We start from the raw sequence: 56184 nt of genomic DNA, 5'->3' as shown, positions 1-56184 counted from the left end.
TTAAATACGCATCTCATATGAGGTGCGTATTTAATTATGTCATTTATTTTTATTAAAAAACCTAAATGACTTCTTTATATTTTTTAATACTTAGTATTTTTATTGGAATTGTAAACTTTAATTCTTAGCTTTATGGTAAAATATTAGAAATTAACACAATCGTTTTATAGCAAAAGGAGGGAATTCGATGGAATTTCGCGTTATTAAAACGTTTCAAACCATTGTTCGTTTAGGAAGCTTTCAATTAGCCGCTGAATATTTAAAGTACTCTCAGCCTACCATTACACTGCACATTCAAAAGTTGGAATCCGAACTAGGATTTAAGCTTTTAGAACGAGGAAAAAGCATAAAACTTACTGAAGCAGGTAAAATCTTTTACGAGCGGGCAAATATTTTACTAAAGGAATATGAATATCTAAATAACACCTTAAAGGATTATTCAACAGGCGAAGCTGGCACTATCCGTATAGGTGCTGCAGAGCCTACAGCAAGCAGTCGACTGCCTTCCATTCTCTCATTATTTAAAAAAAGATATCCCAACACAGAAATTAGCTTACTCGTTGCAGACGAAAAGCATCTTCATCAACATATACGCAATCAAGAAATTGATTTCGCGATTGGCACTGTCTCAGAATCGTTCAGAGATATAGAGTTTGAGGCATTACTAACGGAAAAACTTGTGCTGCTACTACCATTCAATCATGCTCTAACAAAAAGAAAAACAATCTTTGCAAAAGATTTAATAAACGAAACGCTGATTACAGCTGGGCAATCTTCCGTTCAAAAGAAAATTGAGCAGCTAATCTTTGAACGAACAGGCCAACTGCCTGCTAAAGTCCAGTTAGGCACTATTAGCACACTTCAGCATTTTGTAAAAGAAAACTTAGGAATAGCCGTTGTTCCACAAATAAGCGCAACTCTTCCGCCAGATCAAGTGGTGGTTAAAACGATTCATGACTTGCATGAGGGGCCTGCAATCGGCATTTTAAAGCACCAGTCTCATACCGTAAGTACAGCCGGAAAAACATTTTTAGCTCTCTTAAAACAAAACCTAGCATTTGATTTAAAAAAGGCGCAGATTGAACTCTCTGTATAATAACAAAAAGCACGCGCTCGAACAGCGCGTGCTTTTTGTTATTTTCCTGTTGCTGCTTTTTCATTTTCGCAAATAAATGCAATCTTGCTTGCAATCTCTCCGTATATTTTACCTAAACGATGCGATTCATCGTAAATGGAAGGTGCAAAATCTTCTTCATTCCAGTCAGGCTGACTTAACGGAAGCTGTCCTAACAGCTCTGTCTGAAGTTCCTCAGCGAGTTTTGGACCTCCGCCTTTACCAAATACATACTCTTTTTCCCCTGTTAGCTGGCTTTCAAAGTAGGCCATATTTTCTACAACTCCGATTACCTCATGATCGGTTTTCAAAGCCATAGCACCCGCTCTAGCTGCAACAAATGCCGCTGTAGGATGTGGTGTTGTAATAATCACTTCTTTACAAGCAGGAAGCATGGAGTGAACGTCTAATGCGACATCACCTGTTCCGGGAGGTAAGTCTAGTAAAAGATAATCTAATTCTCCCCATTCAACTTCTGTAAAAAAGCTCGTCAACATTTTTCCAAGCATAGGTCCTCGCCAGATAACAGGTGAATTGTCTTCTACAAAGAAGCCCATGGAAATAACTTTTACTCCGAAACGGTCAACTGGAATAATCTTTTCACCTTCTACTACAGGACGCTGTGTGATTCCCATCATATCTGGAACGCTGAATCCATAAATGTCAGCATCAATTAAACCAACTTTCTTTCCTAAACGAGCTAGAGAAACGGCCAAGTTAACAGAGACTGTTGATTTACCAACCCCTCCTTTACCGCTGGCAATAGCAAGAAATTCAGGTGCATTCGGACTAGTTAGTAAGTTGCCAGTATTCGGTTGCTCAGCGCGGTACTGCTGAAGTTCTTCAGGCGTAAATTCAACAAATCGCAGTCCAACCGACTGTACACCTGCTTTTTTTAATTCTTCTACAATTGTGCCTTGAAGGCTCAACTGTTCACTGGTACCTGTTTTTGCAACAGCAATCTTCAGGCTTATATGCTGTTTTTCAGATTTAATCGTTATTTCTTTAATCGCATCTGTTTCTGATAGTTTTTTATTTAAAAATGGATCTGTAATTTCCCCTACTACTTCTTTTACTTGCTTTTCCGTTAGCATACTCCCACCACCATGTTAAAATCTATTTATTTATACTATCAAGTATATCATACATATTAGATTTTTCTGAATAGAAGGATGCTATGCTTTTTATTTAGGCTTTTCTCCAGTAAAATACCGGCTGACTCCTTCATAAATGGATTCAGCTAACTTTTTTTGATAGCGTTTCGATTGAAGCATTTTACGTTCTGTAGGATTTGATAAGAATCCTACTTCAACCAAAGCACCTGGTGGCTTAGAATGCTTAAGAAGGTAAAGAGTTTGAATAGCTTTTGCTTCACGACTCGTATTATCCAGATTATTTCTTAGCTCTTGTTGAATGAGTTTAGCTACTTGCTCGTTTTCTTTTAGAGACCCGTAATAGAAAGTTTGAGCCCCTCTCCATGCAGAGGATGGAATAGCATTCAAGTGAATACTTAAGTACAAATCAGCATTGGATTTATTAATCATCGTTAAGCGATTTTTTAAGTCCTCTACTTTTCTGCGACTGTATCCTCTTGTGTCTTTGGCCGCTAGGTCTTCGTCTTTTTCTCTCGTCATAATAACAAGTGCCCCTTGCTCTTGCAGATAGTCCCGAAGCATCAACGAAATTTTAAGAGTTATTTCTTTTTCAAGCACTTCATCCTCTCCTACGGCTCCTCCATCAACACCGCCATGTCCAGGATCTAGTACAATAACTTTCCCGCTAAGAGGGAGTGAAAGCGAACCGGATGATGTTTTATGATCTATCTGATATTGTACAATGACAAAAAGAACGAGAAGCGCTATAATTGTGCTCATTATTTTTACTTTAGACATTTTATCCCTTCCCTTCTTGCCTCACCTATTTATTTCTATATGGGACAAGAACGGGAATTATGAGTACTTTTTAATGCAAACGTAACCGACGTCTTTTTTCTGCGGTACGATAACCTTCTTTCCACCAGTCTTGCACATATCCTTGACACAAATAATACAGACCGTCTTGATAAAGATCTGTTACAGACATGCTGACGGCTCCGTACAATGTATCAATTAAAAGAGACTCTTCTTGCTTACTGTGCTTCTGAAAGTCTTCGTAGCCTTTACCACGTTTACTCACCCGGGCACCTAATAAAAATGATTCAATGGCAATATCAAGACAGTACTCCTCCACATGTTCGTCTCCTAGCATATTCCACTGAAACATGGGATGAAAATAACGGCGCAGCCTCTCTTGAAGCAAATCAAACGACAGTTCTCTTAGGACTTTGCGTTCGTATTTCATTTCTTTTTCATAACGTTTTTCTTTTAAATATGTAACCTCGTTCACCATAACGCCTCCCTTTTTTACATATTGTCTGCACAAGCCTTCGTCTCATACGCAAACAACAAATAAAAAAAGCCTTGGTCCAAAGACCAAGGCTTGAAACGTAATATAAAATTAACGTTTTGAGAATTGTGGTGCACGACGAGCGCCTTTAAGACCGTATTTTTTACGTTCTTTCGCACGAGCGTCACGAGTTAATAGACCAGCACGTTTTAATGTTCCACGGTATTCAGGGTCTGCTTCTAATAAAGCACGAGAGATTCCGTGACGAATAGCGCCAGCTTGACCTGCATAACCTCCACCATTAACGTTTACAAATACGTCATAGTTACCTACAGTTTCAGTTAAAGCAAGTGGTTGTTTTACTACTTCACGTAGTGCAGCAAATGGAATGTATTCTTCGATTTCACGACCGTTGATTGTTACGCGACCGTTACCTGGTACTAAACGTACACGAGCAACAGAGCTTTTACGACGACCAGTTCCGTAATATTGTACCTGTGCCAAGATAATAACCTCCTCTTATTAATTATCCGCGAAGTTCGTAAACTTCTGGTTTTTGTGCTTCATGTGGATGTGTTTCACCAGCATACACATGTAATTTTTTGAACATTTGACGGCCTAGGCTACCTTTTGGAAGCATGCCTTTGATTCCTAATTCAAGCATTTTCTCAGAGTAGTTAGTACGCATTTCTAATGCTGTACGTTGTTTCAAACCACCTGGGTGCATGCTGTGACGGTAATAAATTTTATCAGTTAATTTTTTACCTGTTAGTTCGATTTTTGACGCATTGATAAGGATCACGTGATCACCAGTATCAACATGTGGTGTAAAAGTTGGTTTATGTTTACCGCGTAAGATTGATGCTACTTCACTTGCTAAACGACCTAAAGTTTTACCTTCAGCATCGACAACATACCATTTACGCTCTACTTCGTTTGCTTTCGCCATGAAAGTTGTACGCATGAGTTTCCCTCCTAATTTTCATCATCAATTATAAAATTATTTCAACCTTCTATTTCAACACGATTAATTTCCGGGGCTAACCGTGGGGTTAAAATACATACCATATGATATATTATATCTTTAAGCTACTAATGTCAAGAAAATGTTACACCAGGTTTAGTTGTCATAGAAAACGCGCCATAAATATAGCCCTTGCGAAGGCGCAGTTTTCCCTGCACGAGGACGTGATTTGCTTTCTAGAATATCTTTTATAGCATCTGGTTCAATACGGCCTTGTCCTACTTCTAAAAGCGTTCCAACAAGAATACGAACCATATTATACAGAAAGCCACTTCCAACGAATCTAAACACAAGCTGACTATTCTCTTCATACATATCAATCTTGTAAATCGTACGAATCTTATCTTCCACTTCTGTCCTCGCTGAACAAAAGCTTGTGAAGTCGTGTGTACCGAGTAAATATGTGATGGCTTTTTTCATTTTTGAGTAGTCTAATGGATAAGGGTAATGGTATGCATAAGAACGAGTGAAAGGATTTCGATCTTCGCCGCGCAAAATATGATAGCGATACTCTTTTGAAGTAACGTCATACCGGGCGTGAAAATGTGCATCAACTTCACATACATTCTTCATTACAATATCATCTGGTAGCATTGAATTCAATGCTTTTTTCCACTTATCACATGGAATATTTAGGTTTGTATCAAAATGAATGACTTGCCCCTGTGCATGAACATTTGTGTCCGTTCGTCCAGAGGCGTAAATCGGCACTTTTTTGTTATGCATTTTCTCTAAAACAGCTTCAATCTCCAGTTGAACAGTTCGCTTATTGGGCTGAACTTGATAACCTGAAAAGTGTGTGCCATCGTATGCAACTATACATTTTAAACGTTTCATCTTTTCACCAAACAATCTTTACGTTCTAATCAGCACTAAAACAACTGCTACTGCCAGCAGAAGTAAAAGCATAATTGTATCTATGCTTCCCCATTTCAATTGACGATACTTTGTACGCCCTTCTCCGCCTTTATAACCCCTTGCCTCCATGGCAATAGCCAGCTCTTCAGCGCGCTTAAATGAACCTATAAATAGAGGAACAAGCAAAGGAACGACAGCTTTCAAACGATCCGTAATGGGGCCGCTGCTAAAGTCCACTCCTCGTGCTGTCTGCGCTTTAATAATTTTATCTGTCTCTTCCATCAATGTAGGAATAAAGCGAAGAGAAATGGACATCATTAAAGCTAATTCGTGTACAGGAAGCTTGAGCTTTTTAAATGGATTCAGCAAGCTTTCCATTCCATCTGTTACTTCAATAGGCGTAGTCGTTAAAGTTAGCATCGTCGTAATTAAAATTAAGAACAAGAAGCGCAAGGAAATCAAAACACCTTGAATAAGGCCGCCTTTATAGACAGAAAACCATCCCCATTCAAACAAAAGAGGACCTTCCTTTGTCATAAAAATGTGCAAAAGAAACGTGATGATAATAATAAACATAACGGGCTTTAACCCTCTTAAAATAAACGAAACGGGCACTTTACTCATGGTCACTATCATAAGGGTATACACACCTAAAAAAGCATAGCCGATAGGGTTATTTGCTAAAAACACAATTAATACATACGCAAATACAAGAAGCAGCTTGGCTCGGGGATCCATTCGATGGACAACAGAATGACCCGGCACATACTTACCAATAATGATTGAGTTCATCATAATCGTTCACCTTGCTGCATAAGGTGCTGCACTTTCTCTACCACTTCAGAAAAGGTAATAACCGTATCCGATGCTTCAAGCTGAAATTTCTCTTGCAGCTTCAGCATAAAGCGAAGTGATTCTGGAACATCCAATCCATATTCTTTTAGCTGCGTATGCTGACCAAATACTTCTCTAGGTGACCCTTTCATCGCAATCGTTCCCTTATTCATCACAATTAGCTCATCCGCGTACATAGCTGCATCTTCCATGCTATGAGTCACGAGAATCGTCGTCAAGCCTTTTTCTTTATGAAGATGATAAATCATATTCATAATTTCTTGACGCCCTCTAGGGTCCAATCCAGCAGTTGGTTCATCTAAAATTAGCACACTAGGATTCATCGCTAGAATACCTGCTATCGCTACACGCCGCATTTGTCCACCACTCAAATCAAAAGGAGATCTGGTGAGAATGTCTTCTGGCAACCCTACTAACTTGATAAGCTCTCTTGCTTTTTGCTTTGCTTCTTCTTCCGAAACGCCATAATTCATTGGTCCAAAAGCTATATCTTTTTCCACCGTTTCTTCAAAAAGCTGATGTTCTGGAAATTGAAACACCACGCCTACTTGCTGACGAATAGCTTTTAAATTCTTTTCTTTTCGATTGGCTTTAATGGTACGCTCACCGATTTGAATTTCACCAGCAGTTGGCTTCAATAAGGCATTCAGATGCTGTATGATTGTTGATTTCCCAGAACCAGTATGGCCAATAACAGCCAAAAATGTACCTGATTGAATGTTTAAATTTAAGTCATGTAGAGCAATTCGTTCAAATGGTGTATTAACTTGATAACGATGCTCTACTTCTTTGAATATAATGTCCATAGTTCGTCCACCAAGTCCTCATCTGTTAAATGAATTTTTGATAAAGGAATTCCTACGGAAGCAAAACGATGGCTTAGTTTAACGGAAAACGGCAAGTCTAGTCCAATATCCGTTAACTTGGAACCTAATGCAAATACTTCGCGTGGAGTACCTGTTGCATAGATCTTCCCTTTGTTCATCACAACGACTCTATCAGCCATTGCTACTTCATCTAAATCGTGAGTAATTGAAATAACCGTCAGTTGTTTTTCTTCTTTTAATTTTCTAACAGTTTCAAGTACTTCAGTTCGCCCAATAGGATCTAACATAGATGTTGCTTCATCTAGAATGATGACAGATGGCTGTACGGCGATTATACCCGCAATGGCCACACGCTGTTTTTGTCCACCTGATAGCTGATGAGGCTCTTGATCCAGAAAAGCACTCATATTGACCATTTCGATTGCTTCAGGTATACGTTTTTCCATAATCTCAAATGGAATCCCGTTGTTTTCAAGCCCAAACGCAATATCGTCTTGAACGGTTGAGCCAACAAATTGATTATCTGGATTTTGAAACACCATTCCAATCTGCTTACGCACATCCCATATTGTTTCTTCAGATAAAAGAGTATCGCCCACTCGAACCGTTCCTTTTTCAGGTAGCAAAAGGCCGTTTAGAATTCGTGCCAGCGTCGACTTACCAGATCCATTATGTCCAGCTATCGCTAACCATTCACCTTTATAAGCAGAGAGAGAAAGGTGATCTAATGTTAGGTCTGCTTCAGGATCGTATCGAAAGCATAAATCTTTTACCTCTAAAGACATTTCTTTCAACGCTATCTTCCTCTCAGCTTTTTCTATTGCAGCATTGCCTACATTGATTTTTTACGCTATTTACCCGGTTTTAGGTATAAAAAAAGGGCAACGACTAGTTACACACTGTCTCGCCCTTTTCTATCTGTATTAAAAATATTAAACTAATTCAATGATAACCATTGGAGCACCGTCACCACGGCGAGGTCCAACTTTTAAGATACGAGTGTAACCGCCTTGGCGATCTTCGTAGCGAGTAGCAATATCGCTGAATAGTTTTTGTAAAGCGCTTTGACCAGCTTCTTCGTTAGCTACTTCATTACGGATGTAAGATGCAGCTTGACGACGAGCGTGTAGATCTCCACGTTTACCTAAAGTAATCATTTTTTCAACAGTTGAACGTAATTCTTTTGCACGAGCTTCAGTTGTCTCAATGCGTTCACTGATGATTAAATCAGTTGTTAAATCACGAAGAAGCGCCTTGCGTTGTGCGCTTGTACGACCTAATTTACGGTAAGACATGTGAGGTCCCCTCCTTTGTTAAGTAGTTAAACAGGTAGATATAATCAGTCGTCCTTACGTAGACCCAAACCTAATTCTTCAAGTTTAGCTTTAACTTCTTCTAAAGATTTACGGCCTAAGTTACGAACTTTCATCATATCTTCTTCTGTTTTATTAGCAAGCTCTTGTACAGTATTGATGCCTGCTCGTTTTAAGCAGTTGTAAGAACGAACAGATAAATCCAGTTCCTCGATCGTCATCTCTAGAACTTTTTCTTTCTGGTCTTCTTCTTTTTCTACCATGATCTCTGCTTTTTGAGCTTCATCTGTTAAGTTAACGAAGATATTTAAGTGTTCAGTTAGAATCTTTGCACCTAAAGCAACAGCTTTTTCTGGCTCGATGCTACCGTCAGTCCAAACATCCAACGTTAACTTATCGTAATTTGTCATTTGACCAACACGAGTATTCTCTACATAATACGATACGCGAGTAACAGGCGTATAGATTGAATCAATTGGAAGTACACCAATTGGTTGGTCTTCACGCTTGTTAGCATCGGCAGGATTATAACCTCGACCTGTGCGAGCAGTAAGTCTCATACGGAAATGAGCATCTGACTCAAGTGTTGCAATATGAAGATCCGGATTTAGAACTTCGATATCGCTGTCTGCTTGAATGTCAGCAGCCGTTACTGTACCAGGACCTTTAACATCGATCTCAAGTGTTTTCTCTTCATCAGAGTAAATCTTTAACGCTAACTTTTTAACGTTTAAAATGATGTTTGTTACATCTTCAACAACTCCAGGAACTGTTGAAAATTCATGTAATACACCTTCAATTTGAATAGATGTTACAGCTGCACCAGGGAGTGAGGATAATAGGATACGACGTAAGGAGTTACCCAAAGTAGTACCATATCCACGCTCAAGTGGTTCGACGACGAATTTACCGTACTTTCTATCATCGCTGATTTCTACCGTTTCGATTTTTGGCTTTTCAATCTCTATCAATATAAACCCTCCTTCAAAACGTCGAAACCTCGGCTAGACGGCTGATTTCTCAAATGCCTAACCGAAATTCCCTATTAGACAGTTCCCGAATGTGCACAACAAATGGAAAACATTTCGTTGCATGAATAAATTCTACACCATCATCATTATAGACAACGAAATAGAATCTATACATATTAATTATACACGACGACGTTTTGGTGGGCGGCATCCGTTGTGAGGTACAGGAGTAACATCTTTAATAGCTGTTACTTCTAAACCTGCAGCTTGAAGAGCACGGATAGCTGCTTCACGACCAGCACCAGGGCCTTTAACTGTAACTTCAAGAGTTTTCATTCCGTTATCCATAGAAACTTTAGCAGCAGTTTCAGCAGCCATTTGCGCAGCAAATGGAGTAGATTTACGAGAACCTCTGAAGCCAAGTGCGCCTGCACTAGACCAAGCAATCGCATTACCGTGAACATCTGTAATTGTTACAATAGTGTTGTTAAACGTTGAGCGAATATGAGCTACACCAGCTTCAATATTCTTTTTCACGCGACGTTTACGTGTATTAGTTTTACGTGCCATCTGTTAATGACCTCCCTTACTAATTATTTCTTCTTGTTCGCTACAGTACGGCGTGGGCCTTTACGTGTACGAGCATTGTTTTTACTGTTTTGACCACGAACTGGTAAACTACGACGGTGGCGGATACCACGGTATGAACCAATCTCAATTAAACGTTTGATGTTTAAAGAAACTTCACGACGAAGATCGCCTTCTACTTTATAGCTATCTAAAATATCACGAATTTTACCTAATTCTTCTTCTGTTAAGTCACGAACGCGAGTATCTTCAGAAACTCCAGCTTCAGCTAGAACTTTTTCAGCAGTTGGACGACCAATACCGAAAATGTATGTTAATGAAATTACTACACGCTTGTCACGAGGAATATCAACACCAGCAATACGTGCCATATGAATAGTGCACCTCCTTATTGATTAACCTTGTTTTTGTTTATGCTTAGGGTTTTCACAAATTACCATTACTTTACCTTTTCTACGGATAACTTTACATTTTTCGCAGATTGGTTTAACTGATGGTCTGACTTTCATGTTTCATACCTCCTTGATAGTACGGAGTGCATAGGTTTTATTTGAAACGGTACGTAATTCTACCGCGAGTTAAATCGTATGGTGACAATTCTACAGTTACTTTATCACCAGGTAAGATTCGAATGAAATGCATGCGAATTTTTCCTGATACGTGAGCAAGTACTGTATGACCATTTTCTAATTCTACCTTGAACATAGCGTTAGGTAAAGTTTCAGCAACTGTACCTTCAACTTCAATTACATCGTCTTTTGCCATTAAAGTGCTCTCCTTTCTTTGAAACAGTAACAAGCTATCATTAAACGACTTAAAAAGAACCTGTTCTGAACATCCGGAGATCGTAATCATTAAATTCAAGATGATTGACGCTAATATACATCTTTACCATTTTAACAGCAATTCAGACGAAAAACGATCATCGTGAATTTAGATAATTACTGTTTACTGTCCAGTGCATCTAGCGAGGAATGGATAGAGATAACATCCTTTAACATTACAATGCTGTCAGAATTTCATATCCCGTCTCAGTAATTGCAATAGTATGTTCGAAGTGCGCACACATTTTACCATCTACTGTGACAACTGTCCAGTTATCAGGTAATGTTTTTACATATCGCATACCAGCATTCACCATTGGCTCAACTGCCAATACCATGCCTGGACGTAGACGCGGTCCTTTATTCGGTGGACCATAATGAGGTACTTGCGGATCTTCATGTAAGTCTTTGCCGACCCCATGGCCAACATATTCTCTTACAATCGAAAAGTTACGTGATTCTGCGTACTGTTGAATAGCATGTGAAATATTCGACAAACGCTCACCCGGCTTAGCTTCTGCTAATCCCTTGTAGAGAGATTGCTCAGTCACATCAAGCAGCTCTTGATTTTCTAATGAAATCTTTCCTACTCCATATGTCCAAGCTGAATCACCGTGATAGCCACCGAATTTAGCTCCGATGTCTAAACTGATGATATCTCCTTCATTAAGCTTGCGTTCACCCGGAATACCATGAACTAATTCTTCATTCACAGAAGCACATACACTGCCGCGAAAACCATTATACCCTTTAAAAGACGGAATTGCATCATGTTGACGAATAAAATTTTCAGCAATTGCATCCAATTCTATAGTCGTAATACCTGGAGCGATATGCTTTTTTAACTCTTGATGAGTTAAAGCCACGATTCGTCCAGCTTCACGCATGACCTCAATTTCCTCTGGTGTCTTGCAAATGATCATTGCTTAACCCCAGCAAGTAATTGACGAACATCCTCAAACACAATGTTAATATCTTGATTACCATTAATATTACGTAGATAACCTTTTTCTTGATAGAAATCAAGTAGAGGTTGAGATTGTTTAACATTAACTGAAAGTCTAGTTGAAACCGTCTCAGCATTGTCATCTGCACGTTGGTAAAGCTCTCCGCCACATTTGTCACAAACTCCTTCTTTCGTAGGAGGATTGAATACTAAGTGGTAAGTAGCTCCGCAATCTTTACAAATGCGGCGTCCAGTAAGACGCTCCATTAAAATGCTTTGATCTACATCAATATTAATCACATAATCAATTTGCTTGTTTAGTTCTTTTGTAATTGTTTCAAGAGCTTCTGCTTGGGCTACTGTTCTTGGGAAGCCATCAAGTAAAAAGCCGTTTTCACAATCTTGTTTGTTTAAACGCTCGCGCACAATTCCAATTGTTACTTCATCAGGAACAAGGTTACCTTGGTCCATAAATGATTTAGCTTTTAAACCTAGTTGCGTTCCTTCTTTAATTGCAGCTCGGAACATATCTCCTGTTGAGATATGAGGGATATCGTAATGCTCAACGATTTTTTCTGCTTGAGTACCTTTCCCAGCACCAGGAAGGCCCATTAACACTAAATTCATTTCTTGCTTCCCCCTCAGTATCTTATCCGTTTAATGGGAAAGCAGCTTGCTTCCCACTAAACAGCTTTACTTAATAAATCCCTTATAATGGCGTTTCACTAATTGACTCTCAAGCTGTTTCATTGTCTCAAGAGCTACACCGACAACAATTAACAAACTAGTACCGCCGATCTGAGCAGATGATGGTAAGTTTGCAATTTTGATGAACAGAACCGGCAACACAGCAATTAACGCAAGGAATATCGAACCGATTAATGTCAGACGATATAACACTTTCGTTAAATAAGCTTGTGTGCTTTTACCAGGACGGATGCCTGGGATGTAGCCACCTTGCTTTTTCAAGTTCTCTGCTACTTGTTCAGGGTTAACTTGAACAAATGTATAGAAGTAACAAAAAGCAATGATTAACGCTACATACACTATCATACCAATTGGCTTAGTATAGTCAAATGTATTCTGAATCCACGTCGTTACATCATTTGGACCGAAAAATGATGCAATTGTTGGTGGTGTGATAATAAATGAAACTGCAAAGATAACAGGAATAACCCCAGCAGCATTTACTTTTAACGGTAAATGAGTGGATTGACCTCCAACAGGATTACGACCAGCTGAACCCTTTGCATATTGAATAGGAATTTTTCGTAGCGCTTGTTGGAAGTAAATAACCCCAACAATAATAGCTAAAACTGCAATCGCAATTAAAACTACCGTTACGATACGAATGAATAATTGATCCCCAACGTCTTCAAATTGCTGTGCATAAATTTGATTTAATGTTGTCGGAATACCAGCTGCAATCCCAGCAAAGATAATGATGGAAATACCGTTACCTACGCCTTTTGCAGTAATCTGCTCTCCTAACCACATTAAGAAGGCAGTACCTGCCGTTAACACTGTAGCAATTAGAAGATACGTAGAAATTCCTGGATTAGCGATCAATTGTCCGCCCGAAATATTGTTGAATCCTATAGACATACCTAAAGCCTGGATAAATCCAAGCACAATTGTTCCATAACGAGTTACTTGAGCTAATTTACGGCGCCCAACATCTCCCTGCTTTGACCATTCTGTAAACTTAGGTACAACATCCATCTGCAATAATTGGACGATGATGGATGCTGTAATATAAGGCATAATGCCCATAGCAAGAATGGAGAAGTTTTTTAACGCGCCGCCGCCAAATGTATTCAGAACCCCGAATACATTTAACCCATCTTGCAATTTTAGTACATCCGTATTAACACTTGGTACAGGAATAAATGTACCAATTCGGAAGACAATTAACATTAACAAAGTGAAAAAGATTTTTTGTCTTATTTCACGCACGCGCATTAAATTGGAGATTGTTTGAAACATTAGATCACCTCAACTGTACCGCCAGCAGCTTCGATAGCTTCTTTAGCAGTTGAAGAGAATTTAGCAGCTTTAACAGTTAGCTTAGAGTTTAATGTACCGTTTCCTAGTACTTTAACGCCAGCTTTTGCTTTGCTTACTAAACCAGTTTCGATTAATAATTCTGGTGTTACTTCAGTTCCATCTTCAAAACGGTTAAGAGCTTCTAAATTAACGATCGCGTATTCTTTGCGATTGATATTAGTGAACCCACGTTTTGGAAGACGACGGAATAAAGGAGTTTGACCACCTTCGAAGCCAGGTCTTACGCCACCGCCAGAGCGAGCGTTTTGCCCTTTGTGACCTTTACCTGAAGTCTTTCCGTTACCTGAACCAGTACCACGACCTACACGGTTACGTACTTTACGTGAACCTTCAGCTGGTTTCAATTCATGAAGTTTCATTCCGGAGCACCTCCTTAAGAGTGACAATTTATACTTATTGCTCTTTTACTGTAACAAGGTGAGCTACTTTGTTAATCATTCCGCGAATTGCAGGATTATCGTCTTGAACGACAGTTTGATTTAACTTACGTAGGCCAAGTGTACGAACAGTTACACGTTGATCTTCTGGACGACCAATTACGCTACGAGTAAGGGTAATTGCTAGTTTGTTTGCCATTCTATATCCCTCCCTTATCCTAACAGTTCTTCTACAGTCTTGCCACGTAGTTTTGCAACATCTTCAGCACGTTTTAGGTTAGCTAAACCGTTAAGAGTTGCACGTACCATGTTGATTGGAGTGTTTGAACCTAAAGATTTAGATAGAATATCACTTACTCCACCCAATTCTAGTACCGCACGAACTGGGCCACCAGCGATAACTCCTGTACCTTCAGAAGCAGGTTTTAAGAAAATTTGACCTGCACCAAATTGTCCAAGGATTTCGTGTGGAATAGTTGTACCAACCATAGGTACAGTAATTAAGTTTTTCTTCGCATCTTCAATTGCTTTACGGATTGCATCTGGTACCTCTTGTGCTTTACCAGTACCGAATCCAACGTGACCGTTTTTGTCACCAACTACAACTAATGCAGCGAAGCGGAAACGACGTCCACCTTTCACAACTTTAGCTACGCGGTTAACGGTAACAACACGTTCTTCAAGCTCTAATTTATTTGGATCAATACGACGCATGATTTTCCCTCCTTTTACAATTAGAATTGTAATCCAGCTTCACGAGCAGCGTCAGCTAATGCTTTAACACGGCCATGATATAAATAACCGCCACGGTCGAATACTACTTCGTTTACACCTTTTTCTACTGCGCGTTTAGCGACTAATTCGCCAACTTTGATAGCAGCTTCAGTGTTACCAGTGCTTTCTAAAGTCAGGTCTTTATCTAACGTTGAAGCACTTGCGATTGTTACTGAATTTAAATCGTCGATAACTTGTGCGTAAATATGTTGATTAGAACGGAACACGTTTAAACGCGGACGAGTTGCAGTTCCAGATAACTTCGCACGAACACGAGCATGTCTTTTTTTACGAACTTTGTTTTTATCAAGCTTCGTGATCATTTCGGGCACTCCTTTCTTTTACCTAACCGGCATTACTTCTTAGCAGTTTTACCTTCTTTACGACGTACATATTCGCCTTCGTAACGAATACCTTTACCTTTGTAAGGCTCTGGTGGACGAACGTCACGAATATTTGCAGCTAATGCACCTACGCGTTCTTTATCAATACCTTTAATAACGATCTTAGTTTGAGAAGGAACTTCGATTTCGATTCCTGTTTCAGGAGTAATCTCAACTGGGTGAGAGTATCCAACGCTCAATACTAATTTGCTACCAGATTTTTGTGCACGGTAACCTACACCGACTAATTCTAAACCACGTTCGAATCCTTTAGTAACACCTTCAACCATGTTACCTAAAAGGCTACGAGTAGTTCCGTGAAGAGCGCGGTGCTCTTTATTGTCACTAGGACGATTAACAACTAATACGTTGTCTTCAACTTTAATTTCGATTTCAGGGTGGAATGTACGAGTTAATTCACCCTTTGGTCCTTTTACAGTTACAGTGTTGCTCTCGTTCGTAACTGTAACACCTGCTGGAAGTTCTAAAGGCTTTTTACCAACACGTGACATAGTTACACCTCCATTCACATTTAAAACTTATTACCAAACGTACGCTAATACTTCTCCACCAGCTTGCTTTTGACGAGCTTCTTTGTCAGTTAAAACACCTTGAGAAGTAGAAACGATTGCGATACCTAAACCGTTAAGTACACGTGGTACTTCGTTATTTTTTGCATAAACACGTAGACCAGGTTTACTGATACGTTTTAAGCCTGTAATTACACGTTCGTTATTTGAACCGTATTTTAAGAAGATACGGATAATACCTTGTTTGTTGTCTTCGATGTATTCTACATCACGTACGAAACCCTCACGCTTAAGGATTTCTGCAATTTGCTTCTTAATGTTAGAAGCAGGAACTTCAATTTTCTCATGACGAACCATGTTCGCATTGCGGATACGAGTTAGTAAATCTGCAATAGGATCAGTCATTACCATATTAATTTACCTCCTTCCCAAACTTGGGTTTTACCAACTAGCTTTTTTAACACCAGGAATTTGACCTTTATAAGCAAGCTCACGGAAACAAATACGGCAAAGCTTGAATTTACGTAGTACTGAGTGTGGACGTCCACAACGTTCGCAACGTGTATACTCTTGTACTTGGAATTTTTGCTGGCGTTTTTGCTTCGCAATCATTGATTTTTTAGCCACATTTTCGCCTCCTCTGCTTAACGTTGGCAGTTATTACTTCTGGAATGGCATACCGAACTGAGTTAAAAGCTCACGAGCTTCTTCATCAGTGTTTGCTGTTGTAACAATAACGATATCCATACCACGAACTTTAGTTACTTTATCATAATCGATCTCTGGGAAGATCAATTGTTCTTTAACACCTAACGTGTAGTTTCCACGACCATCAAATGCTTTTTTAGATACACCACGGAAATCACGCACACGTGGAAGTGATACTGATACTAGTTTATCGAAGAATTCGTACATACGCTCGCCGCGTAAAGTAACTTTCGCACCGATTGGCATACCTTCACGAAGACGGAAACCAGCGATAGATTTTTTCGCACGAGTTACAACAGGTTTTTGACCAGTGATTTCAGCTAGTTCTTCAACAGCGTTATCTAAAGCTTTTGAGTTAGAAACAGCATCACCGATACCCATGTTGATTACGATCTTGTCGATTTTTGGCACTTGCATTACAGATTCATAATTAAACTTGCTAACTAGAGCAGGAGTAATCTCTTTTGTAAATTTCTCTTTAAGACGGTTCATGTGAACTAAACCTCCCTTCACATTTCATTAATTATTTATCTAAAGTTTCACCAGATTTTTTTGCTACACGTACCTTTTTGCCATCGATAACTTGGTACCCAACACGAGTTGGCTCACCAGATTTAGGATCCAACGGCATTACGTTTGATACGTGGATAGGTGCCTCTTGGCTAACGATTCCACCTTGTGGATTTACTTGAGAAGGTTTAGAGTGTTTTTTCACAACGTTCACACCTTCAACAAGTACACGGTCTTTCTTTGGGAAAGCTGCAAGTACTTCACCTTGCTTACCTTTGTCTTTACCAGAGATAACCACTACTTTGTCGCCCTTTTTAACATGCATCCTATTCGCACCTCCTTAAAAGGCATTTTGTATTTGTTCTATATATCAATTAGATAACTTCTGGAGCTAATGATACGATCTTCATGAAGTTGTTATCACGTAATTCACGAGCAACTGGTCCGAAGATACGAGTACCACGTGGTCCTTTGTCGTCACGGATGATTACGCAAGCATTTTCGTCGAAACGGATGTAAGAACCGTCAGTACGGCGAACACCACTTTTTGTACGTACAACAACAGCTTTAACAACGTCACCTTTTTTAACAACGCCTCCTGGTGTTGCTTGTTTCACCGTACAAACGATAACATCACCAATGTTTGCTGTCTTGCGACCTGAACCACCAAGTACTTTAATAGTAAGTACCTCACGTGCACCAGAGTTGTCTGCAACTTTTAAACGAGATTCTTGTTGAATCATGTACGAAACCTCCCTTCGGATGAATCATTCTTATCCGATCTATCTTAACTATTAGATGATAACAGCTTTTTCTACAACTTCTACTAGACGGAAACGTTTAGTAGCTGATAACGGACGAGTTTCCATGATCTTCACGATATCGCCTAGTTGAGCTGTATTGTTTTCATCGTGAGCTTTGAATTTCTTTGAGTATTTTACACGCTTGCCATAAAGCGAATGCTTTTTGTAAGTTTCAACAAGAACAGTAACAGTCTTATCCATTTTGTCAGAAACTACGCGGCCAGTGTAAACTTTACGTTGGTTGCGTTCACTCATTCTGAAAGCCTCCTCTCAGACTTAATTATTTATTAGCAGCAATCTCTCTTTCACGAACTACAGTTTTCATACGAGCGATCGATTTGCGCACTTCGCGAATACGAGTAGTATTCTCTAATTGTCCAGTCGCTAATTGGAAACGAAGGTTAAACAACTCTTCTTTTAAAGCCTTAACTTTTTGTTCAATTTCAGCAGTGGTAAGGTCACGAATTTCATTAGCTTTCATTAGAATCACCACCAATTTCTTCACGTTTTACAAACTTACATTTTACAGGTAGCTTGTGTGCAGCTAAACGTAAAGCTTCACGTGCAACCTCTTCAGATACACCTGAAATTTCAAACATTACTTTTCCAGGTTTAACAACTGCTACCCAACCTTCAGGAGCACCTTTACCAGAACCCATTCGGACTTCTAGAGGCTTAGCAGTATAAGGTTTAGAAGGGAAAATTTTAATCCATACTTTACCGCCACGTTTCATGTAACGAGTCATTGCGATACGAGCAGCTTCGATTTGACGGTTTGTAATCCAAGAAGCTTCAGTAGCTTGTAAACCGAATTCACCGAAATGTACTTCCGTACCACCTTTAGCGCGTCCACGCATTTTTCCGCGGTGTTCGCGACGATATTTAACGCGTTTTGGTAATAACATAATTATTTTCCTCCTTCCTCAGTTTTCTTTTTAGTAGGAAGAACCTCTCCACGATAGATCCATACTTTCACACCAAGTTTACCATAAGTAGTATCTGCTTCAGCGTGAGCATAGTCAATATCAGCGCGAAGTGTATGAAGTGGAACTGTACCTTCACTGTAATATTCAGAACGAGCAATATCAGCGCCGCCTAAACGACCAGATACCATTGTTTTGATACCTTGTGCGCCAGCACGCATGCTACGTTGGATAGCTTGCTTTTGAGCACGACGGAATGATACACGGTTCTCAAGTTGGCGAGCGATGTTTTCAGCTACTAGTTTAGCATCTAAATCTGCTCGTTTAATTTCAAGGATGTTAATGTGTACACGCTTGCCTGTTAATTGGTTAAGAGCTTTACGAAGTGATTCTACTTCAGTACCACCTTTACCAATTACCATACCAGGTTTTGCAGTGTGGATCGTTACGTTTAAGCGGTTAGCAGCGCGTTCGATTTCAACTTTAGAAACAGCTGCATCGTTTAAACGTTTAGCGATATATTCACGTACTTTTAAGTCTTCATGTAATAAGTCAGCGTAGTCTTTGCCAGCGAACCATCTTGATTCCCAATCACGGATGACACCGACGCGAAGACCGACCGGATTTACCTTTTGACCCATGAATTATCCCTCCTTCTTTTCTGATACCACGATTGTGATGTGGCTTGTGCGCTTGTTAATTTGGCTTGCACGTCCCATAGCGCGTGGACGGAAACGTTTTAAAGTTGGACCTTCGTTAACAAAAGCGTCAGTAATAACTAAATTGTTAGCGTCCATTTCATAATTGTGTTCTGCATTGGCAATAGCAGATTTTAATACTTTCTCAACGACTGGAGAAGCAGCCTTTGGCGTGTGAAGTAGCACTGCTAGCGCTTCACCCACTTGCTTACCTCGAATTAAATCTACAACTAAACGAACTTTACGAGGAGCAATACGTACTGTTCTCGCGACAGCTTTAGCTTGCATTTAAAAGCCTCCTCTCATATTAGCGTCTTGTTTTCTTATCATCACTTGCGTGACCTTTGTAAGTACGAGATGGTGCGAATTCACCAAGTTTGTGACCTACCATGTCTTCAGTAACATAAACTGGTACATGTTTACGACCGTCATATACAGCAATTGTATGACCAATGAACTGAGGGAAGATAGTTGAACGACGAGACCAAGTTTTTACTACTTGCTTGCTGTCAGTTTCGTTTAACTTCTCAATTTTGTTGATTAAATGGTCATCTACAAAAGGTCCTTTCTTTAAGCTGCGACCCATAAATGAACCTCCCTTCGTGATTGTCCTACGGTTCGTTTGAACCGTAGCTCAATCCCGTTATTTTTTACGACGACGAACGATAAATTTATCGGATTTGTTTTTCTTCTTACGAGTTTTGTAACCAAGTGTTGGTTTACCCCATGGACTCATTGGAGACTTACGTCCGATTGGAGCACGTCCTTCACCACCACCGTGTGGGTGATCGTTAGGGTTCATTACAGAACCACGTACAGTTGGACGGATACCTAACCAACGAGAACGACCGGCTTTACCGATGTTGATTAACTCGTGTTGTTCGTTACCAACTTGACCTACAGTTGCACGACAAGTTGCAAGAATCATGCGTACTTCACCAGAAGTTAAACGTACTAATACGTATTTACCTTCTTTACCAAGTACTTGAGCAGATGTACCTGCAGAACGAACTAATTGTCCACCTTTACCAGGTTTCAATTCGATGTTGTGTACTACTGTACCAACAGGAATGTTAGCTAAAGGAAGCGCGTTACCTACTTTAATGTCAGCTTCAGGACCTGACATAACTTCTAAACCTACTTTTAGGTTTTTAGGAGCAAGGATGTAACGTTTTTCACCATCAGCATAATGAATTAATGCGATGTTAGCTGAACGGTTTGGATCATATTCGATTGTAGCAACGCGTCCAGGTATTCCATCTTTATCGCGTTTAAAATCGATGATACGGTATTGACGCTTGTGCCCACCACCTTGGTGACGAACAGTCAATTTACCTTGGTTGTTACGACCACCTTTTCTCTTGACAGGTGCAAGTAACGATTTTTCTGGTTTGTCAGTAGTAATTTCAGCGAAATCAGAAACTGACATGCCACGACGACCATTTGAGGTTGGTTTATACTTTTTAATCGCCATCTCAATTTCCCTCCTTCTCTAGTAATCTTAAGCTTCGAAGAATTCGATTTCGTTGCTCTCTTGAGTTAGTGTTACTACCGCTTTACGACGACGGTTAGTAAGACCACTGTAGCGACCTACACGCTTGAATTTACCTTTGTAGTTCATGATGTTTACTTTTTCAACTTTTACGTCAAAGATTTTTTCGATAGCATCTTTAACCTCAGTTTTATTAGCTCTTACATCAACATCAAACGTATATTTTTTCTCAGCCATTAAGTCTGTTGAACGTTCTGTAATTACGGGGCGCTTAATAATATCACGAGGATCTTTCATTATGCAAGCACCTCCTCTACTTTTTCAACTGCGTCTTTAGTGATTACAAGCTTATCATGGTTCATAACGTCTAATACGCTTAAACCATTAGCTGCAACAACTGTTACACCAGGAATATTACGTGCTGAAAGTGCAACGTTTTCGTTAAGATCAGCAGTTACTACTAATGCTTTGCGTTCTACTGTTAGGTTTTTAAGAACTGCTACCATTTCTTTTGTTTTTGGAGCATCAAAAGAAAGAGCTTCAAGAACAACGATGCTGTTATCTTGAACTTTAGTTGATAATGCAGACTTAATTGCTAAACGACGAACTTTTTTAGGTAATTTGTAGCTATAGCTTCTTGGAACTGGACCAAATACTACGCCACCGCCACGCCATTGTGGAGAACGGATAGATCCTTGACGAGCACGACCAGTACCTTTTTGACGCCATGGCTTACGGCCACCGCCTCTTACTTCAGAACGATTTTTAACTTTAGAAGTACCTTGACGTTGAGATGCGCGTTGCATTACGATCGCGTCGAAAAGTACTTTGTTGTTTGGTTCGATACCGAAAACGGCATCTTGAAGTTCGATTTCTCCAACGTTTTCACCGTTTTGGTTAAACAATGCTACTTTTGGCATTGGTTATTCCTCCTTTCTCGAAGAATTATTATTTAGATTTAACTGCAGATTTAACAGTAACTAGAGATTTTCTAGCTCCTGGCACGTTACCTTTTACTAATAAAAGATTGCGTTCTGCGTCAACTTTAACGATTGATAAGTTTTGCACAGTGATGCGCTCTCCACCCATGCGTCCTGGTAATAATTTACCTTTGAATACGCGGTTTGGAGCTACAGGACCCATTGAACCTGGGCGACGGTGGTAGCGAGAACCATGAGACATAGGTCCGCGAGATTGTCCGTGGCGTTTAATAGCACCTTGGAAACCTTTACCTTTTGAGATTCCTGTTACATCAATTACATCGCCTTCTGCGAAAATATCAACCTTGACTTCTTGACCAACTTCATATGCTGAAGCGTCCACACCGCGTAACTCACGGATGAAGCGCTTAGGAGCAGTATTAGCTTTAGTAGCATGTCCTTTTGCAGGTTTGTTAGATAGTTTTTCACGGATATCTTCGAAACCTAATTGGATTGCTTCGTAACCGTCTGTCTCAGCGTTTTTAACTTGAAGAACTACGTTAGCAGAAGCTTCAATTACTGTTACTGGGATCAAGTCACCATTTTCAGCAAATACTTGAGTCATACCGATCTTTCTTCCTAAGATTCCTTTGGCCATTAGTCACACCTCCTAAGTATCTTTTCATTCTTTATTTTAAATTAAAGTTTAATTTCGATATCTACACCAGATGGTAAGTCTAAACGCATTAATGAATCAACAGTTTGTGGTGTTGGATTCACGATATCAATTAAGCGTTTATGCGTGCGCATTTCGAACTGCTCACGAGAATCTTTATATTTGTGTACTGCACGTAGAATTGTATAAATTGATTTTTCAGTCGGTAATGGAATCGGACCAGATACAGCCGCACCAGAACGTTTTGCAGTTTCTACGATTTTCTCAGCAGATTGATCAAGAATTCTGTGATCATATGCTTTTAAACGAATGCGAATTTTTTCTTTTGCCATTATTTTCCCTCCTTTTTCGCCTATTTTACAATAGACATTCTCCGCGGAAATTTCCCCACACTCGCCATGGCAAAGCGGCCGGGTGTGTCGGCAACCTTCCGCATCATCGCAGTCAAAGACCAACATTTTTATTATACTAAAAATGGGTTCATATTGCAACAATAAAGTTAAAAAACTTTTTTATGTGTCGCACACTTTTTTCATTATATATAAAAGGAGATCATTTTGCAAGTGTAATAGTAAAAACTATCTTTACCTTTTATCACCAAATAAAAAAGGGAGTAGGTTACCCTACTCCCTTTACTGAAACGAGAAATTACTCGCTGATTTTAGCTACAACGCCAGCGCCTACTGTACGTCCACCTTCACGGATTGAGAATTTAGTACCTTCTTCAATCGCGATTGGAGCGATAAGTTCAACAGTCATTTCGATGTTGTCGCCAGGCATTACCATTTCTACGCCTTCAGGTAAGTTACAAATACCAGTTACATCAGTTGTACGGAAGTAGAACTGTGGACGGTAGTTTGTGAAGAATGGAGTGTGACGTCCACCTTCGTCTTTAGAAAGAACGTATACTTCAGCAGTAAATTTAGTGTGTGGAGTGATTGAGCCTGGTTTAGCTAATACTTGTCCACGTTGGATTTCTTCACGTGCTACACCACGAAGTAAAGCACCGATGTTGTCGCCAGCTTCAGCATAGTCAAGAAGCTTACGGAACATTTCTACACCTGTTACAGTAGTAGATTTTGGCTCTTCAGTTAAACCGATGATGTCGATAACGTCACCAACTTTAACTTGTCCACGCTCTACACGACCTGTAGCAACTGTACCACGACCAGTGATTGAGAATACGTCCTCAACTGGCATCATGAATGGTTTTTCAGTGTCACGTTCTGGAGTTGGGATGTACTCATCAACAGCGTCCATAAGCTCGATGATTTTAGCTTCCCAATCAGCTTCGCCTTCAAGAGCTTTAAGAGCAGAACCTTTGATTACTGGTACATCGTCACCAGGGAAGTCGTATTCAGAAAGAAGGTCACGTACTTCCATTTCTACTAATTCAAGTAGCTCTTCGTCGTCTACCATGTCACATTTGTTTAAGAATACAACTAGGTAAGGTACACCTACTTGACGAGAAAGAAGGATGTGCTCACGAGTTTGTGGCATTGGACCATCAGCAGCAGATACTACTAAGATACCGCCATCCATTTGAGCAGCACCAGTGATCATGTTTTTAACATAGTCAGCATGTCCTGGGCAGTCAACGTGTGCATAGTGACGAGTGTCAGTTTCGTACTCAACGTGTGCAGTTGAGATTGTGATTCCACGCTCGCGCTCTTCTGGAGCAGCGTCGATCATGTCGTAAGCCATTGCTGCACCTTTACCACTTTTCTTAGCAAGAACAGTAGTGATAGCAGCTGTTAAAGTTGTTTTACCATGGTCAACGTGACCAATTGTACCGATATTGGCATGTGTTTTTGAACGGTCGAATTTTTCCTTAGCCATTCGAAAATCCTCCTTAAAATTCATGTAGTTTATGTTTTATGAGGCCGTGAAAGGGAATGAGCTCCACTTTCACAGCGTACATAAGTAGTTATACTTCAATAAAGAGTGAAAATCAATTATTCACCTTTATTTTTTTTAATAATTTCTTCTGAAATTGATTTAGGAACTTCTTCGTAGTGATCGAAGTGCATAGAATATGTTCCGCGACCTTGAGTGTTTGAACGTAATGCAGTTGCATAACCAAACATTTCAGAAAGTGGAACGAATGCACGTACAACTTGAGCGTTACCGCGTGCTTCCATACCTTCTACACGTCCACGACGAGACGTAATGTCACCCATGATATCTCCTAAGTATTCGTCAGGGATAACAACTTCAACCTTCATCATTGGTTCAAGGATAGCTGGGCTACATTTTGATACTGCGTTTTTAAGAGCCATAGAAGCGGCAATTTTAAACGCCATCTCACTTGAGTCAACGTCATGGTAAGATCCATCAACTAAAGCAGCTTTGATATCGATTAATGGATAACCAGCAACAACACCGTTTTGTAATGCATCTTCAAGACCAGCTTGAACTGCAGGGATGTATTCACGTGGAACTACACCACCAACGATTTTGTTCTCAAATTCAAAGCCTTTTCCTTCTTCGTTAGGTTCGAACTCAATCCAAACGTGACCGAATTGTCCACGACCACCAGATTGACGAGCGAATTTACCTTCAACTTTCGCACCAGCGCGGAAAGTTTCACGGTAAGCTACTTGAGGAGCACCAACGTTTGCTTCTACTTTGAATTCGCGACGCATACGGTCAACGATGATATCAAGGTGAAGCTCACCCATACCAGAGATGATGATTTGACCAGTCTCTGTATTAGTTTCCGCACGGAAAGTTGGATCTTCTTCTTGTAACTTTTGAAGAGCTGTAGTCATTTTATCTTGGTCAGCTTTTGATTTTGGCTCAACAGATAAAGAGATAACTGGCTCTGGGAATTCCATAGACTCAAGAATTACAAGACTCTTTTCGTCACATAGAGTATCACCAGTAGAAGTATCTTTTAATCCTACAGCTGCCGCGATATCTCCAGCGTATACTTCAGAAATCTCTTCACGAGAGTTAGCGTGCATTTGTAGGATACGACCTACACGCTCACGCTTACCTTTTGTAGAGTTTTTGATGTATGAACCAGAGCTTAGTACACCAGAGTACACACGGAAGAATGTTAATTTACCAACATAAGGGTCCGTCATAACTTTGAACGCTAATGCTGAGAAAGGAGCGTTGTCGCTAGACTCACGCGTAACTTCTTCTTCTGTGTCAGGTACGATACCTTGGATTGCTGGTACATCTACTGGAGATGGTAGGTAGTCAATTACTGCATCTAGCATTAATTGTACACCTTTGTTTTTGAATGCTGAACCACAGATAACTGGGTAGAATTCAACGTCACAAGTACCTTTACGGATACCAGCTTTTAGTTCTTCAACTGTAAGCTCGCCTTCGTCTAAGTACTTCATCATTAATTCTTCGTCAAGTTCTGCAACAGCTTCTACTAAGCTTGCACGGTATTCTTCAGCTTGCTCTTTGTATTCCTCAGGAATTTCACGAGACTCTGAACGAGTACCTAAGTCATCTTCGTAGAAGTATGCTTTCATTTCCACTAGGTCAATGATTGCTTCGAACTCATCTTCAGCACCAATTGGCAACTGAATTGGGTGAGCATTTGCACCTAAACGATCGTGGATCGTTTTTACAGAGTACAAGAAGTCAGCACCAATTTTGTCCATTTTGTTAACGAATACGACACGGGGAACACCGTACGTAGTCGCTTGACGCCATACTGTTTCTGTTTGAGGCTCAACACCAGATTGAGCATCAAGAACTGCCACAGCGCCATCAAGTACACGTAATGAACGCTCAACTTCAACAGTGAAGTCTACGTGTCCAGGAGTATCAATGATGTTAACGCGGTGACCTTTCCAAGAAGCAGTTGTCGCAGCAGACGTGATAGTGATACCACGTTCTTGCTCTTGCTCCATCCAGTCCATTTGTGAAGCTCCTTCATGAGTTTCACCAATTTTATGGATACGGCCAGTATAATAAAGAACACGCTCAGTTGTTGTTGTTTTACCAGCATCAATGTGAGCCATGATCCCAATATTACGAGTGTTTTCTAAGGAGAACTCTCTTGCCATCTTAGGTATTTCTCCTTCCATATTATAATTTGTTTTTTAAAAAGTTTCGTTAAAAGATTACCAACGGTAATGAGCAAATGCTTTGTTAGCTTCTGCCATTTTGTGAGTATCTTCACGTTTCTTAACTGCAGCACCAGTGTTGTTAGCTGCATCAAGGATTTCGTTAGCTAAACGCTCTTCCATCGTTTTTTCTCCACGAAGACGAGCATAGTTTACTAACCAACGAAGACCTAAAGTAGTACGACGCTCTGGACGTACTTCTACAGGAACTTGGTAGTTAGAACCCCCTACACGGCGTGCTCTAACTTCTAGTACAGGCATGATGTTTTTAAGAGCTTGGTCGAATACTTCCATAGCTTCTTTACCACTGCGCTCTTGTACTAAATCGAATGCTCTATAAAGAATAGCTTGTGACTTACCGCGCTTTCCATCAAGCATCATTTTGTTGATTAAGCGAGATACAAGCTTAGAATTGTAAATCGGATCTGGTAATACGTCTCTTTTTGCAACAGGTCCCTTACGTGGCATTCTACTTCCTCCTTTCACTTTTAAAAGTTTATCTATTAATTGTTAAGCTATTATTTTTTAGCTGCTTTTGGTCGCTTAGTACCATATTTAGAACGACCTTGCATACGGCCATCCACACCAGCAGTATCAAGTGCACCACGTACGATATGGTAACGTACCCCTGGTAAATCTTTTACACGTCCACCGCGGATAAGTACCACGCTGTGTTCTTGTAAGTTGTGACCAATACCTGGGATATAAGCTGTTACCTCGATACCGTTTGTTAAACGTACACGAGCATATTTACGAAGAGCCGAGTTCGGTTTCTTCGGTGTCATAGTACCCACACGTGTACATACACCACGTTTTTGTGGAGAAGATTGGTTAGTTTGAGCTTTTTTGAAGCTGTTGTAACCTCTGTTTAAAGCAGGTGAGTCAGATTTTTTACCTTTACTCACACGACCATTACGGATTAATTGGTTAATAGTAGGCATTTAAATTTTCCTCCTTTCGCCTTTTGTAAGACCACACATCCAGGTGGTTCATTTTTTAGCAAAAAACAAAGTCTTTGAAACTAAAAGTTCAAAAACGTGTTAACTAATAATTGCAACAGTTGCAGCGTTAACTTCTATCCTACAAGCTTGACCAAGCTTTCGCATAGAAGGGACATACGTATACGGAACGTTTTCTTGCTGTGCCGTTTTTGCCACAATGGAGGTGACATAAAAATCAGCGTCTTCAGCAATGATGACTTCCTTTACTGTACCTTTTTTTAATGCTTTCACCGTCTGCTTTGTTCCTACAATAATATGATCAGCCTGTAATACTTTTTCATAAGACATTATCATATCCTCCAAAGTAACAGGTAGTTTATAGGAGCACCTTTGATATAGTATCATTCCCTAGAATGGATGTCAACTAACGTTTTGTAGTTTTTTTAAAAAACATCCATTCTAGAGTAATGATTTTATAATTAGTCGATTGTTACCGTTTCTTCAGCTTGGTTTTTGATCGGTTCAGCATTACGATATCTCGTCATACCTGTACCAGCCGGAACTAGCTTACCAATGATAACATTCTCTTTAAGTCCAAGCAACTCATCACGTTTTCCTTTGATTGCAGCATCCGTAAGAACACGTGTTGTTTCTTGGAATGATGCAGCAGATAAGAAGGAATCAGTTTCAAGAGATGCTTTTGTAATACCAAGTAATACAGGACGACCCGTCGCTGGACGATTGCCTTCAAGTAATACTTTTTCATTTGCATCAGTGAATTGGTGAATATCAAGTAATGAACCTGGTAATACATCTGTATCTCCTGAATCCATTACGCGCACTTTACGAAGCATTTGGCGAACCATTACCTCTACGTGTTTATCTCCAATTTCTACCCCTTGCATACGGTATACTTTTTGCACCTCACGAAGCAAGTACTCTTGTACAGCCGTGATGTCTTTTACTTTTAGTAATTCTTTAGGATCAATTGAACCTTCTGTTAATTCTTGACCACGTGCAATGCGCTGTCCTTCAATAACTTTCAGACGTGCACTGTACGGAGCTGTGTAAGAACGAGTTTCAATCTCTCCTTGAACAGTAATTTCATGTTGACGATCGCGTCCTTCAGAAATGCCGGCAATTGTACCTTCAATTTCAGAAATAACGGCTTGACCTTTAGGGTTACGCGCTTCGAAGATCTCTTGGATACGCGGTAAACCTTGAGTGATATCGTCTCCAGCAACCCCACCTGTATGGAATGTACGCATCGTTAACTGTGTACCTGGCTCACCGATAGATTGAGCAGCGATGATACCAACTGCTTCACCCACTTCAACTTCTGAACCAGTTGCAAGGTTACGACCGTAACATTTTTTACATACACCGTGGCGAGTGTTACAAGTAAATGCAGAACGAATCCATACTTCTTCAACACCAGCATCCACAATTGTTTCAGCTAGGTCTTCTGTAATTAGTTCGTTTTCTTTCACTAACACTTCGTTTGTTCCTGGGTGAAGTAGTGTTTTTCTTGCATAACGTCCAATTAGACGCTCATCAAGTTTCTCAATTTCTTCTGTTCCTTCTTTGATTGCAACAGCCAGAATACCGCGGTCTGTACCACAGTCATCATCACGTACGATAACGTCTTGTGCCACGTCAACCAGACGACGAGTAAGGTAACCTGAGTCAGCTGTTTTAAGAGCCGTATCGGCAAGACCTTTACGTGCACCATGGGTAGAGATAAAGTACTCTAATACTGTTAAACCTTCACGGAAACTAGATTTGATTGGTAACTCAATGATACGACCAGACGGGTTGGCCATTAGTCCACGCATACCTGCAAGCTGAGTGAAGTTAGATGCGTTACCACGGGCACCAGAGTCACTCATCATGAAGATTGGGTTGCGTTTGTCTAATGACGCCATTAATTTACCTTGGATAACGTCTTTCGCGCTGCTCCATACAGAGATAACACGCTCATAACGCTCATCTTCAGTAATTAAACCACGACGGAATTGTTTTAGTACGTTATCTACTTTAGCTTGCGCTTCTGTTAAGATAACTTCTTTTTCTCCTAAAACCACGATATCAGCTACACCAACTGTAATACCAGCTTTAGTAGAATATTTGAAACCTAGGTCTTTCATACGGTCAAGCATTTTAGAAGTCTCAGTAATTTTGAAACGTTTAAATACTTCAGCGATAATATTACCTAAGATTTTTTTCTTAAACGGTGCGATAGCCGGTTGATTCTTGATGAATTCCTTCACATCTGCACCTTTTTCAACAAAGTACTTCTCAGGAGTTTTCACTTCTAAGTTTTCTCTTGTTGGTTCGTTAATGTATGGGAACGATTTTGGTAAAATTTCGTTGAAAACTAATTTACCAACCGTTGTAACAAGCAACTGTTGATTTTGTGCTTCTGTAAACGTTTCGTTGTTTAAAGAACCTGCATACACACCTACACGTGTATGAAGATGCACATAACCGTTTTGGTACGCTAATAGTGCTTCATTTGTATCCTTGAACACCATACCTTCTCCAACTGCTTCTTCACGCTCAAGCGTTAAGTAGTAGTTACCTAATACCATATCCTGTGAAGGTGTAACAACTGGTTTACCATCTTTAGGGTTCAAGATATTTTGAGCAGCAAGCATTAAGATACGTGCTTCTGCTTGTGCTTCTGCAGATAATGGAACGTGAACCGCCATTTGGTCACCGTCAAAGTCAGCGTTATATGCTGTACATACAAGCGGGTGAAGACGGATAGCGCGACCTTCTACAAGCGTAGGTTCAAATGCTTGAATACCTAGTCTGTGTAGCGTTGGTGCACGGTTTAAAAGAACTGGATGCTCTTTAATAACCGATTCTAATACATCCCATACTTCAGGTTGCACGCGTTCAATTTTACGTTTTGCACTCTTGATGTTATGAGCTAAACCGCGTTCAACAAGCTCTTTCATTACGAAAGGTTTGAAAAGCTCTAACGCCATTTCTTTTGGAAGACCACATTGATACATCTTTAAGTTCGGACCTACAACGATTACCGAACGGCCGGAGTAGTCAACACGTTTACCTAATAAGTTTTGACGGAAGCGACCTTGCTTACCTTTTAACATGTGAGAAAGAGATTTTAATGGACGGTTACCTGGTCCTGTTACCGGACGGCCGCGACGACCATTATCGATTAATGCATCTACAGCTTCTTGAAGCATACGCTTTTCGTTTTGAACGATAATGCTAGGAGCTCCAAGGTCTAATAAACGCTTTAAGCGGTTGTTACGGTTAATTACACGGCGATATAAATCATTTAGATCAGACGTAGCAAAGCGTCCACCATCTAATTGAACCATTGGACGAAGTTCTGGCGGAATAACCGGTAGAACGTCTAAAATCATCCAAGAAGGTTCGTTACCAGAATGACGGAAAGCCTCTAGTACTTCTAAACGTTTAATAGCACGTGTACGACGTTGACCTTGAGCAGTTTTCAATTCTTCTTTCAAAGCATCTACTTCTTTATCAAGATCGATGTCATGCAATAATTTTTTAACAGCTTCAGCACCCATTGCTGCATGGAAAGTTTGTCCGTACTTCTCACGATACGCACGGTATTCTTTCTCTGATAAAAGCTGTTTCTTTTCAAGTGGTGTATCACCAGCATCTGTTACTACATAAGAAGCAAAATAAATGATTTCCTCTAGCGCACGAGGGGACATGTCTAAGACAAGTCCCATGCGGCTAGGAATACCTTTAAAGTACCAAATATGAGAAACAGGTGCAGCTAGCTCGATGTGACCCATGCGTTCACGACGAACTTTTGCGCGCGTAACTTCTACGCCGCAACGATCACATACAACACCTTTATAACGAACGCGCTTATATTTTCCGCAGTGACATTCCCAGTCCTTTTGTGGACCAAAAATACGCTCACAGAATAAGCCGTCTTTTTCAGGTTTTAACGTACGATAGTTGATCGTTTCAGGTTTTTTTACCTCACCGTACGACCAAGAACGAATTTTATCTGGCGAAGCTAGACCGATTTTCATATACTCAAAGTTATTTACATCTAGCAAGGAGCCTACCTCCCTTTTAATCTACAGGTTTTTTCCCTTAACGTTTATATGAAAGTAATTCCTTACTCTTTTGTGACAGGATCTTTTTGTCCTTCAGAAAGGCTTTCTTCGTTATCTGCAATAATTGATTCTGTTGGTTGCTCATGGTCCTCTTCTGAGTCCATGATATCAATTTCTTGCTCGTCAGCAGAAAGCATCTTCACATCCATACCTAAACTTTGTAGTTCTTTAATTAATACTTTGAACGATTCAGGTATGCCAGGTTCTGGAATGTTTTCACCTTTAACAATTGCTTCGTATGTTTTCACACGACCTACTACGTCATCTGATTTCACTGTTAAGATCTCTTGTAATGTGTAAGCAGCACCGTATGCTTCAAGTGCCCATACCTCCATCTCACCAAAACGCTGTCCACCGAACTGCGCTTTACCACCAAGTGGTTGTTGTGTAACAAGTGAGTATGGTCCAGTAGAACGAGCGTGAAGTTTATCGTCTACCATGTGAGCAAGTTTGATCATGTACATGATCCCTACTGATACACGGTTATCGAATGGTTCACCTGTTCGACCATCATATAGAACTGTTTTAGCATCACGAGACATGCCAGCTTCTTCGATTGTTGCCCAAACATCTTCCTCACGCGCACCATCAAATACCGGAGACGCAACGTGAATGCCAAGCTTACGAGCAGCCATACCTAGATGAAGCTCTAGCACCTGACCGATGTTCATACGAGATGGTACCCCTAATGGGTTTAACATGATGTCAATTGGCGTACCGTCTGGTAGGTAAGGCATATCTTCTTCAGGTAAAATACGTGAAATTACACCTTTGTTACCGTGACGACCGGCCATTTTGTCACCTTCAGAAATTTTACGCTTCTGAACAATATATACACGGACTAATTGGTTTACACCTGGTGGTAATTCGTCGCCATCTTCGCGATTGAAGACTTTAACATCAAGAATGATTCCACCGCCGCCGTGCGGTACACGAAGAGAAGTATCACGAACTTCACGCGCTTTTTCACCGAAAATAGCGTGTAGAAGACGTTCTTCAGCTGTTAATTCTGTTACACCTTTTGGCGTTACTTTACCAACTAAAAGATCTCCGTCTTTTACTTCTGCACCAATGCGGATGATTCCACGCTCATCTAAGTTGCGAAGCGCATCTTCACCTACGTTTGGAATGTCACGCGTAATTTCTTCAGGTCCAAGCTTCGTATCACGAGACTCAGATTCATATTCTTCAATATGAACAGACGTATATACGTCGTCTTTCACAAGGCGTTCACTCATGATGATGGCATCCTCATAGTTGTAGCCATCCCATGTCATGAAACCAACCATTACGTTTCGTCCTAAAGCAAGCTCACCTTTTTCCATTGAAGGACCGTCGGCTAAGATCTCACCTTTTACTACTTCGTCGCCAACTGAAACAATTGGACGCTGGTTGTAACAAGTACCTTGGTTAGAACGAACAAATTTTAATAGTTTGTATTGATCTAAGTTACCTTTAACTTTTTGTCCGTCTACTTCTTCATAGCGGCGAACAAAAATTTGTTTGGCTTCTACGCGCTCTACAACGCCAGGATATTTACAAATCACGGCTGCACCAGAGTCTTTACCAGATACGTATTCCATACCTGTACCTACGATTGGTGCTTCAGGATTTAATAAAGGTACTGCTTGACGTTGCATGTTCGCACCCATTAATGCACGGTTAGAGTCATCGTTCTCTAAGAATGGGATACATGCTGTAGCGGCAGATACAACTTGTTTTGGTGATACATCCATGTAGTCTAAACGATCGCGACGGATAACCGTGTTTTCTCCACGGAAACGTGCAACGACATTTTCATCTAAGAATGAACCATCATCACCTAGACGAGCGTTCGCTTGGGCTACAACATAGTTATCTTCTTCATCAGCTGTTAAGTAGTCAATTCGCTCTGTCACTTTACCTGTTTCAGGATCGATACGACGGTAAGGTGTTTCGATGAAACCGAATTTGTTTACTTTTGCATAAGAAGATAGTGAGTTGATTAACCCGATATTCGGACCCTCTGGCGTTTCAATCGGACACATACGGCCATAGTGGGAGTAGTGAACGTCACGTACTTCGAAACCAGCGCGCTCACGCGTTAAACCACCAGGTCCTAGAGCTGAAAGACGACGTTTGTGCGTCAATTCGCCTAATGGATTCGTTTGATCCATGAACTGTGATAATTGAGAACTTCCAAAGAACTCTTTAATCGCCGCAATAACTGGGCGAATATTAATTAATTGTTGAGGTGTGATTGTATTCGTGTCTTGAATTGACATTCTTTCACGAACAACACGTTCCATACGAGATAAACCGATACGGAATTGATTTTGTAACAATTCACCTACAGAACGCAGACGACGGTTACCTAAGTGGTCGATATCATCTGTGTCTCCTACTTGATGAAGCAAGTTAAAGAAGTAACTGATCGATGCTAAAATATCAGCAGGTGTGATATTTTTAACTTCTTCTGTTACATACGCGTTGCCTGATACAGTGATGATTTTTTCACCTTCTGGATCATTTGGCGCATAAATCTTAATAGATTGTAATGTAACATCGTCTTCTACTACTCCGCCAACTGGGCTGTAAGTTTTGAAGTTTACTCCACCTTCAAGCATCGGAATCAAGCGATCTAGCAGACGGCGGTCAATCATTGCGCCTTTTTCTGCAATAATTTCACCTGTTTCAGGATCAACTAATGTTTCAGCTAGCTTTTGATTAAATAAGCGATGTTTGATATGAAGCTTTTTATTAATTTTATAGCGACCTACGTTCGCTAAGTCATATCGTTTTGGATCAAAGAAGCGAGATACTAATAGAGACTTCGCATTCTCAACTGTCGGTGGTTCACCCGGACGTAAACGCTCATAGATTTCTAATAGCGCTTTTTCCGTTGTTTCCGTATTATCTTTTTCAAGCGTATTACGGATGTATTCATTATCACCGATTAAATCGATAATCTCTTGGTCAGAACCGAAACCTAGCGCGCGTAACAGCACTGTTACTGGCAGTTTACGAGTACGATCAATACGCACGTATACTACATCTTTTGCATCAGTTTCATATTCTAGCCATGCACCACGGTTAGGGATAACAGTTGCTGTATATCCTTTTTTACCGTTTTTATCAAGCTTTCCACTATAGTAAACACTTGGTGAACGAACCAACTGTGATACGATAACACGCTCAGCACCATTAATTACAAAGGTACCTGTTTCGGTCATCAATGGGAAATCTCCCATGAACACATCTTGGTCTTTTACTTCACCTGTTTCTTTATTAATTAACCGCACCTTAACACGAAGAGGTGCTGCATAAGTTACATCACGTTCTTTGGACTCTCCTACTGAATACTTTGGCTCACCTAAGCTGTAATCAATAAATTCTAGTGATAAGTTACCTGTAAAATCATCAATTGGAGAAATATCTTGGAACATTTCTCGTAAACCTTCATCTAAAAACCATTGGTATGAAGCCGTTTGAATCTCGATTAAGTTCGGTAACTCTAAAACTTCACTAATACGAGCATAACTTCTGCGTTGGCGGTGGCGTCCATACTGAACTAGTTGACCTGTCAACTGATTCACCCCTCAAATCAAGCGTTATTATTCAAAATATATAATAAACCATATGTTTATTATTGAACAAAAGAAAAATGGTCTCTTTAAATAGAAAACCACAATTTCATAAAAACGTACTATTGATTTTATTAGTTTTTCCCATATAATTCAAAATTATACCTTTTATTTTATGTATAACCCGAGCTTATATGGAATATTTATATATTGGCATTTTATAATGCTAACATACTAAAAAATATTAGTCAACATTTTTTAGCACATATGATATAATACCCTTTTTTCTTGTCTACTACTTCTACTTCATTAAATAGAGATTCTAATTTCGCAAGAGCAGATGGCGCTCCTTGCTTTTTCTGAATCACAATCCAAAGTTCTCCTTGGTCAGCAAGGTGATCTAATGATTTTTCTAGAATTTCATGAACAACTTTTTTACCCGCACGGATCGGCGGATTACTAAGAATAGCTGCAAAATTCGTTTCCTTCACATTTTCATAGCAAGAGCTTTGATAGATTGAAACATTTGATACTGAATTAACTTCAGCATTTTTTTGAGCTAGTGCTAATGCACGTTCATTAACATCAACCATATGAACGTTTCTTTGGCTGTCCTCTTTTGCAAGTGCCAACCCAATTGGGCCATATCCGCACCCAACATCCAGAAGTGGGCCGGGACTCTCGGGCATTTGAAACGTTTCAATTAACAGGCGCGATCCAAAATCGATCTCTTTTTTTGAAAAAACACCGCGGTCACTCGTAAATGAAAAAGAGGTTCCTCTCAATTCAAATGAAAAGCGCTCTTCATTACTTGCAGACAATGGTGTATTGGAAAAATAATGTTCTGTCAAAATAGAACCTCCTAATCAATATGTTCTTCTTTACTATAAATGAAAAGGATGACAGAAGCAAAAAAGCTCGCTTGTACAAGCGAGCTTTTTTATATCAGTTGTTAAGCAATAATTACTTAACTTCTACAGAAGCGCCAACTTCTTCAAGTTTAGCTTTTGCTTCTTCAGCTTCTTCTTTAGAAATACCTTCTTTAAGAGCTTTTGGAGCGTTATCAACGATTTCTTTAGCTTCTTTTAAGCCAAGACCAGTGATTTCACGTACTACTTTGATAACTTTGATTTTTTGTCCGCCAGCACTTTCAAGTACTAGGTCAAATTCAGTTTTCTCAGCAGCAGCTTCACCAGCAGCACCGCCAGCTACAGCTACAGGAGCAGCAGCAGTTACGCCAAATTCTTCTTCGATTGCTTTTACTAAATCGTTAAGTTCTAAAACAGTCATATTTTTAACTGCTTCAATGATTTGTTCTTGAGTCATTGTTAATTTCCTCCTTGTGATTGTGTTATATATAACAGACTAGATTATGCACCTTGTTCTTCTTTTTGATCTGCCACAGCTTTTGTAGCAAGAGCAAGGTTGCGAATTGGAGCTTGAAGCACGCTAAGCAACATAGAAAGTAAGCCTTCGCGAGATGGTAGTTCTGCAAGTGCTTTAATTTCTTCAACAGATGCAACATTACCTTCAATTACACCAGCTTTGATTTCTAACGCTTCGTGTTCTTTCGCGAAGTTGTTTAGAATTTTAGCTGGAGCAACAACATCTTCTCCACCAAATGCGATTGCATTTGGACCTACTAACGCATCATTAAGATCTGTTAGTTCAAGTTTTTCTACAGCACGGCGAGTTAAAGTGTTTTTGTAAACTTTGAACTCAATGCCTGCTTCACGTAATTGCTTACGAAGTTCAGTAACTTCAGCAACATTCAAACCACGGTAGTCAACGACAACTATTGAGTTACTCGCTTGAAGTTTTTCAGCAATTTCGTCTACGACTTGTTTCTTTTGTTCAATTACGTTGCTCATCTTTACACCTCCTGTAGATTTCCTTCCGTACACTCAGACAAGGTGCAATAAAAAACCTCCATGACAATAAAGACATGGAGGTGTAGTAAGCGAACCATAACGTTTCACTAATTTATCTCACACACCTCGGTAGGGAATTAAGCTTTGCAGCACCTACTGTCTACGGTACAAATGTTATTCTTTTTAACAACATTATCTATTATAATCAGGGACTCCCAAAAAGTCAACACCGATTTATTTCCAAATTTATTAAGCAGAGAATGAAGCAGTATCAACTTTGATACCAGGGCCCATTGTTGAAGTAACAGCTACGTTCTTCATGTATGTGCCTTTTGCTGCTGCCGGCTTAGCTTTTACCATAGTTTCGAAGATTGTAGTGAAGTTTTCAACTAACTTGCTCTCTTCGAAAGATACTTTACCGATTGGTACGTGGATGTTACCAGCTTTATCAACGCGGTATTCTACTTTACCAGCTTTGATTTCGTTAACTGCTTTTTGAACATCAAATGTTACTGTACCAGTTTTAGGGTTTGGCATTAAACCTTTAGGTCCTAATACACGACCAAGTTTACCAACTTCACCCATCATGTCTGGAGTAGCTACGATTACATCGAACTCGAACCAACCTTGTTGGATTTTGTTGATGTAGTCAGCATCGCCAACGTAGTCAGCGCCTGCAGCTTCAGCTTCTTTAGCTTTTTCGCCTTTAGCGAATACTAATACACGTTGAGTTTTACCTGTACCGTTTGGTAGTACTACTGCACCACGAATTTGTTGGTCAGCTTTCTTAGGGTCAACTCCTAAACGGAATGCTACTTCTACAGTTGCATCAAATTTAGTTGTGTTTGTTTTCTTTACTAATTCAATCGCTTCTTGTACTGAATAAGTTTGTGTACGATCTACAAGCTTAGCAGCTTCAACGTACTTTTTACCTTTTTTAGCCATTTTTGTTTCCTCCTTATGTGGTTTTAACGGAATAACCTCCCACTAATAAAGGTTGCGAGCATAGGAAAACTTCCATTTCTCGCAACCTTCTAACACCCAATCAAATGGAATTAGTCTTCAACTACGATTCCCATACTGCGCGCTGTACCTTCTACCATGCGCATTGCAGATTCAACGCTAGCAGCGTTTAAGTCAGGCATTTTAGTTTCAGCAATCTCACGCACTTTGTCACGCTTGACTGTTGCAACTTTATTACGGTTTGGTTCACCAGAACCAGACTCAATACCAGCCGCTTTCTTAAGTAGTACAGCAGCAGGTGGAGTTTTCGTAATAAATGTAAATGAACGGTCTTCAAATACCGTGATTTCAACAGGAATGATAAGACCAGCTTGATCAGCTGTGCGAGCGTTAAACTCCTTACAGAAACCCATGATGTTAACACCGGCTTGACCTAATGCAGGACCAACTGGTGGCGCTGGATTTGCTTTACCTGCAGGAATTTGTAACTTAACAAGTTTAATTACTTTTTTAGCCACGAGACACACCTCCTTAAGTCCGTGATGTGGTAATAGGGCGATGCCCTCCCACTCAATGTTCTTTATATATAAAATAAAGAAATAGTTGTTTTAGTCTCTAGTTTTGAGACATACTGACTTATGAAATATTAACATTAAACTTCATGAATTGCAAGGTCTTACAGATTATATTTTTTCAATTTGTGTAAAGTCTAGCTCTACTGGCGTTTGTCTTCCGAACATATCCACATGAACCTTAACTTTACGTTTATCTGTATCGATTTCTTCAATGGTACCTTCAAAGTTTGCAAACGGACCTTCTTGAACCAATACTGTTTCTTTTAGTTCAAAGTCAAAGTCAGCATGCTTCTCGTCCATGCCCATTTGTTTTAAGATCATTTCTACTTCTTCTGGTAGAAGAGCAGTTGGCTTTGATCCAGAACCTGCTGAACCTACAAAGCCCGTAACGCCAGGTGTATTACGAACTACATACCATGAATCATCCGTCATGATGATTTCAACTAACACGTACCCTGGAAATACTTTTTTCTTTGTAATCTTTTCTTTGTTGTTCTTAATTTCTCTTTCTTCTTCTTCAGGAACAACAACGCGGAAAATTTTATCTTGCATACCCATTGTTTCTACGCGCTTTTCTAAATTTGTTTTTACTTTATTTTCATATCCAGAATAAGTATGGACTACATACCAATTTTTCTCCATTTCTGAGGACTATACGTCCTTCCCTCCCAGCTCACTATAAAATAAGATGTCCTAATCTATTGCACAGACAACGCACTAGGAAAATAGTTGACTCCTAGCACAATCATTCTTAAAGCAAATTAAAAAACCCGTCTCCGGGCTTTTCTGAAAAAAACATAATTTAGCTTTATTATACCATGATTTAAGTCAATTTATTCAAGGGATTAAACGAATAAGTGACGAAATTCCGTAATCAACTACTACAAAAAAGAGTGTCATAAATACAACTGTAGAAATAACAGTAATTGTATAACGAGTTAGCTCATTTTTTTTAGGCCAACTTACCTTCTTCATCTCACGCCCAACATCACGCAAGAAATTTCCTACACGGTTCATGTTTGTAACCTCCAATAAATTAAAAGGGGTATTAGTCTGTGCAGATTATTGATCTACTTTGTTTCACGATGAATCGTATGTGCGTTACACGTTTTGCAAAACTTCTTCATTTCTAAACGCTCTTCGTTTTGCTGTGTGTTTTTCATAGTCGTATAGTTACGACTAGCGCATTGCACACACGCAAGTACAACTTTTTTACGCATAATGTCAACCACCTATAGAGTGATAATGTCTATAAAAAAGTATCACAGACTTTCTTAGCATGTCAATATGAGGATAGAAGGCTACATTGTGATTTCACGAATCTCGAGGTAGCGCTCTAATTTCCTCTTCACACGCTGAAGTGCATTATCGATGGATTTGACGTGGCGGTTTAACTCTTCTGAAATCTCTTGATAAGATTGACCATCTAAATAAAGAACGAGAACTTTTCGCTCAAGATCACTTAACAGTTCAGCCATCTTTAATTCAATATCATCAAACTTCTCTCGATTAATGAGCAACTCTTCTGGATTTGCTACTTTTGTCCCCGAAATAACATCCATTAGGGTTCGGTCGGACTCTTCATCATATATTGGCTTGTCCAATGATACATAAGAGTTTAATGGAATGTGTTTTTGCCTTGTTGCGGTTTTAATAGCGGTAATAATTTGCCTCGTAATGCAAAGTTCAGCAAAAGCTTTAAACGAAGTTAGCTTATCTTCTCTAAAATCTCTAATTGCCTTATATAACCCTATCATACCTTCTTGTACAATATCTTCACGGTCTGCCCCAATTAAAAAATATGACCGCGCCTTTGCTCGCACAAAGTTTTTGTATTTATGAATCAAATACTCTAATGCGTCAATATCGCCTTTATGCACAAGATCGACAACTGTTTCATCCTCTTGTTGTTCGAAATGAGCATGCAGTTTTCTCCCATAATTATCGCCCATATCGATCCCCCCGACCGCACAGTAGATAGAAATATTATACAGTAGCTAATTCCGTACCGTCAATAACCTCACCGCTGTCCCCGACGCCATTTTTCGAAAATTTCGGCTACTTGATTGGAAAGTTGAATGCGTGCCGCTGGCTTTTGATTTTGAATAGACTTCACATCAAGATTAATATGTTTCTCAATTTGCTCAATTTCGTTGTACAATTCTCGAGCAGAAATTCTAAGCGCACCTTGTCCAAAGATTGCCCACTGCTCCGTGAAATCAGATGTAGCAACATGAATCTGTGTCTTTACATTGTTTAGCTCTTGAGCCAGCTTTTCAATGTACTCATCCGCTGTTTCATTTTCTCTTGTAAATACAACGTCAACCTTATGATTTTTTGCCTTCTTTTCAATTCCTTCGACCATATGAGCATCGAAGACAATAATGACACGATAACCCATATACGCTTGATACTCTGCCATCTTTTCGATTAACAGGTCTCGAGCACCGGCTAAATCATTATCTCTAAGCTTTCTTAGGTCGGGCCACGCACCTATCATGTTATAACCATCCACCAGTAGAATATCCATTCTTATTCACCTAGAGGATGGCGTTTTCGGTAAACCTCATACATGAGAAGACTAGCTGCTACAGATGCATTTAACGATGTAACATGCCCAACCATTGGAAGCTGTACAAGGAAGTCGCATTTTTCACGAATCAAACGACTCATGCCTTTTCCTTCGCTTCCAATCACTAACGTAAGCGGCATACCTCCATCTAAGTTGCGGTAATCATCGCTTTCTTTCGCATCTGTTCCAACAATCCATACGCCTCGATCTTTTAATTCATCAATCGTCCTTGATAGGTTTGTTACCCTTGCTACGGGAACATGTTCAATCGCTCCTGTAGAGGCCTTAGCTACAGTGGCCGTTAATCCAACTGAACGGCGCTTTGGAATAATAATACCGTGTGCGCCAACGGCATCGGCTGTTCGCATAATAGAGCCTAAATTATGGGGATCTTCAAGCTCATCTAGCAGAAGAAAAAACGGACTTTCATTACGTTTTTCCGCTAAGTTAAATAAATCATCTAACTCTGCATACTGATAAGCAGCAACTTGTGCAGCTACTCCTTGATGAATACCGTCTACCATTTGCTCAATTTTCTTTTTCGGTACAAACTGCACCAATACACCATTACGTTTTGCTAACTGCGTGATTTGCCCCATAGAACCGCCTTGCGATCCTTCGGCAATCCATAGTTTGTTAATGTCGCGCCCAGACTTTAGGGCTTCTAGGACCGGATTACGTCCAATGATAAATTCATGTTCCATGATTCATTCCTCCCTCTCCTTCATCGACGAAAGAGATAGCTTTAGTAATAAGTTCCATCATTCTTTCTTCTTCACCTAAAAGATACAAATAGCCTACGACCGCTTCAAATGCCGTACTGTAGCGATACGTTTGCACATCTGTGTTTTTAGGGACTGTACCGGACTTTGCATTGCGTCCTCGGCGCAGTACACCTTCTTCTTCTTCAGTAAAAAAGTTTTCATTTTTAAAATAATATACGATTTGTGCTTGTGCTTTTGCTGATACATATTTTTTAGCTTTATTATGAAGCTGGTTAGGGCGCACTGTCCCTAACACCAGCAGGTGGCGGCGAACATGTAAATCAAACACCGCATCACCCATATAAGCAAGAGCTAAGCTATTTAGCTGTTTTACATCTAATTTACTGCTGCTCATAACACTATTATCCTCTTTTCCATCTTGTTCCTTGCGCCGTATCTTCTAAAATAATATTTTTAGCCTTTAATTCATCTCGAATTTGATCTGCTAATTGGAAATTACGCTCTTTACGAGCCTGAATACGATCTTGGATCAATTGATCAATTTCTTCGTCTAGAAGTTCAGCTTCTCCAAACGTAATGCCTATTGCAGCACCTAATTCTTTAAACTCTTTAATAAAGGCTTCAATTACATCTGTAGACGTTGTTTGTTCTAATAAATACAAGTTAGCTTGCTTTGCTAGCTCGAACAGAACAGAAATGGCATTTGCTGTATTAAAATCATCATCCATCTCTTCAACAAACGTTTCGCGAAGCTCTTTTAGCTTTTCGAACCATTCCGAAGCATCTTCTTGAAGATTTGTTGCTGCCTTTAGACGGTGAGTTAAGTTGCCGTAAGCTGTTTGCAGACGCTCAAGCGCTTTGCGCGTATTCTCTAAAATTTCTTCGTTATAGTTAATTGGGTGACGATAGTGAACAGATAAAATAAAGAATCGAAGTAGGGAAGGGTCATGCTTTTTAATAATGTCATGAACTAACACGAAGTTCCCTAGTGATTTAGACATCTTTTCATTATCAATATTGATATATCCGTTATGAAGCCAGTATTTCGCAAACGATTTCCCAGTGAGCGCTTCTGATTGGGCAATTTCATTTTCGTGATGAGGGAAAGCTAAATCCTGACCGCCTGCGTGGATATCAATTGTGTCACCTAAATATTTGCGTGCCATCGCCGAGCACTCGATATGCCAGCCTGGTCTGCCTTGACCCCAAGGGCTATCCCATGCGATCTCTCCATCTTTGGTTGCTTTCCAAAGAGTAAAGTCTAATGGATCTTCTTTCTTTTCGCCAACTTCGATACGAGCACCGGATTGCAATTCATCAATAGACTGATGTGATAATTTTCCGTATCCTTCAAACTTACGTGTACGATAGTATACATCACCCTCTGACTCATACGCATAACCTTTTTTCACAAGTTCATCAATGAACTCAATAATGATATCCATATTTTCAGTTACGCGCGGATGCACATCGGCATGCTTGCATCCAAGAGCTGACGTATCTTCAAAGTAAGCATCGATAAAGCGGTTTGCGATCGTTGGAACATCTTCTCCTAACTCTTTTGCTGCCTTAATTAATTTATCATCTACATCTGTGAAGTTCGAGACATACTCTACATCGTAGCCTCTAAATTCTAAATAGCGGCGCACCGTATCAAATACAATCGCAGGACGCGCATTTCCAATATGAATATAGTTATATACAGTCGGTCCGCACACGTACATTTTGACTTTGTTTTCTTCCAGCGGTACAAACGTCTCTTTTTGACGTGTTAACGTGTTATATAGCTTAATTGCCATGGTGAATCTTCCCTTCTTTTAATTCCTTTAATTGATTTTGCAGGTGTAAAATTTCTTTCTCTAGCTGTTTGAAACGCTCTGCATCTGGATCTGGCAAATCTTGATGATTCAAATCTTTTGGAATCCGGACGCCATTTTGAATGACGACTCGGCCAGGGATACCAACAACCGTTGAGTTTTCTGGGACGTCATTTAACACAACTGAACCTGCTCCAATTTTGGAGTGTGCATGAATCGTAATTGACCCTAGCACTTTAGCACCTGTTGCAATTAAGACATTGTCTTCAATCGTCGGGTGACGCTTTCCTTTTTCTTTCCCTGTTCCTCCGAGTGTTACTCCTTGATATACTGTTACATTATCTCCAATTTCGCACGTTTCTCCAATAACAATTCCCATTCCGTGGTCAATAAAAAAGCGGCGGCCAATTTTCGCACCCGGATGGATTTCAATCCCTGTGAAGAATCGGCTAATTTGTGAGATTACACGTGCCAGAAAAAACCACTTTCTTTTAAAAAGTCCGTGAGCGAATCTATGTGCCCAAATAGCATGCAACCCCGAATAGGTTAATATCACTTCAATGTAACTTCTTGCTGCAGGATCTTGTTCAAATATGGCTTCAATGTCTTCCTTTAACAACTTTAGCATCATCTCACCCCAATTCCGCTATTGCTCTATCTACTCATTGATTGTATAAAAAAACGCCCCTATGTCAAATGACACAGAGACGTATATACGCGGTTCCACTCTGTTTGGATCAACAAACAATCCCAACTCTTCTCTCATAACGTGAAAGTACCCGCTTTTGCCTACTTACTTAGTAGCATTCAACAAAAGACTCAAAGGCGCACTTCAACAAGTTTTGTCATAGGTTACTTTCAGCCGGTGATAACCCTCTCTGATATGCAATGAACTTGCCTACTCTTCCTTCTCAACGATATCCATATTTGATTATTTTATCATATGGGCAAAATAGAAATTTGTTAACTATAAATGCTTTCTAGACGAGCTAAAACTGTTTCTTTCCCTAAAAGAGAAATAGCTTTTGGAAGCTCAGGACCGTGTGTTTCGCCTGTTGTTGCTACACGAATTGGCATAAATAGTTTTTTACCTTTTTGACCTGTTGCTTTTTGTACAGCTTTTGTTGCTGCCTTAATTTCATCAGCGCTGAATTCTTCTAAGGAAGAAATCTCTGCAGCAAATGCTTTTAACACTTCCGGCACTTGCTCTTCAGCAAGCACTGCTTTTGCTTCTTCACTGTAATCAATCTCTTTCTTAAAGAACATTTCAGTAAGTTCAACAATCTCAGCGCCAAAGCTCATTTGTTCTTGGTATAGAGCGACTAAGTCACGTACCCATTGTTCTGTTTCTGCATCGCGCGTTTCTTCAACTTTTCCGGCTTTCACTAAGTGAGGAACTGATAAAGCTACTACCTCGTCTAAATCCAATTGTTTCATGTATTGGTTGTTCATCCAACGTAATTTGCTTGTATCAAATAGTGCTGGAGATTTTGATAAACGAGCTGGGTCAAAAATTTCAATGAACTGTTCTTTAGAGAAGATTTCTTCTTCTCCCACAGGTGACCAGCCAAGCATTGTAATAAAATTAAACAGTGCTTCCGGCAAGTAGCCTAATTCTTTATATTGCTCAATAAACTGAATGATTGACTCATCACGTTTACTTAGCTTACGGCGATTTTCATTTACGATTAATGTCATATGACCAAATACAGGAGGCGTCCAGCCTAAAGCTTCATACACAAGAATTTGCTTCGGTGTATTAGAAATATGGTCATCTCCGCGTAGAACATGTGTCATCTTCATTAGATAATCATCAATGGCTACAGCGTAGTTATATGTTGGTGTACCGTCTTTTTTCACAATAACGAAATCACCAATGCCTTCAGATTCAAATGATACTTCATCTTTGACTATATCATTCCACTTAATTTCTGTGTTGCTAGGAACACGGAAGCGAATGCTTGGCTCACGGCCTTCTGCTTCTAGTTCAGCACGCTGTTCAGCTGTTAAGTTACGGCATTTACCTGAATAGCGCGGCATTTGACTGTTCGCCTGCTGTTCTTCACGCTCTTTTTCAAGCTCTTCTGACGTACAGTAACAGTGATAAGCTAATCCTTTTTCAAGAAGTTCTTCCGTATATTTTTGATAGATTTCCGTACGTTCAGACTGGCGATAAGGACCGTACTCGCCGCCTACGTCGATACTCTCATCCCATTCAATACCTAACCATTTTAAATAGCGCAGCTGACTTTCTTCTCCGCCTTCGATATTACGCTTTTGATCTGTATCTTCAATACGGATAATAAATTTACCGTTTTGATTTCGTGCAAATAAATAATTAAATAGTGCTGTTCTTGCATTCCCTATATGAAGATGTCCAGTTGGACTCGGGGCATAACGAACTCTTACTTCGCTTGACATAACTAAGATGACCTCCAATTTAATATTACTTATAGTATGTATTTATATGTTTTAGACATGTTCTAATTTTATCACCAAATAGGTATCTGTCAAAGTCAACTGTTTTTATTTTTGATAAACTAAAACGGCTGCTTGGGCGGCAATTCCTTCTTCACGTCCCGTAAAGCCTAACTTTTCTGTTGTTGTTGCCTTGACGTTAATTTGAGAAATGCTTGCTTCTAACAGCTGCGCAATACGCTCTCTCATTGGTTCAATGTAAGGAGCCATTTTAGGTTTTTGTGCGATAATTGTGCAATCGACATTGCTTAATTCATAGCCTTCATCTTTTAGCAGTTTCCATACGTGTTGAAGAAGCTTTGCTGAATCAGCATCTTTAAATTCAGGGTCTGTATCCGGAAAATGCTTTCCGATATCTCCCTTAGCCGCCGCTCCTAATAAGGCATCTGCGATTGTATGCAACAGCACATCTGCATCTGAGTGGCCTAATAATCCTTTTTCATACGGAATTTCTAAACCGCCGATGATTAAAGGTCTTCCTTCTGCAAACTCATGTACGTCGAAACCTTGTCCTACTCGAATGTTCATTTTTCCACTCCTTCAGTCCTGTTTAGCTTTGTTAATATAGCCTCTGCATATAACAAATCTTCTGGTGTTGTTAGTTTTATATTATCGTAATTTCCCTCTACAATCGATACTTTTTGCCCCGCTTTTTCTACTAAACTTGCATCATCGGTGCCTAAGTATTCATTTGTTTTTGCTTTTTCGTGTGCATCCATTACTACATCAAAAAGAAAAGCCTGCGGCGTTTGAATAGCCCACAAGCTAGAGCGCTCAACTGTTTCAATGACAGTACCCTGTTCCACACGCTTAATTGTGTCTTTGACTGGAACAGCCAGCACAGCAGCCTTATCACTAGCAGCTTTTTCTACTAACTCATGGATTGTGTTTTGTTGAACAAATGGACGAGCGCCATCATGAATTAATACCATCTGAGCCTGCTTTAAACTTTTAAGGCCGTTATAAACGCTATGTTGACGTTCATCGCCTCCAACTGTCAAAGATTGAACCTTTTGAATTGGATATTCGATCAATAACTCTTCAAAAATCTCCACTTCTTTTTCGTTTACGACTAGTACAATTCCACTGCACCAAGGATCTTGTTCGAATTTTTGCAGCGTATGAATGATAAGCGGAACGTTTTGAATAGTTAAAAATTGTTTGTTCCGCCCCGCTTTCATTCGCTTCCCCTGACCTGCAGCTAACACGATAATTTCATACTTCATAGGTATACTCCCTTTACCTGTTACGTCACAGTGCTTTTTCTAATAACTTGGGTTTTGCAAAAATCATACGGCCTGCTGAGGTTTGGAGTACGCTCGTCACCAGTACATCAATTTGCTTTCCAATATAATTTCTTCCTTCTTCTACCACGATCATTGTACCGTCATCAAGATAGGCAATACCTTGATTGTGCTCTTTACCGTCTTTTATAACCAATACGTTCATTTCTTCTCCTGGAAGTACAATTGGCTTGACGGCATTTGCTAAGTCATTGATATTTAAAACGCCAACATTTTGAAGTTCACATACTTTATTTAAATTAAAATCATTTGTCACGACCAAACCGGAAGTTAGCTTTGCCAATTTAACCAGCTTGCTGTCTACTTCTTGAATGTCTTCGAAATCGCCTTCATAAATTTCTACCTTCATTGCCAGTTCTTTTTGAATACGGTTTAGAATATCTAGACCTCGTCTACCTCTGTTTCGTTTTAGAACATCCGACGAATCAGCAATATGCTGGAGCTCCTCAAGGACAAAGCGCGGAATAACAATCGTTCCGTCTAAAAATCCTGTTTGACAAATATCTGCGATACGGCCGTCAATAATAACGCTTGTATCTAAAATCTTAAGAGACTTTAATGATTCTTCGTTATCTGTTTCTTCTTCTTGTCCTTTTTTCTTCCCAATTCGAGCCGGCATCGAAAACACGCTTACAAGTTCATCACGTTTTTTAAACCCGACTTGAAACCCTAAGTAACCTAAAAGAATACTTAGAAAGATTGGTAAAATGGTACTTACTACTTGAAGTTGAATTCTGCCTAAAAAAGCTCCGACCAAGTAGGCCACAATAAGCCCTAAAATCAATCCTAAGCTCCCAAAAAGCACATCTGTTACAGGCGCCTTTAGTAACGCCTCTTCCACTCGGCGAATTAATTCAACTATATAATCAACAATCCAAAACGTGACAAGGAAAAACAAAATGGCTCCCAGTATTGCATCGACGTAAGGCTTTTCTAGAAATGCTACATCTTGCAGATTTAATAATTGAATAAGTTCAGGTATAAAAAAGACGCCCAATGTACCACCTGTAATAATAAAAAATAACTGTACAAAACGTTTTAACACGCCTTCACCTCCCTTTATCATTATAAACAGTTTACAATGATTGAAACCTGTTATTTAACCAAAAAACAGAATTTGTAAACAAACTGTCACTTTTTTTGTATTTTCACAATATCTTAATGAATCAAACATTTAATGTCAATTAATATCCTATAGCTGACGGTTTGTAAGATGCTGCTCTTTTAGCCTTTTTAGACCTTCTCTGATTTTCCGTGCTCGAATTTCACCGATGCCTTCTACCTCATCCAATTCTTCTACCGAGGCATCTGCTATCGTTTTTAAATCCCCTAATTCATCAATGAGATTTTCAATAATAATCGATGGAAGTCTTGGAATTTTATGAAGCATTCGATACCCTCTAGGAATAACGCTGTCTTCAAAGCTTGTATACATGGGATATCCCATTAAGCGAAGGAGCGTTTGGTCATCGAGAAGAACATTATTTGACGGCTGCTGCATGCGTTCAATTACTCGGTAAGGGTCAAAACTGAGGTCATACATATAATCTTTGATTAATAAAGTTGCTTCTTCCTCTAAGTGGGAAAGTAGTTCATTCATTTGGAGACGGATTAGTCTTCCTTCTGTTCCTAACTCGCTAATATAGCTCAAAATTTCATTTTTAATACGCAGAACCATTTCTGTACGATGAAGCGATTGCAGCACATCTGTATGAGTTACTTGCTCTTCAAACTCTAATGCACTGAGACTTGTAATCGATTCGTCTAATACCGCCTTGTACTTTTCAAGTGTTCCAAGCGCTTGATTCGCTTTTGCTAAAATAACGCTAATGTCTTTCAATACATACTGCAGAGACCCTTTGTAAAGCGTAATCACATTTCTTCTTTGTGAAATGGCTATCACCAATACACCTGACTGTTTAGCTACGCGCTCTGCTGTACGGTGTCGCATTCCTGTCTGTGAAGAAGGAGTAGAGGGGTCTGGCATGAGCTGAGCATTAGCAAATAATATCTTGCTTCCACTGTCGTTTAAAATAAGCGCTCCATCCATTTTGGCTAACTCGTATAAATGCGCAGGTGTAAATGCACAATTAATCGAAAATCCTCCATCTACCATCTTTTTGACTTGTTCATTGTAGCCCATAACAATTAAGCCGCCCGTCTTTGCCCGCAAGACGTTATCGATACCGTCACGAATAGGGGTCCCTGGTGCTACAAACTGCAGAATTTCTGATATTTGTTTTTGACTAACTGTTGTTTTTTCTCCTTCCACTGCTTATCCTCCTAATGTATATTGCAGAGCCTCCGCTACTGTTGATACCCCAATCACATCAATACCATCTGGGACTTTCCATCCTCCTAAATTTTTCTCTGGGATAATAATTCGTTGGAACCCTAATTTTACCGCTTCTTGAACGCGCTGTTCAATTCTAGATACTCGGCGTACTTCACCTGTTAATCCTACCTCTCCTACAATAACATCTGTAGCGCTAGAAGCAGCATCTCTGAAGCTTGAAGCAATACTAACGGCTACAGCTAAATCAATTGCTGGTTCATCTAATTTTACTCCACCTGCTACTTTTAAATAAGCATCTTGATTCTGCAGCAGCATTCCTACACGCTTTTCTAAGACAGCCATGATAAGCGAAACGCGATTATGATCTACTCCCGTCGCCATTCTTCTAGGGTTTCCAAAGCTCGTTGGACTGATTAGCGCCTGCAGCTCTACTAATACGGGTCTTGTCCCTTCCATTGAAGCAACAACAACCGATCCTGCTGCTCCCTGAGACCGTTCTTCTAGAAAGATTTCAGATGGATTCAATACTTCTTCTAGCCCACTTTCTTTCATTTCAAAAATGCCCATTTCATTTGTGGATCCAAATCGGTTCTTAACCGCTCTTAATATACGATACGTATGATGGCGCTCTCCTTCAAAATAAAGAACCGTATCCACCATATGTTCAAGAAGTCTTGGTCCTGCAATGGCCCCTTCTTTCGTTACATGACCCACAATAAAGATGGCAATTCCATTCGTTTTAGCAACACGCATTAGTTCAGCCGTACACTCTCGCACCTGTGAGACGCTTCCTGGCGCTGATGTGACATCAGCATGGTAAATGGTTTGAATTGAATCAATCACCACAAAATCAGGCTGCATGCTTGAGATGGCCTCTAGTATTAATTCTAAGTTTGTTTCTGCATGAACATAAAGCTCTTCAGCTTTTACACCTAGCCTGTCCGCTCTTAACTTCGTTTGCTTGGTTGATTCCTCTCCCGAAATATATAGTACTTTATTTTGTTTCATTGCTAACTGCGCGGAGGTTTGCAAAAGTAAAGTAGACTTTCCGATACCCGGATCTCCCCCTATTAAAACGAGTGACCCTCTGACAATACCTCCTCCTAATACACGATTTAACTCTGCAGAAGGTGTAAAAATTCGTGGTTCTGTTGTAGATTCAATCGCTGTAATTGACTGAGGTTTTTGGACTTTAGAAGCAGTAGCTCCGGAAAAAGCTCCTCGGCGTGATGATTTCGTTTCTTCCATTTCTTCTACCATCGAATTCCAGCTTCCGCATCCGGGACATTTCCCCATCCATTTTGCTGATTCATATCCGCAATGCTGACATGCAAATTTTGTTTTTCGTTTCGCCATTATGTTATCAATCTCTCCGTTCATTCAATCGATTTCTATCTCTATTGTACACTATTTCCTAAGCTAAAATAAAAAGGGAGGCATACGTGTTTTTTCGTATGCCTCGTCTTGGTTTGAGTAAATTTAGCTGATGCTGCTTGGAGCGGAGGATTTAACAACAAATTCTCCTTTGTCTACATCTAGCGTCACTTTCTGACCTTTTTGAACAACCCCTTTTAGCAGCTCTTCAGATAAACGGTCTTCAATATGTTTTTGAATTGCTCTACGAAGTGGACGAGCACCGTATTCTGGATCAAAACCTTCCTCTGCAATCTTATCAATTGCCTCTTTTGTTAATTCAAGATCAATTTCTTGCTCTTTTAAGCGTTTTGTTAACTGATCCGCCATTAATTTAACGATTTCAGCTAAGTGAGGTTTCTCTAATGAATGGAAGACGATAATTTCATCGATACGGTTTAGGAACTCCGGACGGAACGCGCGCTTCATTTCCGCCATTACTTTTCCTTTCATATCTTTGTAGTCTTGCCCTTCTGCTTCTACTGTGAACCCTAAGTGCTTGCTTCGTTTTAATGTATCAGCACCTACGTTTGATGTCATAATTAAAATCGTATTACGGAAATCAACTGTACGGCCTTTTGAATCTGTTAAGCGTCCATCTTCTAACACTTGTAATAAAATATTAAATACATCCGGATGCGCTTTTTCAATTTCGTCTAAAAGAACAACTGAGTAAGGTTTTCTTCTTACTTTTTCCGTTAACTGGCCGCCTTCTTCGTATCCAACATATCCTGGAGGTGAACCTACTAAGCGTGAAGTAGAATGTTTCTCCATGTACTCAGACATATCGATACGAATCATTGCATCTTCATCGCCGAAGATTGACTCCGCTAATGCACGTGCAAGCTCTGTTTTACCAACCCCTGTTGGTCCTAAGAAAATGAATGAACCAATTGGACGTTTTGGATCTTTCAAGCCTGCTCTAGCACGGCGCACAGCTTTTGCAACTGCTTTTACCGCTTCTTCTTGCCCAATTACACGAGAGTGAAGAATCTCTTCCATGTTCAGCAGTCTTTCTGTCTCTTCCTGTGCCAGTTTAGAGACCGGTACACCCGTCCAGCTAGATACAACCATCGCAATATCTTCTACGGTTACAGCTGAGTTTTCTTTACCTTGCTGCTCTTTCCAAATTTTCTTCGTGTCTTCTAATTCTTCGCGTAGGCGTTGCTCTGTATCGCGTAAAGATGCTGCTTTTTCAAATTCTTGACTTTGAACAGACGCATCTTTTTCATTGCGTACTGATTCTAATTTTTGCTCTAATTCCTTTAAATTTGGCGGCGTTGTAAATGAACGTAAACGCACTTTTGAACCAGCTTCATCAATTAAATCGATTGCTTTATCCGGTAAGAAACGATCGGAAATGTAGCGATCTGATAGTTTCACGGCTTGCTCGATTGCCTCATCAGAAATAGATACTCGGTGATGTGCTTCATAACGGTCACGAAGCCCTTTTAAGATTTGAATAGACTCTTCCAACGTTGGTTCATCCACTTGAATTGGCTGGAAGCGACGCTCTAACGCTGCATCTTTTTCAATGTACTTTCTGTATTCATCTAAAGTCGTAGCACCGATACACTGAAGTTCTCCACGAGCAAGAGACGGTTTTAAAATATTAGAAGCATCGATAGCACCTTCTGCGCCGCCAGCGCCAATTAATGTGTGTAACTCATCGATAAAGAGAATGATATTACCTGCTTGACGAATTTCATCCATTACTTTCTTCAGGCGATCTTCAAATTCTCCGCGATATTTTGTACCAGCAACGACCGTTCCCATATCCAAAGTCATAACACGTTTGTCACGTAAAATTTCTGGAACTTCATTGTTGACGATTTGCTGAGCCAAACCTTCAGCGATTGCCGTTTTACCGACACCTGGCTCCCCGATTAATACAGGATTGTTTTTTGTACGTCGGCTTAACACTTCAATAACACGCTGAATTTCTTTCCCACGTCCGATAACAGGGTCTAAGCTTCCTTCGCGCGCTACAACTGTTAAATCGCGTGCTAAGCTGTCTAGCGTAGGTGTATTAGCATTTGAAGAACCTCCGCCTTGATGACTTGAAGCAGCTTCATTGCTACCTAATAAATGAAGCACTTGCTGACGAGCTTTATTTAGGCTGACACCTAGATTATTTAAAACGCGTGCTGCAACGCCTTCACCTTCACGAATTAAGCCTAGTAAGATATGTTCTGTTCCTACATAAGAATGACCAAGCTTTCGGGCTTCATCCATTGAAAGTTCAATGACTTTTTTCGCACGAGGTGTATAATGAATGGTCTGCGTTAATTCTTGGCCTCTGCCAATTAATGCTTCCACTTCTTTTTGAATTTTTTCAGTGCTTAGGCCTAGAGCAGAAAGAGCTTTTGCTGCAATCCCTTCACCTTCACGAACGATACCTAATAAAATATGCTCCGTTCCAATGTTGTTGTGACCTAGGCGTAGTGCTTCTTCCTGTGCCAAAGCTAATACTTTTTGTGCGCGCTCTGTAAATCTACCAAACATCATATAATCGTCACCCTCCACGTTTAATTTGTGTTTTTATTTATAGTGAGACGTTCTCGAATTAAGGTGGCTCTTTTAATGTCACGTTCTTGAGGCTTTAGGGGACCTCCCGAATACTTTTGTAAAAAGCCTGGCTGCGTCATAATGATAAGTTCATTCAATATATTTTGACTCAGTCCTTTTATATACCCTAAATCGATTCCTAATCGAACATCTGATAAACATTGTGAAGCTTCTTTTGACTCAATAATACGGCTATTGGCCAATACTCCATATGAACGATACACTCGATCTTCTAACTCTACATGAGATGTTTTAAACAGCGCGTCTCGTGCAGAGTGCTCTTGTGTAATCAACTGCTGTACGACACTATTTAAATCTGCCACAATATCTTCTTCAGATTTCCCTAAGGTTATCTGATTAGAAATTTGAAAGATATTCCCTAAAGCTTCGCTACCTTCTCCATAAATTCCTCTCACTACTAAGCCAAGCTGGTTAATAGCGGGAATAATACGATGAATTTGACGGGTCATCACTAAAGCCGGCAGATGCATCATCACGGATGCACGTAGCCCAGTACCCACATTTGTGGGACAGCTGGTTAAATACCCTCTATTTTCATCAAACGCATAATCTACGTATTTCTCAATCCAATTATCTACTTTATTGGCTGTGCTTAAAGCTTCAGATAATTGAAGGCCTGGAAATAAACATTGTATGCGTAAATGATCTTCTTCATTAACCATAATACTCAAATCTTCTTTTTCTGATAAAAAACAAGCTCCGTTGTTATCTCCTTCAGCCAAGTTAGGACTGATAAGATGCTTTTCAACCAACACTTGCTTTTGAAGAGGCTGTAATTCGTTCATCTTTAGTAAATGCAAATTCCACTGATTGGTGTTTTCACTTTTTTGAAAAACTTGCTCGAATACTCGAACCACTTCAACTGCTTGTTCTTTAGAAAAGAGAGTTGGAAAAAGATAATGAGTTAAATTTCGAGCCAGCCTGATTCGACTGCTTAGAACAATATCTGAATTCGAAGCTTCTTGACGCATCCAAGAGCTAACAGGCTGGGAAAAGAACAAATCCTGGGACATGAATTACGCTTCCTCCTCTCTCGATTCGTTCATCTTCTTTTCTAGTAACCGAATGTGATCTCGGAGTTCGGCTGCCTTCTCAAACTCCTCTTTTTCGATATACTCTTTTAAGTTCAATCTTAATGCCTGTAATTCCTTTTTTAAATGAAGATTACTTGCAATTCTTGCTGGTATTTTTCCATGATGCAGATAATTACCTCCATGCAGCCTCTTCAAGAAAGGAATAAGAGGTCGCTCAAATGTTTTGTAGCAATCTGCACATCCAAACCTGCCGATTTTAGCAAATTTTTGATATGTCATGCCACAAGTAGGACAAGAAAGAACCTCCTGACTTTGTTTCTTATAATTTTCAGTTACTGCTGGATCTAGGTTAAGTAGGCCAGCTAGTAAGTTATTGATTGAAAAACCTTGCTGATTTGAAAAAGAAAATGCATCTCCATTTTCTGAAGCGCATTGTTCACATACATGCATCTCCGTCTTTTCACCATTAATGATTTTTGTGAAGTGAAGAGTTGCAGGTCTCGTTTCACATTGCTGACAAATCATCCTGTCATCACTCCCTGTTCTAAATAAAATAGATCATGAGCTTATCGGTAGCGTAATGAATTAAGCATTGCTTTTAAAAGATTAGCCCTTAGCTCATCACGATAAGGAAGTTCAATATTAATAACTGAACGATTGATAACACTCAACATGATTTTTGCTTCTCGTTCTGTGATGACTTTTTCTTCAACTAACCTAATAATGACGTTTTCAGCACTTACTTGTGAAATTTCATTTTGAATCATCTCAATTACTTGCTGAAACAAATCCGCTGCATCGTGCATTTTTACTTTTGCAATACGAATAAAGCCGCCGCCGCCTCGCTTACTTTCTACAAGATAACCTCTTTCAACTGTAAAACGGGTATTGATAACGTAATTAATTTGCGACGGAACGCATTGAAATTTATCAGCAATCTCACTGCGCCTTATTTCAACAATTTCTCTTTCACTTAATTCAAGTACTTGTTTTAAATACTGTTCGATAATGTCAGAGATATTTGGCACGCTGCCCCCTCCTTCTGACTTTGACTATATTTGACCTTAATTTAAATATAAAAGGAAACGAAAAAATTTTCAACTATGTACTATTAAAGTTTATTCTTTACTTTTATCGTTGCCACTAAAATTTATTTCAAAACCTGCAAATCGTGAATTTTATTGTTCTTACTATACTTTTTCATAAAACAAATAAATTGTAAACAAAAAAGGACTAGCTAAAATAGCTAG

General features: G+C 39.8%; 71 protein-coding genes and 2 other annotated features. Of the genes, 1 reads left to right on the top strand and 70 read right to left on the bottom strand.

Annotation, left to right across the window (positions count from 1 at the left end):
- Nucleotides 1-187 precede the first annotated feature (187 nt).
- Nucleotides 188-1096 carry a LysR family transcriptional regulator gene (locus AC2YJL_RS25710; RefSeq protein ID WP_074684375.1) on the top strand — a complete coding sequence of 303 codons (909 nt, stop codon included), beginning with the start codon at nt 188-190 and terminating at the stop codon, nt 1094-1096.
- Nucleotides 1097-1134: 38 nt separating this feature from the next.
- Here the strand turns inward: AC2YJL_RS25710 and AC2YJL_RS25705 are convergent, their stop codons facing one another.
- The 70 genes from AC2YJL_RS25705 to AC2YJL_RS25360 form a co-directional block, all read right to left on the bottom strand.
- Entirely contained in the window at nt 1135-2208 is a 1074-nt protein-coding gene (locus tag AC2YJL_RS25705; protein WP_251569141.1) for a P-loop NTPase, read from the bottom strand.
- A gap of 90 nt (nt 2209-2298) precedes the next feature.
- Complete coding sequence (gene cwlD / locus AC2YJL_RS25700) at nt 2299-3006, bottom strand: N-acetylmuramoyl-L-alanine amidase CwlD (RefSeq protein ID WP_028410396.1); 708 nt, start codon at nt 3004-3006, stop codon at nt 2299-2301.
- Nucleotides 3007-3076: 70 nt separating this feature from the next.
- Nucleotides 3077-3502: a DUF2521 family protein gene (locus AC2YJL_RS25695; RefSeq protein ID WP_013081382.1), complete on the bottom strand. Its 426-nt coding sequence runs from the start codon at nt 3500-3502 to the stop codon at nt 3077-3079.
- A gap of 108 nt (nt 3503-3610) precedes the next feature.
- Nucleotides 3611-4003, bottom strand: coding sequence for a 30S ribosomal protein S9 (rpsI, locus tag AC2YJL_RS25690; RefSeq protein WP_013054959.1), 393 nt, complete (start codon nt 4001-4003; stop codon nt 3611-3613).
- 22 nt (nt 4004-4025) lie between these two features.
- Complete coding sequence (gene rplM, locus AC2YJL_RS25685; RefSeq protein ID WP_013054958.1) at nt 4026-4463, bottom strand: 50S ribosomal protein L13; 438 nt, start codon at nt 4461-4463, stop codon at nt 4026-4028.
- Nucleotides 4464-4619: 156 nt separating this feature from the next.
- Entirely contained in the window at nt 4620-5360 is a 741-nt protein-coding gene (gene truA, locus AC2YJL_RS25680; protein WP_013054957.1) for a tRNA pseudouridine(38-40) synthase TruA, read from the bottom strand.
- 18 nt (nt 5361-5378) lie between these two features.
- Nucleotides 5379-6176, bottom strand: coding sequence for an energy-coupling factor transporter transmembrane component T family protein (locus AC2YJL_RS25675; protein WP_230931640.1), 798 nt, complete (start codon nt 6174-6176; stop codon nt 5379-5381).
- A complete protein-coding gene (locus AC2YJL_RS25670; protein ID WP_098332917.1) occupies nt 6173-7042 on the bottom strand; it encodes an energy-coupling factor ABC transporter ATP-binding protein in 870 nt (289 codons plus the stop codon). Before AC2YJL_RS25670 ends, AC2YJL_RS25675 begins: the two co-directional genes overlap by 4 nt.
- A complete protein-coding gene (locus AC2YJL_RS25665; protein WP_013054954.1) occupies nt 7018-7857 on the bottom strand; it encodes an energy-coupling factor ABC transporter ATP-binding protein in 840 nt (279 codons plus the stop codon). The genes AC2YJL_RS25670 and AC2YJL_RS25665 overlap by 25 nt, the downstream gene beginning before the upstream one ends.
- Nucleotides 7858-7995: 138 nt before the next feature.
- Complete coding sequence (gene rplQ / locus AC2YJL_RS25660; RefSeq protein ID WP_013054953.1) at nt 7996-8358, bottom strand: 50S ribosomal protein L17; 363 nt, start codon at nt 8356-8358, stop codon at nt 7996-7998.
- Between the two features lie 44 nt (nt 8359-8402).
- The gene (locus tag AC2YJL_RS25655) at nt 8403-9347 is read right to left on the bottom strand and encodes a DNA-directed RNA polymerase subunit alpha (RefSeq protein ID WP_013054952.1); all 945 of its coding nucleotides are present in this window, start codon (nt 9345-9347) and stop codon (nt 8403-8405) included.
- 180 nt (nt 9348-9527) lie between these two features.
- Nucleotides 9528-9917 carry a 30S ribosomal protein S11 gene (gene rpsK, locus AC2YJL_RS25650; RefSeq protein WP_013054951.1) on the bottom strand — a complete coding sequence of 130 codons (390 nt, stop codon included), beginning with the start codon at nt 9915-9917 and terminating at the stop codon, nt 9528-9530.
- Between the two features lie 23 nt (nt 9918-9940).
- A complete protein-coding gene (rpsM, locus tag AC2YJL_RS25645) occupies nt 9941-10306 on the bottom strand; it encodes a 30S ribosomal protein S13 (protein ID WP_013054950.1) in 366 nt (121 codons plus the stop codon).
- Nucleotides 10307-10330: 24 nt separating this feature from the next.
- Nucleotides 10331-10444 (bottom strand): 50S ribosomal protein L36, encoded by a 114-nt coding sequence (gene rpmJ / locus AC2YJL_RS25640; RefSeq protein ID WP_003156543.1) that lies wholly within the window; start codon nt 10442-10444, stop codon nt 10331-10333.
- A gap of 37 nt (nt 10445-10481) precedes the next feature.
- Nucleotides 10482-10700: a translation initiation factor IF-1 gene (gene infA, locus AC2YJL_RS25635; RefSeq protein WP_010285101.1), complete on the bottom strand. Its 219-nt coding sequence runs from the start codon at nt 10698-10700 to the stop codon at nt 10482-10484.
- Between the two features lie 235 nt (nt 10701-10935).
- Nucleotides 10936-11682, bottom strand: a complete 747-nt coding sequence (map, locus tag AC2YJL_RS25630; RefSeq protein ID WP_014462024.1) for a type I methionyl aminopeptidase — start codon at nt 11680-11682, stop codon at nt 10936-10938.
- A complete protein-coding gene (locus AC2YJL_RS25625; RefSeq protein WP_230931639.1) occupies nt 11679-12332 on the bottom strand; it encodes an adenylate kinase in 654 nt (217 codons plus the stop codon). Before AC2YJL_RS25625 ends, map begins: the two co-directional genes overlap by 4 nt.
- A 66-nt stretch (nt 12333-12398) precedes the next feature.
- Nucleotides 12399-13691 (bottom strand): preprotein translocase subunit SecY, encoded by a 1293-nt coding sequence (gene secY / locus AC2YJL_RS25620; protein ID WP_013054947.1) that lies wholly within the window; start codon nt 13689-13691, stop codon nt 12399-12401.
- Nucleotides 13691-14131: a 50S ribosomal protein L15 gene (gene rplO, locus AC2YJL_RS25615; protein ID WP_013054946.1), complete on the bottom strand. Its 441-nt coding sequence runs from the start codon at nt 14129-14131 to the stop codon at nt 13691-13693. Before rplO ends, secY begins: the two co-directional genes overlap by 1 nt.
- Nucleotides 14132-14165: 34 nt before the next feature.
- Nucleotides 14166-14348, bottom strand: a complete 183-nt coding sequence (gene rpmD / locus AC2YJL_RS25610) for a 50S ribosomal protein L30 (protein ID WP_013054945.1) — start codon at nt 14346-14348, stop codon at nt 14166-14168.
- A 14-nt stretch (nt 14349-14362) separates the two neighbouring features.
- The gene (gene rpsE / locus AC2YJL_RS25605; RefSeq protein ID WP_013054944.1) at nt 14363-14863 is read right to left on the bottom strand and encodes a 30S ribosomal protein S5; all 501 of its coding nucleotides are present in this window, start codon (nt 14861-14863) and stop codon (nt 14363-14365) included.
- A gap of 20 nt (nt 14864-14883) precedes the next feature.
- A complete protein-coding gene (gene rplR, locus AC2YJL_RS25600; RefSeq protein WP_013054943.1) occupies nt 14884-15246 on the bottom strand; it encodes a 50S ribosomal protein L18 in 363 nt (120 codons plus the stop codon).
- Nucleotides 15247-15278: 32 nt separating this feature from the next.
- A complete protein-coding gene (gene rplF, locus AC2YJL_RS25595; RefSeq protein ID WP_013054942.1) occupies nt 15279-15818 on the bottom strand; it encodes a 50S ribosomal protein L6 in 540 nt (179 codons plus the stop codon).
- Nucleotides 15819-15848: 30 nt separating this feature from the next.
- Nucleotides 15849-16247, bottom strand: coding sequence for a 30S ribosomal protein S8 (rpsH, locus tag AC2YJL_RS25590; RefSeq protein ID WP_028410368.1), 399 nt, complete (start codon nt 16245-16247; stop codon nt 15849-15851).
- 30 nt (nt 16248-16277) lie between these two features.
- Nucleotides 16278-16463: a type Z 30S ribosomal protein S14 gene (locus AC2YJL_RS25585; RefSeq protein WP_013054940.1), complete on the bottom strand. Its 186-nt coding sequence runs from the start codon at nt 16461-16463 to the stop codon at nt 16278-16280.
- 33 nt (nt 16464-16496) lie between these two features.
- Complete coding sequence (gene rplE, locus AC2YJL_RS25580) at nt 16497-17036, bottom strand: 50S ribosomal protein L5 (protein ID WP_013054939.1); 540 nt, start codon at nt 17034-17036, stop codon at nt 16497-16499.
- A 31-nt stretch (nt 17037-17067) separates the two neighbouring features.
- A complete protein-coding gene (rplX, locus tag AC2YJL_RS25575; protein ID WP_013054938.1) occupies nt 17068-17379 on the bottom strand; it encodes a 50S ribosomal protein L24 in 312 nt (103 codons plus the stop codon).
- Nucleotides 17380-17428: 49 nt separating this feature from the next.
- Nucleotides 17429-17797 carry a 50S ribosomal protein L14 gene (gene rplN / locus AC2YJL_RS25570; protein WP_013054937.1) on the bottom strand — a complete coding sequence of 123 codons (369 nt, stop codon included), beginning with the start codon at nt 17795-17797 and terminating at the stop codon, nt 17429-17431.
- Nucleotides 17798-17848: 51 nt separating this feature from the next.
- On the bottom strand, nt 17849-18112 hold the full coding sequence (rpsQ, locus tag AC2YJL_RS25565) for a 30S ribosomal protein S17 (RefSeq protein WP_013054936.1): 264 nt from the start codon (nt 18110-18112) through the stop codon (nt 17849-17851).
- A 25-nt stretch (nt 18113-18137) separates the two neighbouring features.
- Nucleotides 18138-18338, bottom strand: coding sequence for a 50S ribosomal protein L29 (rpmC, locus tag AC2YJL_RS25560; RefSeq protein WP_013054935.1), 201 nt, complete (start codon nt 18336-18338; stop codon nt 18138-18140).
- Nucleotides 18328-18762, bottom strand: a complete 435-nt coding sequence (gene rplP / locus AC2YJL_RS25555; RefSeq protein WP_013054934.1) for a 50S ribosomal protein L16 — start codon at nt 18760-18762, stop codon at nt 18328-18330. Before rplP ends, rpmC begins: the two co-directional genes overlap by 11 nt.
- A gap of 2 nt (nt 18763-18764) precedes the next feature.
- The gene (rpsC, locus tag AC2YJL_RS25550; protein ID WP_013054933.1) at nt 18765-19421 is read right to left on the bottom strand and encodes a 30S ribosomal protein S3; all 657 of its coding nucleotides are present in this window, start codon (nt 19419-19421) and stop codon (nt 18765-18767) included.
- Nucleotides 19422-19424: 3 nt separating this feature from the next.
- A complete protein-coding gene (gene rplV, locus AC2YJL_RS25545) occupies nt 19425-19766 on the bottom strand; it encodes a 50S ribosomal protein L22 (protein ID WP_013054932.1) in 342 nt (113 codons plus the stop codon).
- 19 nt (nt 19767-19785) lie between these two features.
- A complete protein-coding gene (rpsS, locus tag AC2YJL_RS25540) occupies nt 19786-20064 on the bottom strand; it encodes a 30S ribosomal protein S19 (RefSeq protein WP_013054931.1) in 279 nt (92 codons plus the stop codon).
- Nucleotides 20065-20121: 57 nt separating this feature from the next.
- Complete coding sequence (rplB, locus tag AC2YJL_RS25535; protein WP_013054930.1) at nt 20122-20952, bottom strand: 50S ribosomal protein L2; 831 nt, start codon at nt 20950-20952, stop codon at nt 20122-20124.
- A gap of 27 nt (nt 20953-20979) precedes the next feature.
- Nucleotides 20980-21267, bottom strand: a complete 288-nt coding sequence (gene rplW, locus AC2YJL_RS25530; protein ID WP_013054929.1) for a 50S ribosomal protein L23 — start codon at nt 21265-21267, stop codon at nt 20980-20982.
- Nucleotides 21267-21890: a 50S ribosomal protein L4 gene (rplD, locus tag AC2YJL_RS25525; protein ID WP_013054928.1), complete on the bottom strand. Its 624-nt coding sequence runs from the start codon at nt 21888-21890 to the stop codon at nt 21267-21269. The genes rplW and rplD overlap by 1 nt, the downstream gene beginning before the upstream one ends.
- 28 nt (nt 21891-21918) lie before the next feature.
- Complete coding sequence (rplC, locus tag AC2YJL_RS25520; RefSeq protein WP_013054927.1) at nt 21919-22548, bottom strand: 50S ribosomal protein L3; 630 nt, start codon at nt 22546-22548, stop codon at nt 21919-21921.
- A 41-nt stretch (nt 22549-22589) separates the two neighbouring features.
- Entirely contained in the window at nt 22590-22898 is a 309-nt protein-coding gene (gene rpsJ, locus AC2YJL_RS25515; RefSeq protein ID WP_013054926.1) for a 30S ribosomal protein S10, read from the bottom strand.
- A 316-nt stretch (nt 22899-23214) separates the two neighbouring features.
- Nucleotides 23215-24405 (bottom strand): elongation factor Tu, encoded by a 1191-nt coding sequence (tuf, locus tag AC2YJL_RS25510; RefSeq protein WP_013081371.1) that lies wholly within the window; start codon nt 24403-24405, stop codon nt 23215-23217.
- 116 nt (nt 24406-24521) lie between these two features.
- The gene (fusA, locus tag AC2YJL_RS25505) at nt 24522-26600 is read right to left on the bottom strand and encodes an elongation factor G (RefSeq protein WP_028410367.1); all 2079 of its coding nucleotides are present in this window, start codon (nt 26598-26600) and stop codon (nt 24522-24524) included.
- A gap of 57 nt (nt 26601-26657) precedes the next feature.
- Nucleotides 26658-27128, bottom strand: a complete 471-nt coding sequence (gene rpsG / locus AC2YJL_RS25500) for a 30S ribosomal protein S7 (RefSeq protein ID WP_013054923.1) — start codon at nt 27126-27128, stop codon at nt 26658-26660.
- 50 nt (nt 27129-27178) lie between these two features.
- A complete protein-coding gene (gene rpsL, locus AC2YJL_RS25495) occupies nt 27179-27601 on the bottom strand; it encodes a 30S ribosomal protein S12 (protein ID WP_013054922.1) in 423 nt (140 codons plus the stop codon).
- Between the two features lie 99 nt (nt 27602-27700).
- A complete protein-coding gene (locus AC2YJL_RS25490) occupies nt 27701-27949 on the bottom strand; it encodes a 50S ribosomal protein L7ae-like protein (protein WP_013054921.1) in 249 nt (82 codons plus the stop codon).
- A 131-nt stretch (nt 27950-28080) separates the two neighbouring features.
- On the bottom strand, nt 28081-31674 hold the full coding sequence (gene rpoC, locus AC2YJL_RS25485) for a DNA-directed RNA polymerase subunit beta' (RefSeq protein WP_013081369.1): 3594 nt from the start codon (nt 31672-31674) through the stop codon (nt 28081-28083).
- Nucleotides 31675-31736: 62 nt separating this feature from the next.
- A complete protein-coding gene (gene rpoB, locus AC2YJL_RS25480; RefSeq protein ID WP_013081368.1) occupies nt 31737-35300 on the bottom strand; it encodes a DNA-directed RNA polymerase subunit beta in 3564 nt (1187 codons plus the stop codon).
- 245 nt (nt 35301-35545) lie between these two features.
- Nucleotides 35546-36148, bottom strand: coding sequence for a class I SAM-dependent methyltransferase (locus tag AC2YJL_RS25475; RefSeq protein WP_028410366.1), 603 nt, complete (start codon nt 36146-36148; stop codon nt 35546-35548).
- 112 nt (nt 36149-36260) lie between these two features.
- Entirely contained in the window at nt 36261-36623 is a 363-nt protein-coding gene (gene rplL, locus AC2YJL_RS25470; RefSeq protein ID WP_013054917.1) for a 50S ribosomal protein L7/L12, read from the bottom strand.
- A 44-nt stretch (nt 36624-36667) separates the two neighbouring features.
- Nucleotides 36668-37168, bottom strand: coding sequence for a 50S ribosomal protein L10 (rplJ, locus tag AC2YJL_RS25465; protein ID WP_013054916.1), 501 nt, complete (start codon nt 37166-37168; stop codon nt 36668-36670).
- Between the two features lie 40 nt (nt 37169-37208).
- Nucleotides 37209-37352 (bottom strand) — a sequence feature (ribosomal protein L10 leader region).
- Nucleotides 37353-37417: 65 nt separating this feature from the next.
- Nucleotides 37418-38113: a 50S ribosomal protein L1 gene (rplA, locus tag AC2YJL_RS25460; RefSeq protein WP_013054915.1), complete on the bottom strand. Its 696-nt coding sequence runs from the start codon at nt 38111-38113 to the stop codon at nt 37418-37420.
- Between the two features lie 110 nt (nt 38114-38223).
- The gene (rplK, locus tag AC2YJL_RS25455) at nt 38224-38649 is read right to left on the bottom strand and encodes a 50S ribosomal protein L11 (RefSeq protein ID WP_013054914.1); all 426 of its coding nucleotides are present in this window, start codon (nt 38647-38649) and stop codon (nt 38224-38226) included.
- Between the two features lie 165 nt (nt 38650-38814).
- Nucleotides 38815-39348 (bottom strand): transcription termination/antitermination protein NusG, encoded by a 534-nt coding sequence (gene nusG / locus AC2YJL_RS25450; protein WP_013054913.1) that lies wholly within the window; start codon nt 39346-39348, stop codon nt 38815-38817.
- A gap of 195 nt (nt 39349-39543) precedes the next feature.
- A complete protein-coding gene (gene secE, locus AC2YJL_RS25445) occupies nt 39544-39723 on the bottom strand; it encodes a preprotein translocase subunit SecE (protein ID WP_013054912.1) in 180 nt (59 codons plus the stop codon).
- A 53-nt stretch (nt 39724-39776) separates the two neighbouring features.
- A complete protein-coding gene (rpmG, locus tag AC2YJL_RS25440) occupies nt 39777-39926 on the bottom strand; it encodes a 50S ribosomal protein L33 (protein ID WP_013081365.1) in 150 nt (49 codons plus the stop codon).
- An 81-nt stretch (nt 39927-40007) separates the two neighbouring features.
- Nucleotides 40008-40658 (bottom strand): RNA polymerase sporulation sigma factor SigH, encoded by a 651-nt coding sequence (gene sigH / locus AC2YJL_RS25435; protein ID WP_013054910.1) that lies wholly within the window; start codon nt 40656-40658, stop codon nt 40008-40010.
- Nucleotides 40659-40726: 68 nt separating this feature from the next.
- Entirely contained in the window at nt 40727-41236 is a 510-nt protein-coding gene (locus tag AC2YJL_RS25430; protein WP_013081364.1) for an NYN domain-containing protein, read from the bottom strand.
- Nucleotides 41237-41238: 2 nt separating this feature from the next.
- Complete coding sequence (gene rlmB / locus AC2YJL_RS25425) at nt 41239-41982, bottom strand: 23S rRNA (guanosine(2251)-2'-O)-methyltransferase RlmB (protein WP_013054908.1); 744 nt, start codon at nt 41980-41982, stop codon at nt 41239-41241.
- The gene (locus AC2YJL_RS25420; RefSeq protein ID WP_013054907.1) at nt 41972-42397 is read right to left on the bottom strand and encodes a Mini-ribonuclease 3; all 426 of its coding nucleotides are present in this window, start codon (nt 42395-42397) and stop codon (nt 41972-41974) included. Before AC2YJL_RS25420 ends, rlmB begins: the two co-directional genes overlap by 11 nt.
- 7 nt (nt 42398-42404) lie before the next feature.
- Nucleotides 42405-43802 carry a cysteine--tRNA ligase gene (gene cysS, locus AC2YJL_RS25415; protein ID WP_230931638.1) on the bottom strand — a complete coding sequence of 466 codons (1398 nt, stop codon included), beginning with the start codon at nt 43800-43802 and terminating at the stop codon, nt 42405-42407.
- Nucleotides 43792-44448, bottom strand: coding sequence for a serine O-acetyltransferase (gene cysE, locus AC2YJL_RS25410; RefSeq protein ID WP_025753192.1), 657 nt, complete (start codon nt 44446-44448; stop codon nt 43792-43794). Before cysE ends, cysS begins: the two co-directional genes overlap by 11 nt.
- A 72-nt stretch (nt 44449-44520) precedes the next feature.
- Nucleotides 44521-44744 (bottom strand) — a binding site (T-box leader).
- A 39-nt stretch (nt 44745-44783) separates the two neighbouring features.
- The gene (gltX, locus tag AC2YJL_RS25405; protein WP_153253074.1) at nt 44784-46241 is read right to left on the bottom strand and encodes a glutamate--tRNA ligase; all 1458 of its coding nucleotides are present in this window, start codon (nt 46239-46241) and stop codon (nt 44784-44786) included.
- Nucleotides 46242-46346: 105 nt separating this feature from the next.
- On the bottom strand, nt 46347-46826 hold the full coding sequence (ispF, locus tag AC2YJL_RS25400; RefSeq protein WP_013054903.1) for a 2-C-methyl-D-erythritol 2,4-cyclodiphosphate synthase: 480 nt from the start codon (nt 46824-46826) through the stop codon (nt 46347-46349).
- Nucleotides 46823-47524, bottom strand: a complete 702-nt coding sequence (gene ispD / locus AC2YJL_RS25395) for a 2-C-methyl-D-erythritol 4-phosphate cytidylyltransferase (protein WP_025753186.1) — start codon at nt 47522-47524, stop codon at nt 46823-46825. Before ispD ends, ispF begins: the two co-directional genes overlap by 4 nt.
- 25 nt (nt 47525-47549) lie before the next feature.
- The gene (locus AC2YJL_RS25390; protein WP_013054901.1) at nt 47550-48647 is read right to left on the bottom strand and encodes a PIN/TRAM domain-containing protein; all 1098 of its coding nucleotides are present in this window, start codon (nt 48645-48647) and stop codon (nt 47550-47552) included.
- A gap of 147 nt (nt 48648-48794) precedes the next feature.
- Nucleotides 48795-49874: a DNA integrity scanning diadenylate cyclase DisA gene (gene disA / locus AC2YJL_RS25385; protein WP_013054900.1), complete on the bottom strand. Its 1080-nt coding sequence runs from the start codon at nt 49872-49874 to the stop codon at nt 48795-48797.
- Between the two features lie 3 nt (nt 49875-49877).
- A complete protein-coding gene (gene radA, locus AC2YJL_RS25380) occupies nt 49878-51254 on the bottom strand; it encodes a DNA repair protein RadA (protein ID WP_013054899.1) in 1377 nt (458 codons plus the stop codon).
- Nucleotides 51255-51377: 123 nt separating this feature from the next.
- Nucleotides 51378-53819: an ATP-dependent protease ATP-binding subunit ClpC gene (gene clpC / locus AC2YJL_RS25375; protein WP_014462041.1), complete on the bottom strand. Its 2442-nt coding sequence runs from the start codon at nt 53817-53819 to the stop codon at nt 51378-51380.
- Nucleotides 53820-53839: 20 nt separating this feature from the next.
- Complete coding sequence (mcsB, locus tag AC2YJL_RS25370; RefSeq protein WP_013054897.1) at nt 53840-54913, bottom strand: protein-arginine kinase McsB; 1074 nt, start codon at nt 54911-54913, stop codon at nt 53840-53842.
- Between the two features lie 3 nt (nt 54914-54916).
- Complete coding sequence (gene mcsA, locus AC2YJL_RS25365; protein WP_230931637.1) at nt 54917-55459, bottom strand: protein-arginine kinase activator protein McsA; 543 nt, start codon at nt 55457-55459, stop codon at nt 54917-54919.
- Nucleotides 55460-55500: 41 nt separating this feature from the next.
- Complete coding sequence (locus AC2YJL_RS25360; RefSeq protein ID WP_013054895.1) at nt 55501-55962, bottom strand: CtsR family transcriptional regulator; 462 nt, start codon at nt 55960-55962, stop codon at nt 55501-55503.
- Nucleotides 55963-56184: the final 222 nt, after the last annotated feature.

This window comes from Priestia sp. SRI_019, from assembly GCF_057586255.1.
Note: the sequence above shows the minus strand (reverse complement) of the source record. Positions and strands in the feature narration are given on the sequence as shown.

Excerpts from the sequence above, each read along its gene's own strand:
- rplX (WP_013054938.1), bottom strand. The coding sequence starts at position 17,379 with ATGCATGTTAAAAAGGGCGACAAAGTAGTGGTTATCTCTGGTAAAGAC.
- rplM (WP_013054958.1), bottom strand. The coding sequence starts at position 4,463 with ATGCGTACAACTTTCATGGCGAAAGCAAACGAAGTAGAGCGTAAATGG.
- truA (WP_013054957.1), bottom strand. The coding sequence starts at position 5,360 with ATGAAACGTTTAAAATGTATAGTTGCATACGATGGCACACACTTTTCA.
- rpsL (WP_013054922.1), bottom strand. The coding sequence starts at position 27,601 with ATGCCTACTATTAACCAATTAATCCGTAATGGTCGTGTGAGTAAAGGT.
- rpmJ (WP_003156543.1), bottom strand. The coding sequence starts at position 10,444 with ATGAAAGTCAGACCATCAGTTAAACCAATCTGCGAAAAATGTAAAGTT.
- cysS (WP_230931638.1), bottom strand. The coding sequence starts at position 43,802 with ATGGCAATTAAGCTATATAACACGTTAACACGTCAAAAAGAGACGTTT.
- rplP (WP_013054934.1), bottom strand. The coding sequence starts at position 18,762 with ATGTTATTACCAAAACGCGTTAAATATCGTCGCGAACACCGCGGAAAA.
- rpsH (WP_028410368.1), bottom strand. The coding sequence starts at position 16,247 with ATGGTAATGACTGATCCTATTGCAGATTTACTAACTCGTATCCGCAAT.
- AC2YJL_RS25625 (WP_230931639.1), bottom strand. The coding sequence starts at position 12,332 with ATGAATTTAGTGTTAATGGGCCTTCCTGGTGCTGGGAAAGGTACTCAA.
- rplL (WP_013054917.1), bottom strand. The coding sequence starts at position 36,623 with ATGACTCAAGAACAAATCATTGAAGCAGTTAAAAATATGACTGTTTTA.
- rplR (WP_013054943.1), bottom strand. The coding sequence starts at position 15,246 with ATGATCACGAAGCTTGATAAAAACAAAGTTCGTAAAAAAAGACATGCT.
- mcsB (WP_013054897.1), bottom strand. The coding sequence starts at position 54,913 with ATGTCCCAGGATTTGTTCTTTTCCCAGCCTGTTAGCTCTTGGATGCGT.
- rpmG (WP_013081365.1), bottom strand. The coding sequence starts at position 39,926 with ATGCGTAAAAAAGTTGTACTTGCGTGTGTGCAATGCGCTAGTCGTAAC.
- rplV (WP_013054932.1), bottom strand. The coding sequence starts at position 19,766 with ATGCAAGCTAAAGCTGTCGCGAGAACAGTACGTATTGCTCCTCGTAAA.
- AC2YJL_RS25420 (WP_013054907.1), bottom strand. The coding sequence starts at position 42,397 with ATGAGCAGCAGTAAATTAGATGTAAAACAGCTAAATAGCTTAGCTCTT.
- map (WP_014462024.1), bottom strand. The coding sequence starts at position 11,682 with ATGATCATTTGCAAGACACCAGAGGAAATTGAGGTCATGCGTGAAGCT.
- AC2YJL_RS25430 (WP_013081364.1), bottom strand. The coding sequence starts at position 41,236 with ATGGATATTCTACTGGTGGATGGTTATAACATGATAGGTGCGTGGCCC.
- clpC (WP_014462041.1), bottom strand. The coding sequence starts at position 53,819 with ATGATGTTTGGTAGATTTACAGAGCGCGCACAAAAAGTATTAGCTTTG.
- rplO (WP_013054946.1), bottom strand. The coding sequence starts at position 14,131 with ATGAAACTTCATGAATTGAAACCAGCTGAAGGTTCACGTAAAGTACGT.
- infA (WP_010285101.1), bottom strand. The coding sequence starts at position 10,700 with ATGGCAAAAGACGATGTAATTGAAGTTGAAGGTACAGTTGCTGAAACT.
- ispF (WP_013054903.1), bottom strand. The coding sequence starts at position 46,826 with ATGAACATTCGAGTAGGACAAGGTTTCGACGTACATGAGTTTGCAGAA.
- radA (WP_013054899.1), bottom strand. The coding sequence starts at position 51,254 with ATGGCGAAACGAAAAACAAAATTTGCATGTCAGCATTGCGGATATGAA.
- AC2YJL_RS25675 (WP_230931640.1), bottom strand. The coding sequence starts at position 6,176 with ATGATGAACTCAATCATTATTGGTAAGTATGTGCCGGGTCATTCTGTT.
- AC2YJL_RS25695 (WP_013081382.1), bottom strand. The coding sequence starts at position 3,502 with ATGGTGAACGAGGTTACATATTTAAAAGAAAAACGTTATGAAAAAGAA.
- ispD (WP_025753186.1), bottom strand. The coding sequence starts at position 47,524 with ATGAAGTATGAAATTATCGTGTTAGCTGCAGGTCAGGGGAAGCGAATG.
- cysE (WP_025753192.1), bottom strand. The coding sequence starts at position 44,448 with ATGCTAAAGTTGTTAAAGGAAGACATTGAAGCCATATTTGAACAAGAT.
- AC2YJL_RS25670 (WP_098332917.1), bottom strand. The coding sequence starts at position 7,042 with ATGGACATTATATTCAAAGAAGTAGAGCATCGTTATCAAGTTAATACA.
- rpmC (WP_013054935.1), bottom strand. The coding sequence starts at position 18,338 with ATGAAAGCTAATGAAATTCGTGACCTTACCACTGCTGAAATTGAACAA.
- rpsK (WP_013054951.1), bottom strand. The coding sequence starts at position 9,917 with ATGGCACGTAAAACTAATACACGTAAACGTCGCGTGAAAAAGAATATT.
- rplE (WP_013054939.1), bottom strand. The coding sequence starts at position 17,036 with ATGAACCGTCTTAAAGAGAAATTTACAAAAGAGATTACTCCTGCTCTA.
- rplD (WP_013054928.1), bottom strand. The coding sequence starts at position 21,890 with ATGCCAAAAGTAGCATTGTTTAACCAAAACGGTGAAAACGTTGGAGAA.
- rpsE (WP_013054944.1), bottom strand. The coding sequence starts at position 14,863 with ATGCGTCGTATTGATCCAAATAAATTAGAGCTTGAAGAACGTGTTGTT.
- rplA (WP_013054915.1), bottom strand. The coding sequence starts at position 38,113 with ATGGCTAAAAAAGGTAAAAAGTACGTTGAAGCTGCTAAGCTTGTAGAT.
- rpsG (WP_013054923.1), bottom strand. The coding sequence starts at position 27,128 with ATGCCACGTAAGGGACCTGTTGCAAAAAGAGACGTATTACCAGATCCG.
- rpmD (WP_013054945.1), bottom strand. The coding sequence starts at position 14,348 with ATGGCAAACAAACTAGCAATTACCCTTACTCGTAGCGTAATTGGTCGT.
- rplB (WP_013054930.1), bottom strand. The coding sequence starts at position 20,952 with ATGGCGATTAAAAAGTATAAACCAACCTCAAATGGTCGTCGTGGCATG.
- secY (WP_013054947.1), bottom strand. The coding sequence starts at position 13,691 with ATGTTTCAAACAATCTCCAATTTAATGCGCGTGCGTGAAATAAGACAA.
- rplW (WP_013054929.1), bottom strand. The coding sequence starts at position 21,267 with ATGAAAGATCCTCGTGATATTATTAAGCGCCCCGTAATTACAGAACGT.
- fusA (WP_028410367.1), bottom strand. The coding sequence starts at position 26,600 with ATGGCAAGAGAGTTCTCCTTAGAAAACACTCGTAATATTGGGATCATG.
- rplC (WP_013054927.1), bottom strand. The coding sequence starts at position 22,548 with ATGGCCAAAGGAATCTTAGGAAGAAAGATCGGTATGACTCAAGTATTT.
- tuf (WP_013081371.1), bottom strand. The coding sequence starts at position 24,405 with ATGGCTAAGGAAAAATTCGACCGTTCAAAAACACATGCCAATATCGGT.
- rlmB (WP_013054908.1), bottom strand. The coding sequence starts at position 41,982 with ATGGAACATGAATTTATCATTGGACGTAATCCGGTCCTAGAAGCCCTA.
- rplJ (WP_013054916.1), bottom strand. The coding sequence starts at position 37,168 with ATGAGCAACGTAATTGAACAAAAGAAACAAGTCGTAGACGAAATTGCT.
- cwlD (WP_028410396.1), bottom strand. The coding sequence starts at position 3,006 with ATGTCTAAAGTAAAAATAATGAGCACAATTATAGCGCTTCTCGTTCTT.
- nusG (WP_013054913.1), bottom strand. The coding sequence starts at position 39,348 with ATGGAGAAAAATTGGTATGTAGTCCATACTTATTCTGGATATGAAAAT.
- rplN (WP_013054937.1), bottom strand. The coding sequence starts at position 17,797 with ATGATTCAACAAGAATCTCGTTTAAAAGTTGCAGACAACTCTGGTGCA.
- rpsM (WP_013054950.1), bottom strand. The coding sequence starts at position 10,306 with ATGGCACGTATTGCTGGTGTTGATATTCCTCGTGACAAGCGTGTAGTA.
- secE (WP_013054912.1), bottom strand. The coding sequence starts at position 39,723 with ATGAACCGTGTAGGAAATTTCTTGCGTGATGTTGGGCGTGAGATGAAG.
- rpsC (WP_013054933.1), bottom strand. The coding sequence starts at position 19,421 with ATGGGTCAAAAGGTAAATCCGGTCGGTCTTCGCGTCGGTGTCATCCGT.
- AC2YJL_RS25710 (WP_074684375.1), top strand. The coding sequence starts at position 188 with ATGGAATTTCGCGTTATTAAAACGTTTCAAACCATTGTTCGTTTAGGA.
- AC2YJL_RS25705 (WP_251569141.1), bottom strand. The coding sequence starts at position 2,208 with ATGCTAACGGAAAAGCAAGTAAAAGAAGTAGTAGGGGAAATTACAGAT.
- rpsJ (WP_013054926.1), bottom strand. The coding sequence starts at position 22,898 with ATGGCAAAAGAAAAAATTCGCATTCGTTTAAAAGCATATGATCACAGA.
- sigH (WP_013054910.1), bottom strand. The coding sequence starts at position 40,658 with ATGGGCGATAATTATGGGAGAAAACTGCATGCTCATTTCGAACAACAA.
- rpsS (WP_013054931.1), bottom strand. The coding sequence starts at position 20,064 with ATGGGTCGCAGCTTAAAGAAAGGACCTTTTGTAGATGACCATTTAATC.
- AC2YJL_RS25490 (WP_013054921.1), bottom strand. The coding sequence starts at position 27,949 with ATGTCTTATGAAAAAGTATTACAGGCTGATCATATTATTGTAGGAACA.
- mcsA (WP_230931637.1), bottom strand. The coding sequence starts at position 55,459 with ATGATTTGTCAGCAATGTGAAACGAGACCTGCAACTCTTCACTTCACA.
- rplF (WP_013054942.1), bottom strand. The coding sequence starts at position 15,818 with ATGTCACGTGTTGGTAAAAAGCCTTTAGAACTTCCAGCAGGTGTTACA.
- rpsQ (WP_013054936.1), bottom strand. The coding sequence starts at position 18,112 with ATGAGTGAACGCAACCAACGTAAAGTTTACACTGGCCGCGTAGTTTCT.
- gltX (WP_153253074.1), bottom strand. The coding sequence starts at position 46,241 with ATGTCAAGCGAAGTAAGAGTTCGTTATGCCCCGAGTCCAACTGGACAT.
- rplQ (WP_013054953.1), bottom strand. The coding sequence starts at position 8,358 with ATGTCTTACCGTAAATTAGGTCGTACAAGCGCACAACGCAAGGCGCTT.